52 protein-coding genes and 1 pseudogene (2 of these 53 cut by a window edge) are annotated in these 57,671 nt (G+C 41.9%); 29 read left to right on the top strand and 24 right to left on the bottom strand.

Features of this window, described 5'->3' with window-relative positions; translation table 11 throughout:
• Positions 1–1,617 carry the 3' portion of a M66 family metalloprotease gene (locus NFU46_RS16960; protein WP_251603496.1) on the top strand. 699 nt of this gene lie to the left of the window's left edge, so 1,617 of the gene's 2,316 nt are visible here — the last part of the coding sequence; its start codon lies off the left edge, out of view; it ends in the stop codon at positions 1,615–1,617.
• 38 nt (positions 1,618–1,655) lie between these two features.
• Here the strand turns inward: NFU46_RS16960 and parC are convergent, their stop codons facing one another.
• The 7 genes from parC to NFU46_RS16925 are packed head-to-tail and all read right to left on the bottom strand — an operon-like array spanning position 1,656 to position 9,454.
• Positions 1,656–3,953, bottom strand: coding sequence for a DNA topoisomerase IV subunit A (parC, locus tag NFU46_RS16955; protein ID WP_175078636.1), 2,298 nt, complete (start codon positions 3,951–3,953; stop codon positions 1,656–1,658).
• 10 nt (positions 3,954–3,963) lie between these two features.
• Positions 3,964–5,064 (bottom strand): sorbosone dehydrogenase family protein, encoded by a 1,101-nt coding sequence (locus tag NFU46_RS16950; RefSeq protein WP_175078637.1) that lies wholly within the window; start codon positions 5,062–5,064, stop codon positions 3,964–3,966.
• 52 nt (positions 5,065–5,116) lie between these two features.
• Complete coding sequence (gene parE, locus NFU46_RS16945) at positions 5,117–7,006, bottom strand: DNA topoisomerase IV subunit B (RefSeq protein ID WP_054552648.1); 1,890 nt, start codon at positions 7,004–7,006, stop codon at positions 5,117–5,119.
• A 33-nt stretch (positions 7,007–7,039) separates the two neighbouring features.
• Entirely contained in the window at positions 7,040–7,600 is a 561-nt protein-coding gene (locus NFU46_RS16940; protein ID WP_175078638.1) for a YqiA/YcfP family alpha/beta fold hydrolase, read from the bottom strand.
• On the bottom strand, positions 7,585–8,367 hold the full coding sequence (locus NFU46_RS16935; protein ID WP_251603494.1) for a metallophosphoesterase: 783 nt from the start codon (positions 8,365–8,367) through the stop codon (positions 7,585–7,587). The genes NFU46_RS16940 and NFU46_RS16935 overlap by 16 nt, the downstream gene beginning before the upstream one ends.
• Entirely contained in the window at positions 8,354–8,812 is a 459-nt protein-coding gene (locus NFU46_RS16930) for a DUF1249 domain-containing protein (RefSeq protein ID WP_251603491.1), read from the bottom strand. The genes NFU46_RS16935 and NFU46_RS16930 overlap by 14 nt, the downstream gene beginning before the upstream one ends.
• A 9-nt stretch (positions 8,813–8,821) precedes the next feature.
• On the bottom strand, positions 8,822–9,454 hold the full coding sequence (locus NFU46_RS16925; RefSeq protein WP_251603488.1) for an NUDIX domain-containing protein: 633 nt from the start codon (positions 9,452–9,454) through the stop codon (positions 8,822–8,824).
• Positions 9,455–9,604: 150 nt separating this feature from the next.
• Here NFU46_RS16925 and tolC point away from each other — a divergent pair, with 150 nt between their 5' ends.
• The 3 genes from tolC to NFU46_RS16910 all read left to right on the top strand — a co-directional run bounded on the left by tolC (position 9,605) and on the right by NFU46_RS16910 (position 12,614).
• On the top strand, positions 9,605–10,945 hold the full coding sequence (gene tolC / locus NFU46_RS16920) for an outer membrane channel protein TolC (protein WP_058586583.1): 1,341 nt from the start codon (positions 9,605–9,607) through the stop codon (positions 10,943–10,945).
• Between the two features lie 107 nt (positions 10,946–11,052).
• A complete protein-coding gene (gene lpxL, locus NFU46_RS16915; RefSeq protein ID WP_175078640.1) occupies positions 11,053–11,979 on the top strand; it encodes an LpxL/LpxP family Kdo(2)-lipid IV(A) lauroyl/palmitoleoyl acyltransferase in 927 nt (308 codons plus the stop codon).
• 59 nt (positions 11,980–12,038) lie between these two features.
• Positions 12,039–12,614, top strand: a complete 576-nt coding sequence (locus NFU46_RS16910) for a TcpQ domain-containing protein (protein WP_175078641.1) — start codon at positions 12,039–12,041, stop codon at positions 12,612–12,614.
• Here the strand turns inward: NFU46_RS16910 and glnE are convergent.
• Positions 12,611–15,397 carry a bifunctional [glutamate--ammonia ligase]-adenylyl-L-tyrosine phosphorylase/[glutamate--ammonia-ligase] adenylyltransferase gene (glnE, locus tag NFU46_RS16905; RefSeq protein ID WP_251603485.1) on the bottom strand — a complete coding sequence of 929 codons (2,787 nt, stop codon included), beginning with the start codon at positions 15,395–15,397 and terminating at the stop codon, positions 12,611–12,613. The two genes, NFU46_RS16910 and glnE, sit on opposite strands and share 4 nt — an antisense overlap.
• A gap of 72 nt (positions 15,398–15,469) precedes the next feature.
• Between glnE and NFU46_RS16900 the strand changes: the two genes are divergently transcribed.
• From NFU46_RS16900 to ruvX, 6 genes are all read left to right on the top strand, one after another.
• Positions 15,470–16,363: a hypothetical protein gene (locus NFU46_RS16900; protein WP_054562733.1), complete on the top strand. Its 894-nt coding sequence runs from the start codon at positions 15,470–15,472 to the stop codon at positions 16,361–16,363.
• A 28-nt stretch (positions 16,364–16,391) separates the two neighbouring features.
• Positions 16,392–16,853, top strand: a complete 462-nt coding sequence (locus NFU46_RS16895; protein WP_251603482.1) for a hypothetical protein — start codon at positions 16,392–16,394, stop codon at positions 16,851–16,853.
• Positions 16,854–16,922: 69 nt separating this feature from the next.
• Entirely contained in the window at positions 16,923–17,657 is a 735-nt protein-coding gene (rsmE, locus tag NFU46_RS16890) for a 16S rRNA (uracil(1498)-N(3))-methyltransferase (protein WP_251603479.1), read from the top strand.
• Positions 17,658–17,725: 68 nt separating this feature from the next.
• Positions 17,726–18,679 (top strand): glutathione synthase, encoded by a 954-nt coding sequence (gene gshB / locus NFU46_RS16885; RefSeq protein WP_054562736.1) that lies wholly within the window; start codon positions 17,726–17,728, stop codon positions 18,677–18,679.
• A gap of 24 nt (positions 18,680–18,703) precedes the next feature.
• The gene (locus tag NFU46_RS16880; protein ID WP_054562737.1) at positions 18,704–19,261 is read left to right on the top strand and encodes a YqgE/AlgH family protein; all 558 of its coding nucleotides are present in this window, start codon (positions 18,704–18,706) and stop codon (positions 19,259–19,261) included.
• Between the two features lie 20 nt (positions 19,262–19,281).
• Positions 19,282–19,731 carry a Holliday junction resolvase RuvX gene (ruvX, locus tag NFU46_RS16875; RefSeq protein ID WP_054562738.1) on the top strand — a complete coding sequence of 150 codons (450 nt, stop codon included), beginning with the start codon at positions 19,282–19,284 and terminating at the stop codon, positions 19,729–19,731.
• Here ruvX and NFU46_RS16870 read toward each other — a convergent pair.
• The 3 genes from NFU46_RS16870 to NFU46_RS16860 are packed head-to-tail and all read right to left on the bottom strand — an operon-like array spanning position 19,728 to position 22,789.
• Positions 19,728–20,600, bottom strand: coding sequence for a hypothetical protein (locus NFU46_RS16870; RefSeq protein ID WP_251603475.1), 873 nt, complete (start codon positions 20,598–20,600; stop codon positions 19,728–19,730). The two genes, ruvX and NFU46_RS16870, sit on opposite strands and share 4 nt — an antisense overlap.
• Positions 20,601–21,734: a PilT/PilU family type 4a pilus ATPase gene (locus NFU46_RS16865; protein ID WP_175078647.1), complete on the bottom strand. Its 1,134-nt coding sequence runs from the start codon at positions 21,732–21,734 to the stop codon at positions 20,601–20,603.
• Positions 21,735–21,748: 14 nt separating this feature from the next.
• Positions 21,749–22,789, bottom strand: coding sequence for a type IV pilus twitching motility protein PilT (locus NFU46_RS16860; RefSeq protein ID WP_217874943.1), 1,041 nt, complete (start codon positions 22,787–22,789; stop codon positions 21,749–21,751).
• A 1-nt stretch (position 22,790) separates the two neighbouring features.
• On the opposite strand from NFU46_RS16860, the gene NFU46_RS16855 reads away from it, so the two are divergent.
• The 3 genes from NFU46_RS16855 to NFU46_RS16845 are packed head-to-tail and all read left to right on the top strand — an operon-like array spanning position 22,791 to position 24,900.
• Positions 22,791–23,504 (top strand): YggS family pyridoxal phosphate-dependent enzyme, encoded by a 714-nt coding sequence (locus NFU46_RS16855; RefSeq protein ID WP_175078648.1) that lies wholly within the window; start codon positions 22,791–22,793, stop codon positions 23,502–23,504.
• A gap of 17 nt (positions 23,505–23,521) precedes the next feature.
• The gene (proC, locus tag NFU46_RS16850; RefSeq protein WP_175078649.1) at positions 23,522–24,343 is read left to right on the top strand and encodes a pyrroline-5-carboxylate reductase; all 822 of its coding nucleotides are present in this window, start codon (positions 23,522–23,524) and stop codon (positions 24,341–24,343) included.
• A gap of 23 nt (positions 24,344–24,366) precedes the next feature.
• On the top strand, positions 24,367–24,900 hold the full coding sequence (locus NFU46_RS16845; protein ID WP_251603472.1) for a YggT family protein: 534 nt from the start codon (positions 24,367–24,369) through the stop codon (positions 24,898–24,900).
• 97 nt (positions 24,901–24,997) lie between these two features.
• Here NFU46_RS16845 and NFU46_RS20550 read toward each other — a convergent pair whose 3' ends face one another.
• A complete protein-coding gene (locus tag NFU46_RS20550; protein WP_366518117.1) occupies positions 24,998–25,072 on the bottom strand; it encodes a hypothetical protein in 75 nt (24 codons plus the stop codon).
• On the opposite strand from NFU46_RS20550, the pseudogene NFU46_RS16840 reads away from it, so the two are divergent.
• From NFU46_RS16840 to NFU46_RS16815, 6 genes and pseudogenes are all read left to right on the top strand, one after another.
• Positions 25,058–25,399 (top strand): annotated as a pseudogene (locus NFU46_RS16840) (DUF4426 domain-containing protein); the annotation flags it as partial. The gene NFU46_RS20550 and the pseudogene NFU46_RS16840 sit on opposite strands and share 15 nt — an antisense overlap.
• 7 nt (positions 25,400–25,406) lie before the next feature.
• A complete protein-coding gene (locus NFU46_RS16835) occupies positions 25,407–26,006 on the top strand; it encodes an XTP/dITP diphosphatase (protein WP_175078650.1) in 600 nt (199 codons plus the stop codon).
• Positions 26,003–27,136, top strand: coding sequence for a radical SAM family heme chaperone HemW (gene hemW / locus NFU46_RS16830; RefSeq protein ID WP_063527263.1), 1,134 nt, complete (start codon positions 26,003–26,005; stop codon positions 27,134–27,136). Before NFU46_RS16835 ends, hemW begins: the two co-directional genes overlap by 4 nt.
• 40 nt (positions 27,137–27,176) lie before the next feature.
• The gene (locus NFU46_RS16825) at positions 27,177–29,012 is read left to right on the top strand and encodes a DUF885 family protein (RefSeq protein ID WP_062566135.1); all 1,836 of its coding nucleotides are present in this window, start codon (positions 27,177–27,179) and stop codon (positions 29,010–29,012) included.
• A gap of 99 nt (positions 29,013–29,111) precedes the next feature.
• A complete protein-coding gene (locus NFU46_RS16820; protein ID WP_251603469.1) occupies positions 29,112–29,795 on the top strand; it encodes a hypothetical protein in 684 nt (227 codons plus the stop codon).
• Between the two features lie 4 nt (positions 29,796–29,799).
• Entirely contained in the window at positions 29,800–31,056 is a 1,257-nt protein-coding gene (locus NFU46_RS16815; protein ID WP_251603466.1) for a lipopolysaccharide biosynthesis protein, read from the top strand.
• Here NFU46_RS16815 and NFU46_RS16810 read toward each other — a convergent pair.
• Positions 31,045–31,761 (bottom strand): SIMPL domain-containing protein, encoded by a 717-nt coding sequence (locus NFU46_RS16810; RefSeq protein ID WP_054562750.1) that lies wholly within the window; start codon positions 31,759–31,761, stop codon positions 31,045–31,047. The two genes, NFU46_RS16815 and NFU46_RS16810, sit on opposite strands and share 12 nt — an antisense overlap.
• A 169-nt stretch (positions 31,762–31,930) precedes the next feature.
• Here NFU46_RS16810 and NFU46_RS16805 point away from each other — a divergent pair, with 169 nt between their 5' ends.
• Together NFU46_RS16805 and NFU46_RS16800 are read left to right on the top strand one after the other, a co-directional pair.
• Entirely contained in the window at positions 31,931–34,600 is a 2,670-nt protein-coding gene (locus NFU46_RS16805; RefSeq protein ID WP_251603463.1) for a bifunctional acetate--CoA ligase family protein/GNAT family N-acetyltransferase, read from the top strand.
• Between the two features lie 15 nt (positions 34,601–34,615).
• Positions 34,616–35,563: an ion transporter gene (locus tag NFU46_RS16800; protein ID WP_063702064.1), complete on the top strand. Its 948-nt coding sequence runs from the start codon at positions 34,616–34,618 to the stop codon at positions 35,561–35,563.
• Positions 35,564–35,585: 22 nt separating this feature from the next.
• Here NFU46_RS16800 and NFU46_RS16795 read toward each other — a convergent pair whose 3' ends face one another.
• From NFU46_RS16795 to NFU46_RS16785, 3 genes are read right to left on the bottom strand one after another with little or no spacing between them, the layout of a single operon-like run.
• A complete protein-coding gene (locus tag NFU46_RS16795) occupies positions 35,586–40,091 on the bottom strand; it encodes an EAL domain-containing protein (RefSeq protein WP_251603460.1) in 4,506 nt (1,501 codons plus the stop codon).
• Positions 40,092–40,106: 15 nt separating this feature from the next.
• Positions 40,107–40,532 carry a GNAT family N-acetyltransferase gene (locus NFU46_RS16790; RefSeq protein WP_054562753.1) on the bottom strand — a complete coding sequence of 142 codons (426 nt, stop codon included), beginning with the start codon at positions 40,530–40,532 and terminating at the stop codon, positions 40,107–40,109.
• Positions 40,533–40,534: 2 nt separating this feature from the next.
• Complete coding sequence (locus NFU46_RS16785; RefSeq protein ID WP_036966037.1) at positions 40,535–40,735, bottom strand: DUF3283 family protein; 201 nt, start codon at positions 40,733–40,735, stop codon at positions 40,535–40,537.
• Positions 40,736–40,889: 154 nt separating this feature from the next.
• On the opposite strand from NFU46_RS16785, the gene NFU46_RS16780 reads away from it, so the two are divergent.
• The gene (locus NFU46_RS16780; protein ID WP_251603458.1) at positions 40,890–41,591 is read left to right on the top strand and encodes a transporter substrate-binding domain-containing protein; all 702 of its coding nucleotides are present in this window, start codon (positions 40,890–40,892) and stop codon (positions 41,589–41,591) included.
• Here the strand turns inward: NFU46_RS16780 and NFU46_RS16775 are convergent.
• From NFU46_RS16775 to zntR, 4 genes are all read right to left on the bottom strand, one after another.
• Positions 41,588–41,833 carry a DUF1289 domain-containing protein gene (locus NFU46_RS16775; RefSeq protein ID WP_251603456.1) on the bottom strand — a complete coding sequence of 82 codons (246 nt, stop codon included), beginning with the start codon at positions 41,831–41,833 and terminating at the stop codon, positions 41,588–41,590. The two genes, NFU46_RS16780 and NFU46_RS16775, sit on opposite strands and share 4 nt — an antisense overlap.
• Positions 41,834–41,932: 99 nt before the next feature.
• Positions 41,933–43,063, bottom strand: a complete 1,131-nt coding sequence (locus tag NFU46_RS16770) for a 1-acyl-sn-glycerol-3-phosphate acyltransferase (protein ID WP_054562756.1) — start codon at positions 43,061–43,063, stop codon at positions 41,933–41,935.
• A 155-nt stretch (positions 43,064–43,218) separates the two neighbouring features.
• Positions 43,219–44,499 (bottom strand): SO_0444 family Cu/Zn efflux transporter, encoded by a 1,281-nt coding sequence (locus NFU46_RS16765; RefSeq protein ID WP_251603453.1) that lies wholly within the window; start codon positions 44,497–44,499, stop codon positions 43,219–43,221.
• Positions 44,483–44,896 carry a Zn(2+)-responsive transcriptional regulator gene (gene zntR, locus NFU46_RS16760; RefSeq protein WP_082874003.1) on the bottom strand — a complete coding sequence of 138 codons (414 nt, stop codon included), beginning with the start codon at positions 44,894–44,896 and terminating at the stop codon, positions 44,483–44,485. The genes NFU46_RS16765 and zntR overlap by 17 nt, the downstream gene beginning before the upstream one ends.
• A gap of 94 nt (positions 44,897–44,990) precedes the next feature.
• Here zntR and NFU46_RS16755 point away from each other — a divergent pair, with 94 nt between their 5' ends.
• Positions 44,991–45,935: a D-2-hydroxyacid dehydrogenase gene (locus tag NFU46_RS16755; RefSeq protein WP_251603451.1), complete on the top strand. Its 945-nt coding sequence runs from the start codon at positions 44,991–44,993 to the stop codon at positions 45,933–45,935.
• 163 nt (positions 45,936–46,098) lie between these two features.
• Positions 46,099–46,479, top strand: coding sequence for a DUF3192 domain-containing protein (locus NFU46_RS16750; protein WP_175082567.1), 381 nt, complete (start codon positions 46,099–46,101; stop codon positions 46,477–46,479).
• Positions 46,480–46,511: 32 nt separating this feature from the next.
• Here the strand turns inward: NFU46_RS16750 and NFU46_RS16745 are convergent, their stop codons facing one another.
• From NFU46_RS16745 to NFU46_RS16735, 3 genes are all read right to left on the bottom strand, one after another.
• A complete protein-coding gene (locus NFU46_RS16745) occupies positions 46,512–47,435 on the bottom strand; it encodes a diguanylate cyclase (protein ID WP_251603448.1) in 924 nt (307 codons plus the stop codon).
• Positions 47,404–50,832, bottom strand: a complete 3,429-nt coding sequence (locus tag NFU46_RS16740; RefSeq protein ID WP_251603444.1) for a response regulator — start codon at positions 50,830–50,832, stop codon at positions 47,404–47,406. The genes NFU46_RS16745 and NFU46_RS16740 overlap by 32 nt, the downstream gene beginning before the upstream one ends.
• Positions 50,833–50,894: 62 nt before the next feature.
• Positions 50,895–52,292, bottom strand: coding sequence for a PhoH family protein (locus NFU46_RS16735; protein ID WP_175078662.1), 1,398 nt, complete (start codon positions 52,290–52,292; stop codon positions 50,895–50,897).
• Positions 52,293–52,591: 299 nt separating this feature from the next.
• Here NFU46_RS16735 and rapA point away from each other — a divergent pair, with 299 nt between their 5' ends.
• The 3 genes from rapA to nadS all read left to right on the top strand — a co-directional run bounded on the left by rapA (position 52,592) and on the right by nadS (position 56,231).
• A complete protein-coding gene (rapA, locus tag NFU46_RS16730) occupies positions 52,592–55,486 on the top strand; it encodes an RNA polymerase-associated protein RapA (protein ID WP_251603441.1) in 2,895 nt (964 codons plus the stop codon).
• Between the two features lie 128 nt (positions 55,487–55,614).
• On the top strand, positions 55,615–55,944 hold the full coding sequence (locus tag NFU46_RS16725) for a type II toxin-antitoxin system RelE/ParE family toxin (protein ID WP_063527258.1): 330 nt from the start codon (positions 55,615–55,617) through the stop codon (positions 55,942–55,944).
• Positions 55,945–55,946: 2 nt separating this feature from the next.
• Positions 55,947–56,231 carry a NadS family protein gene (gene nadS / locus NFU46_RS16720; RefSeq protein ID WP_063527257.1) on the top strand — a complete coding sequence of 95 codons (285 nt, stop codon included), beginning with the start codon at positions 55,947–55,949 and terminating at the stop codon, positions 56,229–56,231.
• 25 nt (positions 56,232–56,256) lie between these two features.
• On the opposite strand, the gene NFU46_RS16715 is transcribed toward nadS, so the two are convergent.
• On the bottom strand, positions 56,257–56,487 hold the full coding sequence (locus NFU46_RS16715) for a hypothetical protein (protein ID WP_058586608.1): 231 nt from the start codon (positions 56,485–56,487) through the stop codon (positions 56,257–56,259).
• Between the two features lie 133 nt (positions 56,488–56,620).
• Here NFU46_RS16715 and rluA point away from each other — a divergent pair, with 133 nt between their 5' ends.
• Together rluA and NFU46_RS16705 are read left to right on the top strand one after the other, a co-directional pair.
• Entirely contained in the window at positions 56,621–57,274 is a 654-nt protein-coding gene (gene rluA / locus NFU46_RS16710; RefSeq protein ID WP_251603438.1) for a bifunctional tRNA pseudouridine(32) synthase/23S rRNA pseudouridine(746) synthase RluA, read from the top strand.
• An 80-nt stretch (positions 57,275–57,354) separates the two neighbouring features.
• Positions 57,355–57,671 carry the 5' end (the start) of a DUF3530 family protein gene (locus tag NFU46_RS16705; protein WP_251603435.1) on the top strand. 616 nt of this gene lie beyond the right edge of the window, so the window shows 317 of its 933 coding nt (coding positions 1–317); its start codon is at positions 57,355–57,357; the stop codon falls past the right edge of the window.

Here is a 57,671-nt window from a genome sequence, read left to right as displayed (position 1 = left end):
GATCCGAGTAAGGGCGGTGTATATACAGGCGATATGCGTCATCTTATTGCTAAGAGCTTGATGTCACATGGTATCAACAACGCTAATTATGGCATTAATGCCTCAGGTGTCTCTGGTTCAACTGCGCACCCATTTAGTAGCGCACAATTAACAGCACATACTTCAATAGGTAAGTATGATAATGGTACTTTTGTCCATGGCTTATCTGGTGGCGCAGGCATGGTTACATTAATTCGGTCTGAGGGTAATGAATTCAGTCATGAATTAGGCCATAACTATGGTATGGGCCATTTTCCTGGCGGCGTAAATGGCGTATTACATCGTCCTGCTGATGAGCGTAATTCGACCTGGGGCTGGGATGCAGATTTAGATAAGTTTATACCTAACTTTTCAGCTAAACTAACTTATAAAGACCGTTGCTATAAAGAGATCTGTATAGCACCATTTAATGGCCATCAATATGGTACTGGCTCTATGTCAGGTGGTGGTCCGATGTATTACGAATTTAATAAATATACTTTACATACGCCTTACGAGTTAAACCATATACAACGTTTTTTTGAGAGCCGAGCTAACTTTGATACCGCCTCTAAAACAGGGTTTACTAAATGGAACTCTGCAACTAAGCAGATGGAATCTTGGGAAAATTTGGTTTTAGACTCGAATACTAATAGCGTTGTAAAAAGGGTTCCTTATAAACAAGACGTAGCAATCACAACGTTAGTTGGTTATTACGATCCAAATAAACAGTTAACAAGTTTTATTTACCCAGCCTTACATGGATCTTCAGGTGCGGTATACACTGACAACTTTTCGAATTCACGTTGCAAACTTGCCGTTGAAACAGAAAAAGCAGGCAGAAAAACATTTAACTTACCTGCTACACGATTAAATTCAGATAGAATGAACAAGTTTCATATCAATATTGAAGCAGCGCTAAACCCTGTTAGTGCAACGATCCGCTGTGACTCAAACTTACTCGCATCAAAAACCCTCGAGCCAGCTAAAGAGAAGTTAGCAACGTCAGTGGTTACGACACTTGAAAAGCCAAAAGCCTGTATTGTAAACATAGAGACAAACGAAGAGTTTTGCCTTGAAGATGGGCAAAAAGCAAGCTACCTCCCTGCTTTTATCAGTAGAAAACCTGTATATGTGAAAGCACCTCAAGGCTTGCAGGTCATGTTATCTGACTATGGGAACTTGTCTTATAACCGTATTGCGACTTTTAATGGCACCGTTGAAAATAACAAACTAAAAAGTGTTTTAGCAAGAAATGGCCAGTACCTAGATTTCTCTAAGCCGCGTTCTATGCGAGTATTTAGCTCAAAAGAGCCATTAGGTTGTATTGTAAGTTTACTAGATCAAAGTGAATACTGCTTAAAAGCAAATGAGCGCTCAAACTACAGACTACCAGCTTATATCAATAAACATCCTGTATACGTTAAAGCGGCTCCTGGAGTAGCAGTGACTCTTTCTGATTGGCCGAATCTATCTTATCGCCATACAGCTACATTCACTGAAAATACCAGCCATCAAGATTTACAAAATGTAAAAGCCGATAATGGTCAATACCTTAACTTTTCTAGGCCGGCTTCAATGAGAGTCGTTACAAACTAACACAATAAAAAGGCCTGCAATTGCAGGCCTTTTATTTTTTACTCTGTTACTTCGCTTGGCGACTCATCACTATCATCAGTTTGAGTCACTTCAACAACAGCTTCATCAACACGCTGTAAGCCGCGCGGTAATTTGTTACCCCTTCTACCACGTTCACCATGATAATGCTCAAGATCAGCAGGTTTCAGTGTTAGTTTTCGTTTCCCTGCATGCAGGGTTACGCTACTGCCCTCAGGCACCACAGCCAGTACTTTTACAAACTCTTCTCGGGCTTGTACTTTCGCACTTGGGATAGAAATAATCTTATTTCCTTTACCCTTACTAAGTTTAGGTAAATCACGCAGTGGGAATAACAACATGCGGCCTTCGTTAGAAATTGCCATACAGTAATCTGTTGCTACATCAGTTACTCTAATTGGCGCAAGTAATTCACCGCCTTTAGGAACACTGACCAGCGCTTTACCGTTTTTGTTCTTACTCACCAGATCTTTAAAGTCGCTTATAAAGCCATAACCTGCATCTGAGGCCATTAACAACACTTGGTTGTCTTCTGCCATCACCACATGCTCAAAGTTGGCTCCTGCGCTTAAGTTAAAGCGCCCTGTCATTGGCTCACCTTGGCTTCGAGCTGAAGGTAAACTGTGTGCATCAGTAGCAAAAGCACGACCACTTGAGTCTAAGAACACTGCGGGCTGGTTACTTTTACCTCGCGCTGAGGCTTTATAGCTGTCGCCTGACTTATAACTTAGCCCTTCAACATCTAAATCATGGCCTTTACCAACACGTGCCCAACCTTTTTCAGATAACACAACGGTCACTGACTCTGAAGGAATAAGGTCTTTTTCACTTAGCGCTTTAGCTTCAACACGTTCAACAACTGGTGAGCGACGATCATCGCCATACATTTCAGCCGCTTCTTGAATTTCTTTTTTCATCAAGGTCGACATACGACGCTCTGAACCAAGCGTTTGCTCTAGCTTGTCACGCTCAAGGGCAAGCTCATCCTGCTCACCTTTAATCTTGAACTCTTCAAGTTTTGCTAAATGACGTAGTTTTAACTCTAAAATCGCTTCCGCTTGAATATCAGTTAAACCAAAACGCTCCATTAATACAGGCTTTGGTTTATCTTCAGTACGGATAATTTCGATAACTTCATCAATATTTAAAAAGGCCGTTAATAAACCTTCTAAAATATGTAAGCGAGCTAATACTTTATCTAAACGGTGCTGTAAGCGGCGGCGAACTGTTTCACGGCGGAACGTTAACCACTCAGTTAAGATACTACGTAAATCTTTAACTTGCGGACGACCATCAAGTCCAAGCATGTTTAAGTTTACGCGGTAGTTCTTTTCTAAATCTGTGGTTGCAAATAGGTGTGCCATTAATGGCTCAGCTTTAATGCGGTTTGAACGCGGTACAATCACGATACGAGTTGGATTTTCGTGATCAGATTCGTCACGTAAATCAGCAACCATTGGCAACTTTTTAGCATTCATCTGCGCTGCAATTTGCTCAAGTACTTTTGCACCTGAACACTGATGAGGCAGTGCGGTGATCACTATATCACCTTGCTCTTCAGTGTAAATTGCACGCATCTTTATAGAACCACGTCCGGTTTGATAAATCTTACGAATATCGTCTTTCGGTGTAATGATCTCAGCTTCTGTTGGGTAGTCAGGCGCATGCACTAACTCAAGCAACTCTTCGATTTCTGTCTTTGGCTTATCAAGTAATAGACAACAGGCACTGGCAACTTCACGCACATTGTGTGGTGGAATATCGGTTGCCATACCTACCGCAATCCCCGTTACACCATTAAGTAAGATGTGCGGTAAGCGCGCAGGTAATACCATTGGCTCATCAAGTGTACCGTCAAAGTTTGCGGTCCAATCGACCGTGCCTTGACCCAGTTCTTTTAGTAAAACTTCTGAGAACTTAGATAAACGCGCTTCGGTGTAACGCATTGCAGCAAATGATTTAGGATCATCGGCAGCACCCCAGTTACCTTGACCGTCCACCAGCGGGTAGCGGTAAGAAAACGGCTGCGCCATTAACACCATCGCTTCGTAACAAGCACTATCGCCATGGGGGTGGTATTTACCTAGTACATCACCCACGGTACGGGCTGATTTTTTATATTTTGCTTGCGCCGATAGCCCCAGCTCGCTCATTGCATAGATGATACGACGCTGTACAGGCTTAAGACCATCACCTACATGAGGTAAAGCACGGTCCATGATGACGTACATTGAGTAGTTTAAGTAGGCGTCTTCAGTAAAGCGCCCCATTGTTTGTTGTTCTACGCCTTGCATCAGCAAGGTATCTGTATCACTCATTAACGCTTACCTATTTTTTCTTAGCACTAACGCGATAGATCACATTAGCAAAGTCGTCTGAGATCAATAAGCTGCCATCTGCAAGCTCTGCAAATGCAACCGGGCGACCAAATGTTTCTTCGTTTTGCATAAAGCCTGTGATGAACGGGGTGTACTTAGTAATACGACCTTGTTCAACGTTTGCTAGCATCACTTTATAGCCTGATTTTTTACTACGGTTCCACGAACCATGCTCAGCAACAAAAAGCTGCTCTTTGTATTTAGCAGGAAACTGCTTACCGTTATAAAAATGAATACCTAGAGGAGCAACATGAGCACCAAGTGCAAGGGCTGGCGATTTGTAGTCAGCAATACTTTTACCTTTGCCAAACTCAGGATCTAAAATCGCACCAGCGTGAACATAAGGGAAACCATAATGCGCGCCCTCTTCACCTTCACCAACACGGTTAATTTCACAAGGTGGCATGTCATCGCCCATCATGTCACGGCCGTTATCACTAAACCAAAATGCATTCGTTGTAGGGTGATAATCAAAACCAACTGAGTTACGAACACCTTTGGCGATGGTTTTAATTTCTTTTGTATCAACATCTAACGAGAAGATGCGGCCGTATTTGTCGTCTTCCGCACAAATGTTACATGGCACACCCACTGGCACAATTAGCTCACCGGTTGGCGCAAAACTAATAAACTTCCAACCATGGTGACGATCAGTCGGAAACTTGTCGTATACCACGTCGAATTTAGGATCTTTTAGGTTTTTGTCTACGTCTTTAAAACGAATGATACGTGACACTTCAGCCACATATAAATCACCATCTTTAATCGCTAAACCTGATGGCATTTCAAGGCCAGTAGCAATGACAATCTTTTTATCTGCAACACCGTCACTGTTATGATCAATCAGTGCATAAACATTACCTGCTTTACGCGAACCTGCGTAAACAATGCCTCTTTTTGATACCGCGATTTGACGCGCGTTTTCAACATCATCGGCAAACAGGCTTATAGCAAAGCCATCAGCAACTGTTAACTTATCAAGAATATCTTTTGCCATTACAGGCGCTGATAACAAGCTCAGCGATAATAATGAGGTCAGTAGTTTTTTCATTTTTGTCTTGCCCTTTAATTCTTTGCTAGCAACTAGGTTGCTACACCTATTATTAAACTTCTGCGCGGTTACCGTGATCTTCTAACCACTGACGACGGTCTGACGAACGCTTTTTCGCAAGTAGCATGTCCATCATCTCCATGGTTTGCTCTTCTTCATCCAAAGTAAGCTGTACTAAACGACGCGTATTAGGATCCATGGTGGTTTCGCGCAGTTGTAATGGGTTCATTTCACCTAACCCTTTGAAACGCTGCACATTGACTTTACCGCGTTTTTTCTCAGCTTCAATACGCGCTAAAATACCGTTCTTTTCGTCTTCATCAAGGGCGTAGTAAACCTCTTTACCAATGTCGATACGAAATAGCGGCGGCATAGCTACATACACATGGCCTTGTTTGATAAGCGATGGAAAGTGGCGAACAAACAGCGCACAAAGCAAGGTAGCAATGTGCAATCCATCCGAGTCAGCATCGGCCAAAATACAAATTTTGTTATAACGCAGACCAGATAAATCACTTGAATCAGGGTCAATCCCCAAAGCGACAGAAATATCATGCACCTCTTGCGATGCTAAAATCTGCCCAGACTCAACTTCCCAGGTATTTAAGATTTTACCGCGCAGCGGCATAATTGCTTGGAACTCACGGTCGCGCGCTTGTTTTGCTGAGCCACCCGCTGAGTCACCCTCTACTAAAAACAGTTCAGTACGGTCATTATCTTGGGCGCTACAGTCAGTTAATTTACCCGGTAATGCAGGGCCTGAGGTAACACGCTTACGCACAACTTTTTTAGCAGCACGTAAACGGCGCTGCGCATTTGAGATACATAACTCAGCTAATAATTCTGCCGTTTCTGTATGCTCGTTTAACCATAAACTAAATGAGTCTTTCACTACACCAGATACAAATGCAGCACATGAGCGAGATGAAAGCTTCTCTTTTGTTTGGCCAGCAAATTGTGGGTCTTGCATTTTAACCGATAATACGTAGCTACAGCGCTCCCAAATATCATCTGGTGTTAGCTTTACACCACGTGGTAATAAGTTTCTGAATTCGCAGAATTCACGCATTGCTTCAAGCAAGCCTTGGCGTAAACCATTAACATGCGTACCGCCTTGCGCGGTAGGAATTAAGTTTACATAACTTTCAGCGATTGATTCACCGCCTTCAGGTAGCCAAACAACAGCCCAGTCAGCGCCTTCTGTTGAACTTGAAAAGTCACCAATAAACGGCTCTTTTGGTAATACTTCAAAACCTTTAACAGCTTCAACTAGATAATCTTTTAAGCCAGTTTCGTAATACCATTCTTGGCTTTCTTTGGTTTGCTTGTTGGTAAACTTAATGCGCAGGCCTGGGCATAATACCGCTTTGGCTTTTAATAAGTGATTAAGCTTAGTGATAGAAAAGTTAGCTGAGTCAAAATAGCTAGCATCAGGCCAAAAACGCACGGTTGTACCTGTGTTACGTTTACCTACAGTGCCAATGACGTTTAAGTCTTCAACCTTGTCACCGTTTTCAAAGGCCATACGAAATTGCTGCGCATCACGGCGCACAGTGACTTCAACACGAGTCGATAGCGCATTTACAACCGAAATACCTACACCGTGTAAACCACCCGAAAACTGATAGTTTTTATTAGAGAACTTACCACCGGCGTGCAGCTTGGTAAAAATAAGTTCCACACCCGGAATACCTTCCTCAGGGTGAATATCAATTGGCATACCACGGCCATCATCGATAACCTCAAGGGAGTTATCTTCATGAAGGATGACATCTATTTTAGTGGCATGGCCTGCCATTGCTTCATCGACACTGTTATCGATAACTTCTTGACCTAAATGATTAGGTCGAACCGTGTCGGTATACATACCTGGGCGGCGTTTTACGGGCTCTAACCCATTTAAGACTTCAATTGCTTCGGCGTTATAATTTTGCTGACTCATAGTTTTTATATCTTTTATGCGCTTAGCTATGTTTTACGTGATTTTAAGAAAATCTACAATACTTGCAAAGGTTTGTTCGAAGCCGATAAAACTATGATCGCCTCCAAATTCAACGTGTTGCTTACACTGAGAATAATATTTAACCGCCTGCTGAAACGGCAGTACTTCATCGCCCGTTTGCTGTAGCAAATAAATCAATGAAGGGGTGTCTAATTGCGGCAAATATAAACTGCGCAATGCATCCATGTGACGAGTATCAAGTTCATAATGACTATCTTGATACGGGTTATAATTTTCCCCTAAATAGTTATCGAGTAACTCAAATGGGCGAACCGCTGGGTTAATAACCACCGCAGGTATCGAATAACGTTGCGACAAATAGGTCGCATAAAAACCGCCTAATGAACTACCTAGTAATACAGTATCATCATTTAGCAGTTGTTCTAATTGTAAAATTGCATGTAATGGCTCATGAGTTAATCGCGGCACCTGATAATCGACATCAAATTGCGCCATGTGCTCACCAAAACGAACGGCTTTGTAAGATTGCTCAGAGCTATTAAAGCCATGAATATAAATTACTCGTTTAGCCATACTACATCCGTGCTTAACAATAAGTATTGTTGCTCATCAATTATTAAGTCGATGATTCGAAATGCGGGGCCTAAATCCTCTTGCTGCCACGCCATAGTGTGTTTGGTAAATTGGATTGAGCTGGCTGGAGTCGCATACACACTAAGGTCACGGTAGGTTTGCCTGTACTCATGATGCACATGACCATGGAACACACCCACACACTGCTCAGTATTAACGCAGGTATTTAAAAACTGCGGGCCATTTTCTAGCATATGTTTATCTAGATAGGCTTGAATAGGCAGCGGGTTATGATGACAAAACACCACGCTAGGTACCTGCCCTATTGCTTGGCTTAATTCATCTAAATGCGCTTGTGTTACCCAACCTGCTGGCGTCAGGCCTTTTGAGTTTGCCAACAGCAGCTGCCCACCTAAAAAGGTAATGCGCTTATTGTTTAAAATTTGCGGGCTTGAAAGCTTTTCATATTCACCAAGTTCATCATGATTACCCGGCAACCAAAACACCGGACAACTCAGCGCTGAGTCTGCTATTAATTTAGCAAAAAGCTGGTAAGACTCCGTGCTGTGATCTTGTGTTAAATCACCACCAAATACCACACAATCCACATCGAGCTCAGCAATAGCCTGTAAACAGCGCCCAAAATACGCTGCCGTATTCACGTTAAAGTATTCACCCGTTGTGTCTTTTGATAAGTGGCAATCAGTGATATGGGCAACTTTCAATGCTGTTTTATCAAAATGGTAGGCGTTACTAAACCAAGCCATTATTTACATCCCAATTTAAGACTGCTCGGCCGTTTTCAACACAAGCCACCAGCCAGTCATACAAAAAGGCGTTAAGCTGATATTTTTCATCTTTTTGATGCATATTCGGATTCGGGTAAGCATAGGAAGGCTTGATGCGCTGATGAAAATCATGATGCACAATTTCAGCGACTTTCGCATCATGATACATACGTACCGTTAAATACAAAGGCTTAACCGAAGGCAAATTACCGGCTTCTTGTTTGATAGAAATATCTGTGGTGTATTTTGCTGTATCGTCAACTTTAACCGCAAAAGTGCTGTGCCCTAATTGTACCTTTCGCTCCTGACCTATACGGCGCTCATTGGGTAATAGCTTTAGCGCACGCACGTAATTATGCTCACACAAAGTTAAGTACTTAGGTAGGCTTTGAATATAACGCTGCTGGGCAGTGACGTACGACAAAATAATCCCCTATGAGTTTTTCCAATCAGACAGTATACGTTGCTTATTCAGTGCTAACCACTGTAATGAGATAACTGTCGCTGCATTATCAATTTCACCCTGTTCTAGCCGCAGCATAGCTTCATCGTATGACATTACATGGGTTTTGATATCTTCATCTTCATTATCAAGGCCAAAAATACCACCTTGGTACCCTGCTAAGTCAGTGCGCGCTAAATATAAATACAAACGCTCAGTGGTGCCGCCGGGGCTTGAAAGATACGACATCATAAATTCTAGCTCGTTAAGCTCAATTCCCGCTTCTTCGAACGCTTCGCGCTTAGCAACCTCTTCATAATCAGTACTGCCATCTGCCATGCCTGCAATACATTCAAGTAACCAAGGTGACTGCTTTGATGCGAGCGCACCAATTCTGACTTGTTCGATTAACAAAACTTGGTCAGTCGCAGGGTCATAAGGAAGTACAGCTACAGCATGGCCGCGCTCTAAAATTTCGCGTTTAACTTCTACTGATTTACCACCTGAAAACAATGCATGATGAAAGCGGTAAGTATTAATTTTAAAGAAACCATCATAAACACGCTCAATCGGCTTTAACTCTATGTCATCATGATTAAATTGTGAGATTGCTGATATTTTCATTCACTATTTCCTTTGCGTTTTAAGTAAATGTTACGGCCAATTATATTCTGTTACACTTGGACATGCAGATTTACGTAATTTTTTTTTGGTTATTCATTAAAAAAGAGTACCATGGTGATAGTACAAAATTGTCTAAGGACTGAACGAACAATGAAAAAAACACTACTCGCTGCGCTGATCGGTTTTTCAAGCGCACTGACTGCAACAGCTAGTTATGCTGAAGACTTACTACAAGTTTACGAGATTGCGACAGCAAACGATCCTACCGTACTTAAAGCAAAAGCCCAAGCAGATGCACAAGCCTATGAGAGCGATCGCGCGTTAAGTGCACTATTACCACAAATTGGTCTAAGTCTTGGTTACCAATCAACCAAATCAGATCTTTATGAAGGTAATGATGCAACAGGTTATACAGGATATGACTACGAGCCTGATGAATTTAGCCGTGGTATTAGCTTAAGCCAAACACTGTTTGATTTAGGTGCATGGAATTCACTGGGTATTGCAGATAAACAAGCATTACAAGCAAACGCTCAGTATGATTTTGCTCGCCAAGACTTAATCGTTCGTGTAGCTGAGGGTTACTTCAATGTACTAAGTGCAATCGATAACCTTGAGTTTGTTCAAGCCGAAAAACGTGCCATCGAGCGCCAATTACAACAAACTAAAGAGCGTTATGCGGTAGGTTTAACTGCAATCACTGACGTACACGAAGCGCAAGCTCAGTACGATAACTCTGTTGCACAAGAAATCGTTGCTAAGAACAGTGTTGAAACAGCGCGTGAGCAACTTCGCGAAATCACTGGTAAATACCACGCGAAATTAGACATGTTGAATACTGAAACGTTTTCAACAGTTGCACCTAAAAAGCAGTCAACTGACTACATTGAAATTGCAAAAGACCAAAACTTAAATCTGCAAGTTTCAAAAGTAACGGTTGATATTGCTAAAGATCAAATTGATTTAGCAAAAGCTGGTCACTATCCGAAGCTAACGTTAAGCGCTTCATACGGTGACAGCCTAACTGATCTAAACAGCAACTCACACCAGCCACGTGAAGATAGTACAAGTATTGGTGTTAACTTCAGCCTACCTATTTACTCAGGTGGTGCAACAACAGCAGCGACAGATCAAGCACGCGCTTTCTATGTTGCGGCAAGTGAAGATTTAGAAGCAAGCTTACGTGCAGTAACTCGCTCGGTTATCACATCGTACAACCAAGTAGTGTCTGACATTGCTACTTATAAAGCGCTACAACAAGCTGTTGTTTCTGCTGAAAGTGCACTTAAAGCAACTGAAGCAGGCTTTGAAGTGGGTACACGTACAATCGTAGACGTACTGATCAGCACACAAAATCTTTATAATGCAAAAAGTAATTTAGCAAACGTTCGTTACCGCTATGTTGTTTCAACACTTCGCTTGAAACAAGCAGCTGGTACACTAACTAGCGAAGACCTTGTTGCAATTAACCAAGGTTTAAAAGAAATCTAAGCATTTCTTCTATAAAGTCCTTACCGTAAAGCCAGCCTCGTGCTGGCTTTTTTGTATTTTTAAGGACATACAGTTAAACTAGCTTTTTTATTTTTAGAGATTTTTTTGTGGTTAGTTCTTCTCCTTTTAAAGCGTCTTTTTTAGGCCCTCGTTACTGGTTAACTTGGATTGGCGTGTTCTTTTTATATCTTATCTCTTGGTTACCACACAAATTACAACTTGCACTAGGTAAACTACTGGGCCGTTTAGTGCATCGCTTTATGAAACGCCGTCGCCATATCGCTGAGGTCAACATTCGTTTGTGCTTTCCTGATATGCCAGAACATGAACAGCGCGAATTAGTTCGTAAAAATATGGAAAACACCGGTATTGCCATGATGGAAACTGGCATGGCTTGGTGGTGGCCCGAGTGGCGTGTAAAAAAAGTATATGGCTCCATTAAGGGCCTAGAATACTTTGAGCAAATCCAGCAATCAGGAAAAGGGGTATTGTTACTTGTACCGCATATTCTTCATTTAGAAATGGCAAGCCGTGTCATGGGTTTAAAACACCAAGGCATTGGTTTCTATCGCCCTCATAATAATCCTTTGATGGAATACTTTACGACTAATGGCCGCTTACGCTCAAACGAATACTTAATTGGCAAGCGAGATGTAAAGGGTTTACTAAAAGCACTTAAAAATAAAAAAGTGTGCTATTACCTTCCTGATCAAGATTATGGCCGTAATCGCTGTGAGTTTGCGCCTTTTTATGCAGTAAAAGAGACAGCAACAACAACTGGGACTTTGCTTTTCGCTGATAGCAAAAACTGCGAAACTGTCAGCCTAACCAGCCGACGTGATGAACAAGGTCGATACCATTTAGAAGTACTGCCTATTTTGCACGATTTCCCAAGTGGCGATGATCTAAAAGATGTAACACGTGTCAATCAACGAATGGAACAAGCCATAGATAATGCCCCAGAGCAATACATGTGGTTACATCGACGTTTTAAAACGCGCCCAGATAAGAACGCACCTTCTTATTACAAGTAGAGTGACATTTTGCTGTTTATATGGTTTTATTAAGCTAATTAACAACAAGAGTATTAGAAATGTGGTTTTGGGTTAAGCATTTATCATTAGCACTTATTTTAATTGCTGCTGCTATTTACTTTCTATTTGGTAGTGGTCCAGTTCTTGATATTAAAAATACACAAAATGCTGCCGCACAAGGTTTGTCTAGGTTTTATTCAGCTCTTCGAAACCAAGTAAATGACAAAAACAATGAGCGAGATAAGTATGTTTTAAAACTCCCCACTCCTGAAACGAGCTTAGACATGGCTTTATTTGAGCGAGAAAAAGTTGTTGAGCCGACTTCCCCGAACTGGACTGGTGATATTGTGCCACGACGATTTGAAAACGGTACAACATTAAAAGATGTCTTATCTGATTATGCTCGCAATGAAGACATCGTACTATATTGGTATTTAAGTAAGGATTATGTAGTAAAAGACCACTTTCGCGTTGATAGTAACTTTGTGTCTGCACTTTACCAAGTTGGCCGCGCCATCAACGATGATTTCGAAAATGAGGTTTACACTTATTTTTGCTTTAAGCAAAGAGCCGCGGTTATCACTGAGCTGCCCTCTGCTTATGTGCGCGAAAACTGTCGTCGCTTAAAAAGCTAAAACACCTGTTGCCACGCCTGACTTACTATGTCAATGTGCTGAGTTAACTCAGCACATGGCGCACACCGCCCCTGCTGATTCAAACTCATCACATGATAACGTGAGCGATAAGCAATATATGCAGCCACTAATTCTTGCTGCATTTGCTCAGTAATACAGCCTAAACGTGCAGCATCAGCTAAAATGCGCACATTATCAGACCATGTTGTTAGCTCAGAGTGTTGCATAGCATTATTTAGCACCAGATACTGAGTGATAAACTCGATATCTGTAATACCGCCCCTATCTTGTTTTAAATCAAACAGATCATCATTACCTTTAGCAAGGTGAGCGCGCATTTTTTCACGCATCTCAACGACATCGGTCTTTAGCTTCTCATTATCGCGGGCTTGGCACAAAACGTCTTTGCGGATTTGTGTAAAGCGCTCTTTCAACGAATCTTGCCCATAAATCATGCGTGAACGAACTAAGGCTTGATGCTCCCAGGTCCATGCTTGAGTTTGCTGATAGTGGTAGTAACTTTCTAAATTAATAGCCAGTAAACCCGATGCCCCTTCGGGACGTAAACGAGTATCAAGCTCATACAAAATCCCCGAAGCCGTGCGGGTGTTGAATAGATGCATTAAACGCTGTGCAAGCTTTAAGTAAAACTGACGGGAATCAATCGACTTATCACCATCGGTATAACTGCTGCCATCGTGGTTATGCACAAATACCAGATCAAGATCTGAATCGTAGCCAACTTCAAAGCCTCCCGTTTTACCGTAAGCAATAACCGCAAAGCCCTTTTCTTGATCAGAGGTATTCGCTGGCCGACCAAAGCGCTCAACACATGCATGCCAGGCAATATTGACCGCTTGCTCTACAATAGCCTCAGCAAGCGCAGTAAGGTGATCGCTTACCTTCATCACACTTAGTACACCGGTTGCATCGGCTGCTGCAATGCGTAACTGATGCGTTTGTTTAAACTGACGAAGTGCTTCCATTTGCAGCTCTAAGTCGCCATGCTCTATACGCAAGAAATACTGCCTAATTTCATCTTTGTAAGCAGATAAAGGCGTCGGTTTATAGAGCATCTGCGGATCAATCAGCTCATCAAGTAAAATAGGGTATCGAGAGATATGCTCGCCAATCCATTTACTATGACAACAAAGTGCCACCAGTTGATTTAAGGCACCTGGATTTTCGTATAACAGCTCTAGGTAGGCGGTACGTGAGATGATTTTATTCAACACTTGGCAAATCATCGTAAAGGCATCACTGCTCGCTTTCGTCACGGTTAATTGTTTAAGTAAAAGTGGCATTAATTTATCGAGGATATCACGACCTCGACTGCCAATTTTCGCCTTCGTTAAGCGCGCTTTAAAATCTTCAAGCGCAGCTTGCCAGTCAAGGTTCGGTTCACACATCAGGCTAACATCGGTCATTTCCCAAGCGCTAATGTACTCACTTTCACACGGATCCGCCGTTTCACTTTCAAAACCAATCACTTGTTCGAATTCACCATGTACTTGAGACATAGTCTGCTCAATGCTAGTTAAACACTGATTAAAGTCATCTTTGTTGAGCAAATAGCATAAACGTTGCTGGTTTAACTCGTCATCAGGTAGGGTTTGCGTTTGCTTATCATCGAAAATCTGTAAGTACTGCTCAATTTGACGTAAGTCTAAATAGTTTTGTGTTAGTAACTCAGCTTCTTTATCCGACATCACTTGGTTGTTAACCAGCTCTTTTAAAGCAACCAGCAATGACTGAGTTTGTAGGTTCGCTTCACGGCCGCCTCGAACCATTTGCAGTGCTTGCACTACAAACTCTACTTCTCGAATACCCCCTGCACCTAATTTAATATTGTTTGTAAGGCGCTTTCGGCGTACCTCTTGGGCAATCATTTGCTTCATCTTGCGCAGCGATTCAATCACCGAAAAATCTATATAGCGGCGGTATACAAACGGGCGTAGCAATTCATAAAACTCATCCCAATACCGATTTTCAGTGCCAATTAGTCGCCCTTTTAGCATGGCGTAACGTTCCCACTCACGTCCTTGCTCTTGGTAATAATCTTCCATTGCATGAAAGCTCATCACCAAAGGCCCACTTTCACCAAACGGGCGCAGGCGCATATCAACGCGAAATACTTGGCCATTTACTGTGGTTTGGTTAAGCGCCATAATTAGCTTTTGCGCCACTTTGGTATAAAACACCTGGGCTTCAATGGAGCGGCGCCCCCCTTGCGTTGCAACGTCGCGAGGATAAGAAAAAATTAAATCTATGTCAGATGAGTAATTAAGCTCTCCCCCACCAAGTTTGCCCATACCTAAAACTAACATTGGCATTGCATTACCGTCATCATCAAGCGGCATGCCACTAACTTTTGCGACCTGCGCAAACGCCCACTGATTGGCACTATCGATAAGCTGGTTTGCAAGCGCAGAAATATAAGCGATGCTATCGGCAATTGGGTTTTCACAGCACAAATCAAGAAAAGCCACTTTCAACCAGTACTTTTCTCGATACAAACGCAGCTTTGCCAGCGCAGCATTGTCGTCAAGCTCATTGATTTCAGTACTACTTAACGGAGCTTCAACTGCGCGGTTAGCAAGCTCTTTGTCATCAAGTAACCACTCTTTTAAGTCTGGCTGAGATTGTAAGCAGTTCCACGCAAAGTCACTTAAAGACAGCAAGTTAATAATTTTTTGTTGTTCTTTTTGCCCTTCATACAAGCTCGCGAAGCGGGTTTGGCCTAACTGATGAAGTGACTCGGGAAGCGCGTGTAAATTACTCATTAAATACTCTCTTTTAACTTGCCAATAACCGTACTAGAATGATTATCAAAGAATTATTTAGCAGGGACCTGCATGTCATATTTATCACTATCTAACACTAGTTTAGTCGCGATTGCTATTAGTTTCGCTGTAATTTGCGTCACTATAGTACTGCTACGTATTCTAACACAAATCAAAGCAAAACAAGCGCTTAAAGAAGAGCTTGCACAACATGATAATTTTGCCATGGGGATCAGCTTTGCAAGCGAAATTATGGTCGTTATAGCCACTATCGCTTATATATTTGATGAAATTAGCTTAAGTGCAGCCCAATCTAACCCGCTAAAAGTACTTTTACTCATTGTGCTGTTGTTTGCCTTTATAAAAATAGGCCATTTAATTCATCGTAAATGGATTTTGCATCGCTTTAATGAAGAAGCTGCCATTCTAAAGCAAAATGTCTGCGCCGCTTTAGTTGATTCAGGCATGTTAATCGCCAACTGTATTATTGCTCTTGGGCTATATAACTGGTGCCATACTCAAGGCTATAGCAGCTTGCTGATCGCCACTGTAAGCTTTTTTGTGCTGCAAGGTATGTTTGCCCTTGATAGTAAAATCCGTGAGTATCGATTTGCTAAAGCCAACCAAGGCGCATCGCTACAAAGTAATTTTAACCTTGAAAATACCTCTATTGGCATTCGCTACGCAGGTAAGTCTATCGGCCTAGCACTTGCGGGTTACGCTGGTCTTGCCAGTGCATCCTTTATTAGTGGTAAGATGGTAGAAAATTTATTCACTCTAGTATCTCATTGCGGTGCAATGTGGGTATTGCTTTATATTTTGAGCTACATTATAAAATATATTTCTCTACCTAATATCGACACATCGTTAGAAGTAGATCACCAAGATAACATTGGCATTGCCTGTATTGAGTTTGCCGTTTTCGGTGCAATAGGCTATTTACTAATAAGTATGTTTTCAATTTGATACGGAAGTTCTTGAATCGTGAGGCGTTATGCCATTTAAAGTTAATAATTATTTATTAGTTGATATAGACAATGAGTTTAGTCGCGCGTTTGCTCAGCACTATTTTGCGAGCGCCGAAAATTCAACCTTAGTGGTGGCTGGCGCAAACAGCCGCCATATGGTTAAACTCATGTTTGATCAACTCGTTAAAGATTATTGCTACTGCGATTTTAGTAATGAAATTAGTGTCTCAGAACTCGCCAGCTATTTACATGAGCACCACGATATTCAAGGTGTACTGATCAATCAGACCGACTACCAATTGGCGAATGATGCCCAAAAGTTTATTTATAACTCACTTCACAAAATACGTTACTTAGTGCAACAAGATGGGCATAGCTTTAGTTTTGTTCCCTGCCCTGATGCTGCTCACATTAACCACCTTTCTTGCCAATCTGAGATTGCCGAAACCACTGCAGATGTTTTAAGTGCCAAAGACGAATTTAAATAACAAATAAATAATTGCACCTAAGCCGCTGTATACTTACCATATTGCTAAATTTATTGATAAGTGACAGCCATGCGAGTTCCACATATTTACCAACCTTCAGCGATTTCTTTAAACACCCCAGTAGCACTTGATGATGATGCAGCAGGTCATGTTGGCCGTGTATTGCGTATGCAAGTCGGTGATAAGGTTTCGATTTTTAATGGTGAAGGAGGTGAATACCTCAGTGAAATTATTGAAGTCAGCAAAAAAAATGTCGTCGTTGTGCCACAGGAATTTGTTGATCATGATGTTGAATCGCCTGTAAAAATTCACTTGGGCCAAGGCATTTCTCGTGGCGATAAAATGGATTTCACTATTCAAAAATCTGTTGAACTGGGTATCACAGAAATCACCCCAATTTTTAGCCAACGTTGTGGCGTAAAACTAAGTGGTGACAGACTACAGAAAAAACATCAACAATGGCAAAAAATTGCAATTGCAGCCGCAGAACAATCAGGCCGTAATTTTGTGCCTGTTGTACACCCTCCTATCGATATAAAAGAGTGGCTAGAACAAGCAAGTGATGCGATTAAACTTACTTTGCACCCACGTGCTGAGCACAGTATTAAAACTATTCAAGTACCAAACGAAGGAGTGCGCTTTTTAGTCGGCCCAGAAGGTGGATTTACCGATGCAGAAATTGACATTGCTAAACAGCAAAACTTTGTTGATATTCGCTTAGGCCCACGTGTTCTGCGAACAGAAACAGCCGCTCTGACGGTATTGAGCGCTTTACAATTACAGTTTGGCGATTTAGCGAATTGAAAACCGTAAAAATACCCATATATCAAAGTAACAAAACATAGTATGGCATACGATTCTAAGGCAAAAATATGGCAATTAAGCTAGGCATAATCTCTGATCCAATTAGTGGCTTTAATATTAAAAAAGACACTGGCTTTGCAATGATGATGGAAGCGCAACAGCGCGGTTACGAAATTTACTACATGGAAATGGATGACCTTTCTCTACGTCAAGGTCAAGGCTTTGCAACAGCCGCCAAAGCCCGTGTGTTTGATGATGTAAATCACTGGTATGAATTAGAAGAAAAAGCCACCATTGCTTTAGCAGATTTAGACGTTATTTTAATGCGTAAAGATCCGCCTTTTGATACTGAGTACATCTACGCTACCTATATTTTAGAGCGTGCTGAGCAAGCTGGCACGCTTATAATCAATAAGCCGCAAAGCTTACGCGATGCTAACGAAAAGCTGTTCACAGCTTGGTTTAGCGAACATACGCCAGATACTTTAGTAACACGTAGCCAAGCAGACATTCGTGCATTTTTAGCTGAGCATAAAGATATTATTTTAAAACCGCTAGATGGTATGGGTGGTGCATCTATCTTTAGAGTTAAAGAAGATGATGCCAATATTGGTGTGATCTGCGAAACGCTAACCGAACATGGTAGTCGTTTTGCAATGGCACAAAACTATATTCCTGAAATCAAGCAAGGCGATAAGCGCGTACTTGTGGTTGATGGTGAAGTAATGCCGTATTGCCTAGCTCGTATCCCACAAAATGGCGAAACGCGCGGTAACTTGGCAGCAGGTGGTAGAGGTGAAGCACGCCCAATTAGCGATTCAGACCGTAAAATTGCAGAGGCTGTAGCACCTACGCTGAAAGAAAAAGGCCTTATTTTTGTTGGTCTAGATATCATTGGCGATCGTTTAACTGAAATCAATGTCACTGCGCCAACGTGTGTAAAAGAGATTGAAGCCGCTTATGACATTTCAATCACTGGTCACTTATTTGATGCCATTGAAAGAAAACTGAGCCATACTTAAATTAAACAACAAAAGGGGCGACCTATGCAGTCATTAGAGAATCACTTCTTAATCGCAATGCCGAGCATGCAAGACCCTTTTTTTAAGCGTGCTGTCACTTACATTTGTGAGCACAATCAAGATGGTGCGATGGGCTTGGTAATTAACCAGCCTATCAATATCACCGTGGGCGAGCTACTCGATAAAATCGAAATTGATAACGACAAAAGCAAGCAAGCTGCAGGTTTAGCTGTGTACGCAGGCGGACCGGTAAAAACCGATCGCGGATTTGTTTTGCACTCACCAAAACCAGGTTATGCAGCGAGTCAAAAACTTAGTAGTGATATTATGATCACCACTTCAAAAGATGTGCTAGCAAGCCTAACCACGAGTGAAGCACCTGAACAATTTATTATCACACTGGGTTATGCTGGTTGGGATCAAGGACAGCTAGAGCAAGAACTGCTAGAGAATTCATGGTTAATTATCAAAGCAGATCCTGAGATCATCTTTAACACACCCGTTGAAAAACGCTGGGAAAAAGCCGTTTCTATGCTGGGTTTTGATATCGGGCAATTAAGCTCTGAAGCTGGCCACGCTTAACATTTATAAATTTTAAGACTATGACAAAACGAACGTTTAAGCCACTCGGTGAACGCACCGTAATGGGTTTTGACTTTGGCACCAAAAGTATTGGTATTGCCATTGGTCAAGAACTCACTGGAACAGCATCAAGCTTACAAGCTGTAAAAGCGAGAGATGGGATCCCTGATTGGCAACTTATTAAAAAACAGGTGGATGAGTGGCAACCAGATTTAATGGTGGTTGGTTTACCGCTTAATATGGACGGCACCAATCAAGAAGTTACCTTTAAAGCTAAGAAGTTCGCAAATCGCTTACACAACCACTTTGCTATACCGGTTGAAACGCAGGACGAACGACTAACAACGGCAGATGCCAAAGCGCGTTTGTTCGAACAAGGTGGCTACCGAAACCTTGGTAAAGGTAATGTTGATAATATGTCTGCGGTGATCATCTTAGAAAGCTTTTTTGAGCAGTTTTATGGCGACTAAAGCGCCTTGTTAATCACCGTATAATCGTTTAAATCTGGAATAAAGCCTGCCTCTCGGTAGGCTTTTTCAATTGCGCCTGTTTTACGAAGCTGCGCAAGCCCCTTTTGAATTGCAACAAAAGCCGCTTTGCCATCTGGGTGACTCTTCGAAATAATAAAATGACGGCTATCATTGAGCTGGAGCACAAGATTTGGCACAGCAACCAATTCAATATTTTCTAAGGTATAGCGATTATTGAGGCTAGGCATTAAGGGCATCATCATAAAATCAACCCACTGCATCGATACAGTACGAACTTGCCCAAGCCACTCATCTTCTCTGAGCAACTCTTTTAAGGGCAGAGCAGATAACGTTTGCCAATCGGTTTGCCAGCGTGGCGTTGACACTGCTGTTAATTGTTTAAAGTCAGCAAGCTGTTTTACTTGCTGCACTTTCTTATTGTTCGGTGAAGTGAATATACCTGCAAAATACTCACCATCTCTAATCACAGGATCAGAGATATATACCGACTCAACTAGCTGCTTTGCATCAACAGACCACACACTATCGAAGCTTAATAGTAGCTGGCCATCTTCTAACAGCTTGGTATTGCGATAATTAACATTGCCTTTGTGATAACGAAATGGCTTGGTAAAACCGCCTAAACTCAATGCTTGTTGAGCTATGATCATATCGACCACATCACGGCGTATGTAGGCACCGCTGAAGTCTTTAACTTCAAGAGGTTTGCGACCATTCAAAAAGCGACTGTAATCGTCATACACATCATCGCGAATAAAAATAACCACGCTTTTACTATCATTGCCATACACCTGAAAGGTACTCAATAATAAAAATAGCCAGCCGATTAAATTTACTCGCAATTTCATTTACGCGTCACTCTTGCCATCAAGGCCATCAATAGTCACGCCTTGTAAGAAGCCCGCACCACTTTGCTCATTGTTTTGCAGCTTAATCATTAAGCGCAAGTCATTTGGCGAGTCAGCATGATGTAGCGCATCAGCGTAGTTAATACGGCGCTGTTTATAAAGCTCAAATAACGCTTGGTCAAAGGTCTGCATGCCCATTTCTTTCGATTTAGCCATGGTTTCTTTGATAGAGCCAATATCGCCTTTTTTAATAAGCTCTGCCACCATCGGTGAATTAAGCAAAATTTCGATAGCAGCAACACGCCCTTCCCCATCGGCAGTTGGCACCAACTGCTGCGCAACAATGGCACGAAGGTTAAGTGCTAAGTCGTACTTTAACTTATCGTGCTTTTCTTTTGGTACTAAGTGCATGATACGGTCAATGGCTTGGTTGGCATTATTCGCATGCAGTGTTGCTACACACAAGTGACCTGTTTCAGCGAAGCTGAGTGCGTATTCCATGGTTTCTTGTGAACGGATCTCACCAATTAAGATCACATCAGGTGCTTGACGTAACGAGCTTTTTAGCGCCGATTCAAAGCTTTCAGTATCTAAACCAACTTCACGTTGGGTGATGATACTTTTACGATGTTCGTGAACAAATTCGATAGGGTCTTCAATAGTAAGAATATGACCACGTTGATTGCGGTTACGATAACCTAAAAGCGCTGCTAATGATGTTGATTTACCTGTACCTGTACCACCCACAAACAGTACTAAACCACGTTTTGCCATGATCACATCGGTTAATGTTGATGGTAAACCTAGTTCGTTCACATCTGGGATTTGCGTCACGATACGGCGAATAACCATACCTGCTCTATCACGCTGCCAAAAAGCAGAAACACGGAAACGACCTTCATCGGTTGCAATCGCAAAGTTACACTCTTTAGTGTCATGAAACTCTTTGCGTTGTTTATCATTCATAGCCGACTCAACTAACGCAAGAGAAGCATCATCCGAAAGCCTTTCGTCGGTAAGGTGTACTAGCTCACCGTTGATTTTTGCACTGACCGGCAGTTGGCTAGAAACAAACAAGTCAGACGCTTTTTTATCTATCATAACTTGTAAAAAATGATTTAAAGGTAAAGACATTTTAAATAGCTCCGTTAACCACCAAACTGGGTTTTATCTTGAGCTTTAGCACGCGCATCATTGGTTGTAATAATACCGTAGTTAACTAAGCTTGCTAAACATTGATCCATGGTCTGCATACCATGCGATGCACCGGTTTGAATTGATGAATACATTTGTGCAATTTTATCTTCACGGATCAGATTTCGGATTGCAGGAATACCTATCATGATCTCGTGAGCTGCAACTCGGCCACCGCCCACTTTTTTAAGTAAAGTTTGCGAGATTACGGCACGTAATGATTCTGACAACATTGAACGTACCATGTCTTTTTCTTCACCTGGGAATACGTCAATGATACGGTCAATGGTTTTTGGTGCTGATGTGGTATGCAAGGTACCAAACACCAAGTGACCTGTTTCTGCTGCGGTCATCGCTAAGCGAATCGTTTCAAGGTCACGCAGCTCACCCACTAAGATAACGTCAGGGTCTTCACGTAGTGCACTTCTAAGCGCATTAGAGAAGCTATGCGTATCACGGTGTACTTCACGCTGGTTAATAAGGCTCAGCTTATTCTCGTGTACGAATTCGATTGGATCTTCGATAGTTAAAATATGGTGATGCTTATTTTGGTTAATATAATCAACCATCGCCGCTAATGTGGTTGATTTACCAGAACCCGTTGGCCCGGTGACTAGCACCAAACCACGTGGATTATCGGAAATAGTTTTAAAAATATCAGGCGCACCTAAATCATCCAGCGTTAAAACATCACTTGGGATAGTACGAAACACCGCCGCAGGGCCACGGTTTGAATTAAATGCGTTAACACGAAAACGCGCAAGGTTTGGTACTTCGAAAGAAAAATCCACTTCGAGATTTTGTTCGTAGTCCTTACGCTGATTATCGTTCATAATATCGTATACCAGACTATTTACATCTTTTTGTTCTAATGCTGGAATATTAATACGACGCACATCACCATCAACACGTATCATAGGTGATACGCCTGATGACAAGTGTAAATCCGAGGCTTTGTGTTGCACACTAAAGGCCAATAATTCGGTAATATCCATTATGACTCCACAACCAACTGATAATTATATGGTTACAATAGCAGAACGACTTACATCCGCCTACGCAAGAATTGCTCAAGCTGCAAAAAATAATCACCGCGATGAGCAATCAATCAGCCTATTGGCTGTTTCAAAAACAAAACCTGCCGACGATATTATTGCTGCCTATGAGCATGGTCAACGCCAGTTTGGCGAATCATACGTTCAAGAAGCGGTAACAAAAGTTACAGCACTGGCAGATTATAAAGACATTGTTTGGCACTTTATCGGCCCTATTCAATCAAATAAAAGTGCCCAAGTAGCCACACATTTTGATTGGGTGCAAAGCGTTGACCGCACTAAAATTGCAAAACGTCTTAATGAGCAACGACCAGCCGACAAAGCCCCGCTCAATGTATTAATTCAAGTTAATATTAGTTTAGAAGAGGCTAAGTCAGGCTGCCACCCAGACGAGCTAATGGCATTGGCCGAATTCGTCAATCAATGTCCTAATTTATGCCTGCGCGGTGTGATGGCGATTCCTGCCAAAACCGACGATGCCCAGCTACAATTACAATATTTTGAGCAATTAAGCGCTTGCTTTGATAAACTAAAGGCCCAATATCCCCAAGTAGACACCTTGTCGATGGGTATGAGTAACGATGTTGAAGCGGCGATTGCAGCAGGTTCAACCATGGTACGCATTGGCACGGATATATTTGGCCAACGAAATTAAAAGGTGATAACAGACATATGTCAGACAAAAAAATCGCATTTATAGGCACGGGTAACATGAGCTACGCCATCATTGGCGGCATGGTAAAGAACGGTTTTGCAGCAAAAAACATCATTGCAACCAATCGCAACCAAGAAAAATTAGCTAAGGTTGCTGCTGATTTCGGGGTGCAAACTACCGCGGATAACAACGCGGCACTTCGCGATGCAGATGTGATTGTCTTATCTGTTAAACCGCAAATGATGGGCGATCTTTGCCAATCATTCCAAGATTCAGGCGTTGATTTTAGCGACAAGCTATTTATTTCAGTAGCGGCAGGCCTTACCGTAAACCGTTTACGTGAAATGTTAGGTCAAGATGTGAAAATGGTGCGTTGTATGCCAAATACACCATCATTACTAGGTCGTGGTGTTTCTGGTCTATATGGCGCTGGCGAAACTGCTGAAGAGCACGAGTTTGTACAACAAGTTTTTGAGTGTACAGGCATTGTTGTTTGGGTTGAGCAAGAGTCACAAATCAACGACATCATTGCTGTTACAGGCTCATCACCTGCTTACTTCTTCTTATTTATGGAAGCTATTGAAGAAAAAGCGAAAGCACTTGGCTTTAGTGATGAAGATGCGCGCCGTTTAGTACAACAAACCGCACTGGGTGCTGCCGAAATGGCTCTTTCGCAACCAGACATCAGCATTTCTCAGCTACGTGCAAACGTAACCTCTAAAGGGGGGACGACTCACGAAGCTGTTGAGCATCTTAAATCACAAGGTTTAGTCGGCACAGTTGCAGATGCAATGGATGCCTGTATTGCTCGCGCTGAAGCGATGGAAAAAGAACTTTAAGCTTACTTTTTGAAGGTAAAACTATGCAAGCCATGCACTTTTTAGTTGGGATTATTTTTGATCTCTTTTTAATGGTGGTCCTTTTACGCTTTTGGTTACAAGCGGCAAAAGCTGACTTTTACAACCCTATGAGCCAGTTTGTGGTGAAAGCCACTTCGTTCGCAGTGAACCCACTTCGTAAAATCATCCCAGGAGTGGGTGGCTTTGATATTGCCTCGTTAGTGCTTGCTTATTTAGTTGCTGTAGCAAAACTCAGTGTTATTTTTCTGATGTTTTATAACGCTTGGGCGCCAGGTCCGGTATTTATTCAAGCGTTAATTACGGTACTTAAAGAAGGCCTAAACTTACTATTTTGGGTATTAATTATTCGTGCTTTACTAAGTTGGGTAAGCCAAGGCTACAACCCAATTGAGGCTGTATTCCACCAGCTAACTGAGCCGATGTTACGTCCCATTCGTAAGGTTATCCCACCACTAGGTGGTCTAGACCTATCAATCTTAGTGTTGATTATTGGTCTACAGTTTTTACAGTTTTTAGTAATGGATTTAATTGGCTAAGCGTTTAACGTTAAGCAGTAAGGGGCCGAAAGGCCTCTTTTGTTAAGTGAGATATACCATGAAGCAATTTATTTATTTTTCTTTGATTGTATTGAGTTTATTTACAACCTTTGCCAAAGCTGATGAACAAGCAGGCGCCCAGTACAAGGTTCTTGGCCCTTGGGAAGTTCATTACATTGCATTTCCATCAACTTTTATTCAGCCAAACATTGCTAAAAACTATGATTTAGAGCGTAGCCCTAGCAAAGGGATTATTAATATTTCGGTATTAAAAAACAGCGATAAAACTGCGCAGACTGCAACTTTAACTGGCACTGCACGTAACCTACTTGGTAATAAAAAACAGCTTACATTTAAAGAAGTTGTGGAAGGCGATGCGATTTATTACCTCGCGCAAATCGATTACAGCAACGAAGAAATTTACCGTTTTGATATCGAAATTAATCAAAATGGCAAAGTACAAACGCTGAAGTTTCAGCAAAAATTTTACGTAGATTAATAGACCTATGAACAACACCTTGGTTTTAGCCACGGGTAACCCTGGCAAAGTAAAAGAGCTGGCAAGTATGCTCAGCTCACTTAATATTAACGTGGTTCCACAAAGCGATTTTCAAGTGCCAGACGTGCCAGAAACAGGCACCACATTTGTTGAAAACGCCATTATTAAAGCGCGCCATGCAGCAAAGATCACAGGCATGCCTGCGATTGCTGATGACTCTGGCCTTGAAGTAGACGGTCTAAATGGTGCACCAGGTGTGTACTCTGCACGTTTTGCCGGAGCGGGTGCCAGCGATCAAGATAATATCGACAAGCTACTGAAAGAGCTTGCTGATAACCCAGTTCGCAGTGCGCGTTTTTGGTGTGTGTTAGTATTAATGCGCCATGCTGACGACCCTACACCACTTATTTGTAGTGCTAGCTGGGAAGGCGAAATCACTCATAGCCAAGATGGTCAAGGTGGTTTTGGTTATGATCCTGTTTTTTACGTACCGTCTGAGCAATGCACTAGCGCTCAGTTAACTAAAGAGCAAAAAAATGCCCTTAGCCATCGCGGCCAAGCTTTAAAACAACTACTTGCGCAATTGCAGCAAAAAGGCGGCCTGTGAGTTTACCGCCTTTAAGTTTATATGTGCACGTGCCTTGGTGCGTGCAAAAGTGCCCATACTGTGACTTTAATAGCCATGGCCAAAAAGGCACAATCCCCGAAAAAGAATACGTTCAGCATCTTATAGATGATCTCAAGGCTGATTTGCATTTAGTGCAAGGGCGTAAAATCCACAGCATCTTTATTGGCGGCGGCACCCCAAGCTTATTAACCGGTGACGCTTATACTCGCCTACTTGGTGAAGTCGACAGATTAATTGGCCTAACTGATGACTGTGAAATTACCCTAGAGGCAAACCCTGGTACTGTCGAAACAGGTCGCTTTAAAGAATATGTTGCCGCTGGCATCAATCGTATTTCGATTGGTGTGCAAAGCATGCAAAACGACAAGCTAAAAGCCCTTGGCCGTATTCATGGTGCTGATGAAGCAAGTTATGCGGCTAAACAGGCGCATCAAGCGGGGCTAAACAGCTTTAACCTTGATTTAATGCATGGCTTACCAGGGCAATCTGTTGCAGACGCCTTGGGTGACCTTGAAAAAATTATCGCCCTAAATCCACCTCATATCTCGTGGTATCAACTAACCATTGAGCCGAATACTCAGTTTGCTTCTAAACCACCGACCTTACCTCATGACGACACCCTTTGGGATATTCAAGAACAAGGTCAAGCGTTACTCGCAGCAGCAGGTTATGAGCAATACGAGATCTCAGGCTACGCGAAGCCCGGTTACCAATGCCGTCATAACTTGAATTATTGGCGATTTGGCGATTATCTCGGTATCGGCTGCGGTGCCCATGGTAAAATTACTGATGAAAATAAAGTCATCACCCGTACGGTGAAAGTAAAACACCCTCGAGGTTATATGGATCTTGCCAAACCGTATTTATACGAACAATGGCAAGTAGCAGAAGACGACTTAGCTTTTGAATTCTTTATGAATCGTTTTCGTTTAGTCGAACCCTGCCCCAAAGCTGATTTACCTTTGCTTACAAGTTTGTCACTGCAAAGTCAGGAACAAGCCTTGACTGATGCAATTGCAAAAGGCTTACTAATTGATGATAAAGATAACTGGCAGGTAAGCCAAAAAGGCCACCGCTTTTTAAATGACCTGCTAGAATTATTCGTTTAAGAATTATAATTAAATTTCTAACAACTACAAAGGAACGATAATGCGTAAACTGACCTTCATCGCTGCGGCGGTAAGTGTTGCATTACTTGGCGGCTGCCAACAAATGCAAGAGCAACCGAAGCCTGCACCTAGTGTACAAAGCCAACCTGTACAAAGTGAAATCGATAAAGCTAATGCCTTCTTCGAAGATACTTTTAACCGTGATGTAATGAAAAGCCCTATCTATCAAACATACATGGGCATCAAAAAAGATTACGACAAATGGGACGATGGCAGCGAAGAGCGCGTTTTAGAAGACTTTGAACAAACTAAAGCTGACCTAGTTGCGCTTAACGCAATTAACCGCGACCTATTAGATGACGCAACAAAAGTAAGCTACGACCTTAAAAAGCAAGATTTAGAAAACGAAATTGCTGATTTCAAATGGCGTCATTACAACTACCCTGTGAACCAAATGTTTGGTGTTCACTCGATGATCCCTGCGTTTTTAATCAATCAACATCAAATTGCCGATGTATCTGATGCTAAAGCGTATATCTCACGTTTAAATGGTGTTACAACGGTTATTGATCAGCTAATCAAAGACCTTGAAGTACGTGCAGATAAAGGCATTATCGCGCCTAAGTTTGTTTTCCCACACGTGATTGATTCAAGCAATAATATCTTACGCGGCGCACCATTCCATGACGGTGAAGACTCAACGTTACTAGCTGACTTTAAACGCAAAGTTAATGCGTTAGAGATTGCCGATAGCGAAAAATCAGCACTTATCAGCGACGCTGAAAAAGCCCTAAAAGCAGCAGTAAAACCTTCTTACACTAAGCTAATTAACTTCTTAGCTCAGTTAGAAAAACGCGCTGATGACCGTGATGGTGCTTGGAAATTCCCTGACGGTGAAGCGTTCTACAATAATGCTTTAGCACGTACCACAACAACTGATTTAACAGCAAAAGAAATCCACACAATCGGTTTAGCTGAAGTCGCGCGTATTCACGACGAAATGCGTGAGATTAAGGACAAAGTAGGCTTTAAAGGTGACCTTAAAGCATTCATGCAATTCATGAAAACTGATAAGCAGTTCTACTACCCTAACACCGCTGAAGGTAAACAACGTTATCTTGATGAGGCAACAGCGCTTATCGATAACATGAAATCTCGTCTAGACGAGCTATTCATTGTTAAGCCAAAAGCTGATCTTAAAGTTAAAGCTGTTGAAGCATTCCGTGAAAAAGCAGCAGGTAAAGCGTTCTACCAACAACCTGCGCCAGATGGTTCACGCCCAGGCATTTATTACGCAAACCTTTACGATATGGAAGCAATGCCAACATACCAGATGGAAGCACTTGCATACCACGAAGGTATTCCTGGTCACCACATGCAAATTGCTATCGCGCAAGAGCTTGAAGGCGTACCTAAGTTCCGTAAGTTTGGCGGCTACACAGCGTATGTTGAAGGTTGGGGTTTATACTCTGAGCTAGTACCAAAAGAAATGGGCTTATACGAAGACCCATATTCAGATTTTGGTCGTCTTGCGATGGAATTATGGCGTGCATGTCGCCTAGTAGTAGATACAGGTATCCATGCTATGAAGTGGACACGTCAAGAAGGTATCGACTACTACGTAAATAACACACCAAATGCGACGTCTGATGGCGTTAAAATGGTTGAACGTCACATCGTAATGCCTTCACAAGCAACGGCATACAAAGTGGGCATGCTGAAAATTTTAGAGCTTCGTGAAGCAGCTAAAGAAAAACTAGGCGATAAATTCGATATTCGTGAATTCCACGATGTAGTACTTAAAAATGGTGCAGTACCGTTAAATGTACTAGAGAAGTTTGTTGACCAATGGGTTGCTAAGAAACAAGCAGCTTAACCAATAAAGACTTGAAAAAGGCCGCTCAGCGGCCTTTTTTATTTATTTAAACAACTAGTTGAGCTATAAATGTATAAATAATAAAAAACGAGTATTTCCATGCAAAGCGCGATTGAGCAATTGAACAGCCGACTTCAACATCATCAGTTAAAAGAACTCATTGCCGATTACCAAAGTGTTTCGGGAGTTTTGCAAGCGGCACAATTACAGCATATCTATCAATTAGCGTGCAGTAGTGAAGTTAAATACTTGTTTTTACAAAATGTAGCAGCGCATTTACTCGAAGCAAGCCCGCTACCAAGTGAAGCTGTAGCCTTAATTGATGATATCGATAAACTGAGCTTTTTCACGCCTGGTCTTAAGTTTCAAAATGCTTTTTGTGTAACAGACAATCAGGGTAATACCCTACTACATCACTTATTTACGCAGTGTCAGGCTGATAACCTACCCTTTAATTACTTGCGTTCGTTAATGTTATTTGAAAGCAATGAAAGCTTAGGCATAGCATTAAAAACATTAAATAAGCAGCAGCTCACTCCTATTGGTTGCTTTATAGCGCTAAACAGCACGACCCAAATGCTAGCCAAACATGAGTTCTCTGCATTATTAGCCATGATGGAAGTCGACCAAAGTCACAGCCCTAGCGCAGTCAGCGTCTTGGTAAATACCCTTAAGCAATTTTATGGTGCCAATCAACCAACGAATAGCGACAGTAAAGTGCTGCTTTGCGCGGCCTATTTGCAAGTTCCAACGGCGCAGTTATTAAACGCCCTTAATCAATAACTTCATGAATAAGGATGTTGTTAAAGCGTTTTTATCGCTCAGCAGTTTTACCGCCCTTAACCATGGTAGCCGTATTGTGCTTACCTTGTGCCTTGCAAGGCTATTAAGTAATGATGAGTTTGGCACTTTCGCCGCGTTACTCGCACTTTGTGAAATTCTTTTGTTACCAGCGAGCATGGGGTTTGCATCGTCTTTAATGCGTATTAGCTACCCGCTCTACAAAGCCCAGCAACATGATTTACTACGTGGCTTAAAACATGTTTATTTAGCGGCATCTTGTTTATTCGGAGTGATTTTTGTCGCCGCTGTGGTGATTAGCTTTCAGGCTATTTCACCGCACCAAAGCGCTCAAGAGCATGTGGTCTATTTACTGTTACTGGTGCCGATTGGCGCCATTATGCAAAGCCAATCGGCCTTTTTAGTGGCTTTGAATAAACCAAAAATTGGCCTGATAACGCAGCAGTGTATTTTTGAATTGCTAACAGCTGGGTTTTGCTTTTTCGTGTACTTGATACGTGGCGACTTATCTTTAGTCGAGATTTGTATCTTGTTGTTTTGTAGCATCTTGTGCGTAGTCATTTATCAATATTGGTTAATCAAAAAAATGATCGTCGCAAGCACTGCCCGCTACCAAACCAAGCAATGGTGTAAAGACTCCTTGATCATGCTCGCCAGTGGCGCAGGCACCGTGTTGGTAGCAAAACTCGATGTATTACTGGTGCATCACTGGTTTGGTGCACAAGGCGTGAGTATCTTCTTTCCTGCGGTAGTGATTGCTGGCTTACTGACTATTTTAGGCAATGCCGCCAACCAATATTTAAAACCCATTTTAATGGCCGATGAAACGACCGAGCAGCAACTTAGCGAATTAATGAAAGTGGTATGGCGTTTTAACTTTGCCGCTATTTTGCTACTTGCCCTGCTCGCAAAGCCACTACTCACTCTCTATGGCGAAAGCCAATTGCAGGAAGGGTTTTGGATTTTAATGCTGCTGTTACTCGGGCAACTGTTATTACCAGCAAGAATTTTAGCCAGTAGTATGATCAAATTAAAAGGCAACCCGCTTATTAACTTGTACGTACTACTTGGCGCAACCAGTGTCACGGTTTTAATGGCAATACTGTTAAAAGATCAGTTTGGCTTATTGGGGGTGGCTGTGGCATTTAGTGGTGGCTTTATGCTTGGAGCGCTTTGCCGCATGGTGATTGTATGTACACGCATGCGGCTGCCTTTATCTGTGGTATTGGGTTTAGTCAGATAGATAATATTCAACACTGGTAACAACACGCACTTTTTTCAGCTGAGGTGTGTTTGAATCTCTATCTGAAATTGAAAACTGCCCCTGACGCGCTGTTTTAATTTTACCTAATTTAGATTGTGAATCTTTGGCAAATTTCATTGCCACTTCTCGGGCTTTTTCGGTTGCTTCTTGAATCATATTTGGCTTAATCTCATTTAAGCCATTAAATAAATATTGAATACGCGTTTCGTAATTGTCTTGTACTATCGCAATGCCTTGCTTGGCTAATTGGCTTACAGCGCCTAAGGCATGTTGCACTTTTTCGATGTCATTTGAATAAACAATGACATTATTACGGGCAATATAACGAAACTGCTGATTCTCGCCGCCATATTCGCGGGCTTGTTTATCAATAATTGACTGACTACCAAGGCTGATTTCTTCATCACTAAAGCCATGTAGCTTTAAAAAGGCGACGACTGCATCGCTTTTTTCTTCAACCCGACCCACTAATTTTTCAAGGTTATTATCGGCATCAGAAAACTGTAACGGCCAAATTACGGTGTCGGCTGGCACTTCCATTTCAGCTAACCCTTTAACGTGAACAGTGCGCTCCATGCCTTTCACATCAAGGGCTGCACTTTTCAAAATAAAACCTAATCCGAGCAAACCAACCGCCAATGCACACGCTGCAATAACGATATTAAATGGTTGCGCTTTATTCATGCTTTTCTCCTTGATGTAGGTCACTGTTTTTGACTCGAAAAGTAGTTATAAACAGGTTATCTTATGAGTATAACTTTTAATACTTTAGAAGCGTGTCAGTTCTAGTTTGGGTGTATTAAACTTAACAGACCCTGAAGTTTTAACAAACAGCGCAAGCGAAGGAAACAGCATGAGCGTTAAACGTATTAGCCAATTTTTTAACCCTAAATCAGTCGCGGTCATTGGCGCCTCAAATTCCCCTAACCGAGCGGGGTTTGTGGTTATGCGCAACCTTTTACAAGGGGGCTTTAAAGGCCCAATCATGCCTGTTAGTTTAAATCACAGCGCTGTACACGGCGTACTAGCCTATCCGAGCATTGCTGCACTTCCAAAAGTACCTGACCTTGCGGTTATTTGTACTAATAAAAACACCTTAATCAACATCATTAACGAGCTTGGGGAGCTTGGCTGTAAACATGCAGTGGTGATTGCAGCCGGCTTAAACGCCGACCAAAAGTACGCATTAAAAGAAGCTGCTGCAGAGGCAAATGTCTCTTTACTTGGGCCTAATTGTTTGGGCTTACTTATTCCTCATATTGGCTTAAATGCTAGTTTTTCGCATACAGTTGCAAGCCCCGGAAAGCTCGCCTTTGTATCGCAATCAGCGGCGGTTTGCTCAACGATTCTTGATTGGGCGAAGAACAAAGAGATTGGTTTTTCATATTTTGTGTCTGTGGGTGATTGCCTTGATATCGACTTTGATGAATTACTCGACTTTTTAGGTCGAGATGCAAAAACCAAGGCTATTTTGTTGTATATCGATAATATAGAAGATATTCGCAGCTTTATTTCTGCAGCGCGAGCCGCTGCATTTAGCAAACCCGTCATTGCCATTAAAACCGGTAAAACCAGTGCCGGAGCCCTTGCTGCAGAAATACACACTGGTGGCAAACAAAGCTCTGATGCGGTCTATGATGCGCTATTCCAGCGAGCGGGTATGCTAAGGGTAAATGACTTACGAGAGCTTTTTGCTGCGACACAAACACTGGCAATGCACCCCAAACTACTTAAAGTCGAACAGCTGACTATTTTAACCAATGGCGGCGGCCCAGGTGTAATGGCGGTTGATACGCTTTTGCAAAGCTCAGGGAAACTGGCAGAGCTTAGCGACGAGACCAGAGCAGCGCTGAATAAAGTGATCCCACAATCAGAAATGACCTCGAATCCGGTGGATATTTTTGGTGACTCAGCACCGAGGCGATATCAACAAGCCTTAGAAATCTTGCTGCAAGCCAAAGAAGTTAAAAACCTGCTGATCATTCATACCCCTTCTGCGCTTGCACCGAGTGAAGACTATGCTGAGATTATTGTCGAAACCTTAGAAAAAATCCCGAAGATGGCTCGCCCTTATGTTATGACAAACTTTATGGGTGAAGATGCCGCGTATGCCGCGCGTAAGGTCTGCGCTAATAATGCCATTCCGACCTACCGTACACCTGAAGGTGCGGTTAGTGCGTTTATGCACTTGGTAAGTTATCGCCGTAACCAAAAGCATTTAACGCAAACGCCAGAATCAAACACCGATGATGCAAAAATAAATAAAGACGCAGCGCGCACAGTCGTAAATGAGTTTTTAGCCGAAGAGCAAAGCTATTTATCAACCCATGAAGCAAGCCAAATACTCACTCATTATGGTATTGATTGTATTCAAACTGAGGTTGCTTACACACCAACAGAAGCTAAAGAACAAGCCATTGAGCTAGGCTTTCCGGTAGCGTTAAAACTAATTAGCCCAAGTATTCCTTCTAAATCAGAAGTCGGTGGTGTGGTCCTTAATTTAAATGATGCGCAAGAAGTTGAACAAACAGCCTTTGCCATGCTGCTACGAATCAAAAACACCTACCCTGATGCCCATATAGAAGGTTTTTCACTGCAAAAGATGGCGCCGCGAGCAGGTGCTAATGAGCTACGTATCGCTATAAAAACAGAGCCTAACTTTGGCCCTGTGATCTTACTTGGTGAAGCAGGTACTGGACTTGAATTCGCTCAAGCAGCAGTGGCATTACCACCACTAAATATGAACTTGGCAAAATACCTGATTGCTGCGGCGCACGATAAAGGCGTACTTAAAGACCGCGTACTACCAGAAAAAGTCGATAAATACCGTTTATGTGCCCTACTCACCCGCATCTCGCAGCTGGTTATCGACCAACCTGATATCACTAGTGTTGAGTTAAATCCTATTTTAGCCAGTAACGGGCAGTTTTTGGTACTTGATGCAACCATTGGCCTTAGCCGTTATAAAGCAAAAGCGAACCGTAAACGCTTGTGTATTCGTCCCTACCCGATTGAATTGGTGAAAGAAGTAACCCTTAAAAACAATACCCAAGCACAGCTAAGACCTATCAAACCGGAAGATGAGCAAGCACACTTAGAGTTTGATCAATCATTGAGTAAAGAAGACAGATATAAGCGCTTCTTCGGTGAATTACCGCAATTCAACCATGATCAGCTCGCGAAAATGACGCAAATTGATTATGACCGAGAAATGGCGTTTATTGTCAGCCAAGAGCAAAATGGTTCAGCCTGTACATTAGGGGTATCTCGTGTATTGATGGATCCAGACAAGCTCGATGCGGAATTTGCAATTGTGGTGCGCTCTGATTGCCAAGGCTTAGGGCTTGGCACAATATTAATGAACGCGGCAATTGAGCATTGTAAAAACCAAGGCGTTAAACAAATTGCAGGCATCACCTTGCCAGAAAACACCGGCATGATTGAACTGGCACGAAAACTCGGGTTTAAGATCACCCGCGACTTTGAAGAAGGCAGCATAAATATGGTGCTAAAACTTAACTAAAACTGGATCACTATTTTGCATCGTTTAAGAAATTACACTGCACGAGTTTTTGAAGGTAACGGTAAATATCGACGTATAGGACGCGCACTCGACGTATTTTTGATGTCGCTGATCATGGTCAATGTGGTGGCAATTGTGCTGGAGTCGGTTGGCCCTTTAGCAAAGCAATATCATCACGAATTTTTAATGATTGAGCTGATTTCTGTCGGTATCTTCACCTTAGAATATGTGCTCAGGCTTTGGTCTTGTGTAGATAAAAGCGTGCATAAAGAAAGCCCGTTAACAAACTCAAAAATTCGCATTAGATATTTCTTTTCGCCGTTGGCGCTGATTGATCTGATCGCGATTTTACCCACCATTCTGATGGTCTTTGTGAGTGTTGATTTACGCTTCTTACGAGTGCTTAGGTTAATGCGTATCTTTAAGCTGACCCGCTATTCAAGGGCGATGCAGCTATTATTAAATTCATTTAAAGAAGAAAGCAGCTCACTGCTTGCTGCATTTTTTATTATGGCTGTGGTCTTGATCATTGCCTCATGCGGTATTTATTTAATTGAACACGATGTGCAGCCCGATAAATTTGGCTCTATTCCTGCTGCGATGTGGTGGGCCATGGTGACATTAACAACTGTTGGTTATGGCGATGTCGTACCTGTGACTCCCCTTGGTCGCTTATTTGGTGGTGCCATCACACTAGTGAGTATGGGCATGGTGGCTATTCCAACCGGTTTGTTGGCCTCAAGCTTTTCTGAGCAGTTACGTAAACGCAGACAAGTATTTACCGATGCAGTCCACGAAGCCGTTGAAGATGGGCATTTATCGCCGGTTGAAGAAGAACACTTAGAAAACTTACGTTACAAACTGGGTTTAAGTCAGCAAGAGGCAAATAAAGCAATTCATAACGAACTTAAAAACCGCAATCGGAACTTATATTGCCGCCACTGCGGAAAACGCCAAGATTAACGAAAAGGGTAAAGCTTTGGCTTTACCCTAAAAATTCCTCATCCCATTGAGTATCTAAAAGCGCTTTCACTTCATCACCCGCTACAGGTTTGCTAAACAGATAACCTTGGAAATATTCACAGCCTAAAGTGCGTAAGAATTGCAATTGCGTGCGGTTTTCAACCCCTTCTGCTACACACTCTTTACCCAAGCTTTTTGCTAGGGTGAGTGTTGAGTTGATAATTGCTTCATCACCTTTATCGACCCCGATGTCGTTGACAAAACTCTTGTCTATTTTCAGCACATCAACCGGAAAACGTTTCAAGTAGGTCAGTGACGCATAGCCTGTACCAAAGTCATCCATGTAAATACGACAGCCTAGGGCTTTGAGTTTTTCCATACTCTGCTGCGCTTTATCTGAATCATGCATCATTACTGATTCGGTGATCTCAAACACTAATGCGCTTGCAGGCACTTTAATTGCACTTATTGATTGATGTATTTTCTCAACCAGATTTTCGCTTTCAAAATCAAGAGCTGAGAGATTAATAGAAATATATAAATCAGGATGCGTGGTACGCCATTGGCGCAGCTCAATCAATGCTCTTGATAGAGTCTGCAGCATAATTTTGGTGATTAGCCCGGAGCTTTCTGCTGCATTTGCAAAGTCTTCTGGTTTATATTCATCATTACTCGGCCAACGTAACAACACTTCAAGCCCCGCCACTTGGCGAGTCTCAGCGCTCACGATTGGCTGATAAAAATTACAAAACTCATGTTCTTGGTAAGCTTTACTTAGCTGTGATTCAAGGTGCAAAGTACGCTGCACTTGTAAATTCATTTCTTGCTTATAGAACTGATAACAGCCTTCGACATGACTTTTCGCGTGGTACAGTGCCACATTGGAGGCTTTTAATAAGGCTTTGGTGTCCTTTGCATCATCAGGATAAACAGCAACACCAACACTCAGGTTCACCTTTACAGCTTGCTGGCTCAATTCAATATGAGTATCGACACAATCCATCACTTTTGCACATAACAGCAGTAACTCATCAAGCTGTTTAAAATCTTCGGCAAGGATCACAAACTCGTCACCATCGAAACGTGCCACGCTATCTTGTGGACGCAACACCTGTTTTAAACGCTTAGCAACACGCTTAATTAATTCATCAGACTCTTCACGCCCAAGCGAATCATTAAAGTGCTTAAAGCGCTTAATATTAACGTTTAATAACGCCACTTTTGTTTGATGGTAATCCGCTTGCTCAATAGCGTGAACGACTCGGTCGTTGAACAAGGTTTTATTTGGCAGCCCCGTCAAAACATCGTAGTTGGCCAGTAGATGCAGCTCGTTTTCAGCCAGCTTTTGCGCGCTAATATCAGTAACTATAATCACATAGCTATCAAGTTGGCGATTATTGCCTGCAACCGCACTTATTTTTATTAATACTTGGCGCTTTTCACCGCCAGCAACTTCAACAACATCTTCGGCTGAAAAGTGCTCACCCGATTCAAGCTTTTGCATAATGCGTAAGTAATGGATACGGGTAGATATAGGCATTCCAAGTGTGAGCGAACGGCTAGAGCGAGGCTCTGCAGGAAAACCAAAGGCATCTTGGAATGACTTATTGGTAGCGCGAATACGCAGATTTTTATCTAAGATAAACACCCAGTCGCGAGTTTGTTCAAATGCCGCACCAAACAAACGGGCATTTTCTTCAAATACCAGCTCTCGGGTCATATTTGTGTAGGTACCAGCTACTTTTTCAGGGGCGCTGTCTTGCCACTCAACCACTTTGCCAAAGTCTTTATACCAACGCCAATTGCCATCAGCATGACGCAGCCTGTAGGTGCAATTGAAATAGCCTTTTTGTGTAGATAAAAACTCTAACCACTCTAACCGGAAAGTTTGTTTATCATGGGGGTGAATCTTTGCTAAATAATCATCTAAATTAACGCTGTCAGTTTCATAGCCTAACTCATTTTTAAGGCGCGGCTGATAAATAATCGGGCTTTGCGAAGACCAATCCCACACTCCAGAATGGCTGCCTTCGAGAGCAAGTTTTAAGCGTGCTTCACTCTCTTTACTTTCTTTATGGGCGGCTAGCAATATTTGTTGCATACGGTTACGTCTAAACACCCATGCAGCAACAAACAGAGCAACCAAAATTACATACAAAACAATAAAGTGAGGTGCACGCCAAGGTGGGTATTTCACTTCGATATTTAAAATTGCCGGCGGCGTTAACTCTCCGGTTAATGGATCTTTTGCCCATACCTTAAGGTGGTATTTTCCTGCACTAAGTTTTGGGAAGAGCACTCGGTTGTTATTGCGGGTATAAGTTTTTTGACCATCACCTAGCTGGTATTCATAAATGATACGTTCTTGATAGTTAAATGCCATCGCCGAAAAGGCAACTTCAAGGCCTATATCATCATGCTCAAGGACGACACTGTCGATTGGCTGCTTTAGCTCAGCGGGTAAATCGCGCGACATCAAATCAAGGTTGGTAATATTTACGTGATCAATTAAAGCTTGCTGATAGTGGTTATCCATAGGGTAAAAATAGGTAAAGCCTTTTAGCGTACCATAGACAATTTGCCCTGACTTAAGCTTAGTAAAAGCTCCGCTATTAAACTCGGTTGAGAATAACCCTTCTGAGCCAGTAAATTGCTGAAAATGTAAATTATCAGGGTTCAGTCGCCAAAGTCCTTTGTGGCTACTCATCCAGATCATACCTGCTTCATCAAGCACCATGTCGTATAACAAAGTACCTAACTTATTCTTCTCAAGGTCGATGGTATAAATATGTTCGTAAGTGCTGGCGTCTAAGCCGATTAGGCCAAAGTTTGAAAGCGATAACCACAACACATTGTTGTTATCTATGATGTAAGACATCACATTCACAGCAACATTTTCATGCTGTTCAGGCACTTTGTAAATCGTCGAGAGCTCGTATGTATCAGGGTCAACTTGATACAGAATACCTGCATTATAAAATAACGGCGCTTTTGGGTTTGACGACAACGCAGGTAAAAATCCGTAGGCTAAAAACGGCTCAAACTCATCAAACTTGCCGCCTAGTCGGGTCACTTTTTGGCTATCGATATTATAAACAAACATGCCGTAATCAGGGTGAACATAGTAAAGGTCCCCCGATGGCATCAACAATATGCCATGCACCCAATCGTTAATTAAAACTTGGTTCTCGGGGTTTGCGGCTTTGACTGGGGTGGCCTGCCCGGTTTTCGGATCAAAGCTTAATATACCGCGATTAGTATGCAGCCATAACTTATCTTTGTAGGGCATGATTTGGTAAATACTGAATTCAGTAGTTATAAGGTCAACCTGATAATCTTTTAAAAACACTTCACTTTCGTAGGTTTCTAAATCAACCGCTGTTAAACCATTATGGGTGGCAAGCCAAAGACGATTTTGAAACTCAGTGATACTCCAAATTGAGTGGTGAGATAGCCCATCGCCTGTTAATGAGTTGGCTGTTACATTGATAAAATTGTAATTGTCGTATGACTGATAAAATGCACCATCATTTTTGGTTGCCAGCCACATTCCACCAGAGCGGTCTTTCACAATATCAATAATGCTGGTGTCAGCTAGTGTGTAACCACTTTCCTTTAGGCGCATATTCTTAGCTAACTCACCCGTTTCAGGGTTATATTCAAATAACCCTTTATCAGTGCCAAGCGTAATAGAGTTAGCCTCAGGAATAATCTTCCAAATATTTAATTCACTGATGAGTGTTTTATTTTTAAAGGCGATGTCTGGGGTATCAAACATTGCTTTTAAATTGCTAATATCAACCTGATAAAGTCCTCTAACAGCCCCCACTAACAATGTTTGTTCATTGATAATAGCGAACGATTTCACATAATTTTGATAAATATGAGTTGGCTCATTTTGCAAATGCTCAAGTTTACGGACTTTTCCTGATGCCAGCTCATAGACATAAGCACCATTACTGGTGCCCATAAAAATATAACCTTGGTACGCGAAAAGCTCTCGAATAACACTGCTTTTAACTCGCTCAGGAATTTCAAAAATAGAGGTGATTTTTTTCGTTTCTAAGTCTAGTTTGGCAAAATCCCAGCCTCGCCCTAGCCAAAGTGTTTTGTCATCAACAGCTACCATGCTAAACACCGACTCAATAAAAATTTGCTCTTCAGTGGTTGGTTTAGCAATAAACTGCTGATAAGTATCGGAAGTGGGATCATAGCGGAATAAACCCGCTTGTAGTGAAGCTATCCAGATATAGCCTTGAGGGTCTTGGTAAATACGGTCAATAATGGCATCTTCAAGCTCACCATTAGGGCCTTTGATATGAACCACCTGATAACCATCGTAGCGATTGAGGCCGCCTTCAGTCGATAACCACAAGTAGCCACTGTTATCGATAAGCATAGTGTTTACATAACTTTGCGATAAGCCTTCACTGGTTGATAAACGTTTTACCTGAGAGATAGCGGGATGGCTAAACAAGCCACAGGTCAAAATAAAAAATAACGCTATACTGGAGAAGAACTTAGTCATTGACGTTCCAAATTGCTAACTTGGCACTGTGTCACGCGTAAAGTGCATCGCAACTACGTTTCGATGCGCATATACCTCAAACAACGATTGCAAAGAATTGGGTAATGTTAATGCATAGTTAAACCCATTTTGTAGATAAAAATCAATCAGATTTTGGTACACGAAGGTAAAAACTGTCCCTTTTTGTGCGGCGGTGACAGCCGCAAGTAATTGTGAGGCAATTTTTTGACCCCGCCATACTTCATCAACATAAAGGGTAGACAAAAATAACAGCCCAGCTTGGTTTTGAACTCGGCAAGCGGCAATTATTTCTGTTTCTTTGTAAGCAACCCATACTTGGTCAGCTTTGCTCGCTCTGCCGCGAGCCTTGTGTTTATCATAAAATTTGTTTACTAACGGCGTTTTAATTGGCTCAAGTAAACAAAATCTAAACGCAGCCATGGTTAGCTCATTAGCGAAAGGTAATGCTCAAATTGCTGCTTAAGAAAAGCTTGCTCAGACATAGGGCGATTATTTATTGCAGTGTAAACACCTTCGCGGGTGTTCTTACCACGCTTTATTTGATAAGCCCAAAAAGACGCTTCGTAATCCAATTGAATTTGATATTTTTGCTCTCGTGGCAATTTACATAGATTGAAACTCATACTTTCTCAGCAATAAATTTTTTGATTTCACAAGTATAACAAAATTAACAGGCTTTAATCCCTTTTATTAGCTTAAAAAGCCCACGGATAAGCTTGATTTTGGAAACACATATCAGTAAATTAACGAGCAATTTATGTACGCAAGGAACGCACGTTGTCGAAGTATCTGAGTCACAGATTTGCCTTATTTTTGCTGTTTTTTTGCTTCTCAAGTAGTGCCAGCACTAATTTATTGATCTTTAATCGCCCCGCCGATACACCACAAGCTCGCTATGTTATTGATTTAATGAAAATGGCATACAAAGAAATTGGCTATGAGATCCATATTATCGACTTTAATCATCAAAATGCCTTGGTTGCCGCGAATCAAGGTGTGCTCGATGGGCAACTAGGCCGCATTGCCAATGTTAAAGATGATTACCCTAATTTATTGAAAGTAGACTATCCGCTTTTTGATTTTAATCTAGTGCTACTGAAAAACTGCCGACAATGCCAATATGAAGATCTTAAATCGTTAGCAATTCAGTCAAGCTACCCGGCGGCCCAGAGTTATATCGATAACCATCCATTTGATGGTGATGTAATCAAGGTCAGAAATGTCACCGCGCAGCTTAATTTACTCACGCAAAACCGTGTTGAAGGGACAATATTACTAGACTTTTTATTGTCGACTAAGCATCCGGGGTTTGACCAAACGGCCTTCCATAAACAGATTTTAATGCCGATGCAGAGCTTTCACTTTGTGCATAAACGGCATAAAGCGATAATTCCACAACTGACTAAAGTACTTAAAAAGCTTGATGAAAACGGCACGGTGCAATTTTTAAAATCGAAATACAACCTCAGTAAATTTTAAAAATCAAAACCGCCTTGCTCAGGATTTTTTTGTTGCAGCTCTGCCTGCTGTTTTTTCTGAAGGAAACGTTTATAGCGCTGTTGGCATAAGCTAATGACTTTACGTTTTTCTGCATTGGTAAACTTATTCCAATTAAAACGCTCATCACGACTACGGTAGCAACCTTTACAATAGCCTCGGTTATTAACTTGGCATATTCCTTTGCAAGGGCTTGGAATTTCAAATATTTCAATCTGTTGCATCACAAATGCCGGTTAATAAGTAATATTAAAAGTATAGCCTGAAAATTAACCATAAAAAAAGCCACTTTATAAAGTGGCTTCTTAAACTATCTGTTTCGCTTACTCAGATTCGCTTGTGGCAAGTTCTGCTTTACGATGAAAAGGTTTAGCATACATAGCTAATACCAAAGGTTTTAGCTCCTCTGGCACTTTTGCTAGTCGCTCGTTAAATGCAGCAGCATCTTTTTCGTCAATCACAGCTTGCGTACAACCACCCGCTATGTAGTTACCAGGGTGTAAGAAAAACGAATCAACAATTTGCTGATCAATGGTTTTTGCCAGCTCTTCAGGTGATTCGCAGCCCGATTCAATTGGTTCGCCAAACGCTAAATGTACATGCCCTTTAGCTGTACTAAAGCCTTCAACAATACTAGCAATATCTTCACCTTGCTGTTTCACATACTGACCATGTTGCTGTTTATGATAAAGCTCTTTCGCTTTAGCAATCGCGCATGGCTCGTATTGATAAGAGATAGACACTGGCACAATTTTTAATTCGCGTACGTACTCAGCAAATTCTTTTTTCTGCTTACGACCTTGTAACTGCAACATTTTAAGTAAGGCAGGATCTGTTTGATCAAAACCGTCTTTTGCTCGGCCTTCTTTTTGCGCTATCCAAATTGAGTGGCCTTCAGCAAGTGAGTCATAGATATAAGCAGACAGCTGCGACAACGCTTTTAACATCTCTTTCGGAGCTTTCGCTGAGCGCTTTACAATAAAGCTTTTGTTTAAACGCATTAACTCAGTGATATAAGGAATTTGCAGTAAGTTATCACCAATTGCGATGCGAACTGTCGGCATGTTGTGCTTGAACAAGCCCCAATTCACCAACGCAGGATCAAGCACGATATCGCGGTGATTAGAGATAAATAAGTAAGCTTGTTTTGGGTCTAGTTTATCGATGCCCGAAAACGTCACTTCTGAAGTCGTACGGGTGATTAGTTTATTTAAATAATCAGCCACTTCATGCTGAACTTGCTCAACCGATGCGGTGTTGCCCCACTTTTTACGCAGCTGACTGCGCACTAATGGGCGAGTAATAAATGGGAAGTTCGATAAAAAGCGCGGTAGGTTATACTTAGCGATTACATCTACAAAGGCATTATCAGCAATCAAACGCGCTACTGAATCAGCTACTTCATCATCATTGTAAGGTCTTATGTCGGCGTATTTATCCACACTCTCACTCATTAAAAACTACTTAAGTTAAAAAACGGCACGCAGAGCGTGCCGTTAAAAATAATTAGCGGATTATAACTCAGGCAATTTTAAATGCGAACCGAGACGCGATAGTTAACCAAATTAAATGCCAATTAATGTAGAAAATATATATCTATAACAAATAATTAAGCAATGCTCTTACCAGTTTGCGACGCCTTTTTTAATACCATTTTTAGCAGTAATCTAAGCATTAAAATTGCCAACACAATACCTGCCCCAAGGCTTAACCAATGTGGTAGAACTTCATGCTCTTCGCCCATCATCGGCGCCACCACAAAACCATATTGCGCCACTAAATAATCGGTTAAAAAGCCAAATGCCAGCGCCGTGCCAATCACCCCTATTAAGTAGGCAAATACCGCACGTTTGCCTAGCTCTTTTCCAACCACACCAAGCGTTGCAATGTTGGTTGCCGGCCCTGCCAACATAAACACCAACACCGCCCCCGGAGACACACCACTGAGTAATAAGCCTGCTGCGATAGGTGTCGATGCAGTAGCACAAATATACATAGGAATACTGATTAAAATAACCACCAGCATTGCAAGGATGCCATCACCCCATTGGCTTAAATAAGATTCTGGTACATAAGTTTGAACTAGAGCAGCAAAAAATAAACCGATCATTAGCCAAATCATGGTGTCTTCAAGCAGCTTGTTACAACTAAAGCTCACTGCACGTTTCAGTTTGCTAAAACGGCTTTCAACGGCTTTAGTTGACTGCTCAGTGCTGCAACAGCTTTTCTGCGAAGGTGCTGCTTTTTCAGTTGCGCAACTGTGTTGCGGCTCCTGTGTTGGTTCCGATTCCTTGCTACTACAACAACTTGTTGTTTTAGCAGGCTCAAGTTCTTGAGGTGATTGCTTACTACAACAACTTTGTGCGGGCTTAGTAGATGCCTCTTTACTACAACAACTCGCTGTAGTCACAGGCTCAGGCTGTTTACTGCTACAACAAGATGTTGATTCTGAGTCTTTTTCATCTGATGCTGTATTTTGATGCTGATGAAGTTCACTGTCTTTCCCCACTAAGACACCGGCCACAATGGCACTACACACGGCGGCAATTGGACGTATTACCGCCATAAATGGACCTAGTAACACATAAGAAACCGAAACCGAATCAACCCCAGTTTCAGGGGTTGAAACTAAAAATGCTGTGGTAGCACTTTTTGACGCTCCAGCCCTTCTTAAACCAATGGCCGCAGGGATCACACCACATGAGCACAAGGGCATTGGGGCACCAATAAAGGCTGCTTTAACTGTGGTCCATAATCCTTCTTTGCCTAAATGCCGGTTAAGAAAGTTAGCAGGCAAATACACATTGAGAAGACCTGCTATGAATAAGCCCAGCATTAACCAAGGCGCTGAGAGTAAAAACAGATGCCAAAAATTATTGAGTAAGTCCATCGATATCCTCCAGCGTCGTTAGTATTGAGCAGTTTTCAGCAGGTTCTTCTCCGCCACAGCATTTATCTGCTAATAATGATAGTGAGTCATAAAAGCGAGTAAGCTCTGCAATTCGTTGTGCAACGAGATCACGTTTTTGTAACGTCATCTCTTTAACTTCATGACAAGAATGCTGATCTTTATGAAACTTAATTTGCAGTAGCTCTTTGATCTCAGCCAGACTAAAGCCAACATTCTTTGCTCTGAGAATAAACGCCATTTGCTTATAGTCATTCTCAGAATAAAAACGATATCCCACGTCTGAACGCGAACTAGGCGTTAACAAACCATGCTTTTCGTAGTACCGTAGCGTATCTGTTGAGACACCCAACTGACGGGCAAACTCACCTATTTTCATCACCGTCTCCATTGTGAAGCGTTTATTTATTATGCTCACTATAAACCTTGGAGTACACCCCAAGGTCAAGCAATAAATTAAAAAAGGAAAGCACATGAATATTACTGTCCTTGATGCAGCGACATTAGCCAACACTTCGTTAGATGCCTTAGCGCAATTAGGTAAGTTAACCTGTTACGATTTAACCGCTCAAGAACAGGTTGTTGAGCGCTGCCAAGATGCCGATATCGTTATCAGTAATAAAGTGGTGATTGATCATAACGCCATGAGCAAATTACCTAATTTAAAATTAATATGCGTTGCAGCGACAGGGACTAACAATATTGATTTGGTAGCAGCCAAAGAGCATGGCATCGCAGTGACCAATGTCGCAGGTTATTCAACACTGAGTGTGGTGCAGCATACCTTTACTCTCATCACTAATTTACTGGGCAATACTCACAGATACATTAATGATTGCCAGCAAGGCTTATGGCAGCAAAGCCCTATGTTTTGTCGTTTAGATTACAGCTTTAATGAAATTGCCGGTAAAACACTGGCTATTGTTGGCTATGGTTCACTGGGTAAAGCCGTTGCCGATGTAGCACGCGCCTTTGGTGCCAATGTCATCATTAGTGAACGAAAAGGCCAAACGCCTCGTGAAGGTCGTGTTAGTTTCAATGATGCCCTAACCACAGCCGATATCATTAGTGTTCACTGCCCGCTTACTGATGAAACGCGCAACCAAATCGCTGCGGCAGAATTAAGCATGATGAAACCGTCAGCTATCATCATTAATACTGCTCGTGGTGGGATCATCAATGAAGCCGATTTAGCTGACGCATTAGCTAATAATGTTATTGCTGGAGCCGGTGTTGATGTACTTAGTAAAGAACCCGCAGAGCAAGAAAACCCGCTGGCACTATACAAAGGTAAAAATTTATTACTTACTCCACATATCGCATGGGCCAGCCAAGAATCTATCGTGCGCCTAGTTAACGAAATTGCATTAAATATCCAGGCATTTAATCAAGGCGAAGCACGTAATAGGTTGGTCTAAACCGCAACTTATTAGTCAATAGAGCTAAGTAGTTAGCAATTTATTACTTAGCTCATTGACTAAAAACAACATAAACAATTGATTTAGTTGCAATTTATAAGTTTGGCAAGCAGTTTGCTATTAAGTGAATAACTATAAAACAATTTCTTCGGGATAAAATAACATGAAAAAAGCACTTCTAATTGCCGCGCTAACTGCACCATTTTTAACTGGTTGTGTCATTGCTGTTTCTGACGGCGAAGCCGACACACATTGGGCTGGTAACTCTTCTAGCTGGCAGCAACAGCATAAAAATAACCGTGAAGTGATTTCTAATCTTGCATTAGATACGAGCTACCAAACTGTATTAAACAAACTAAATACACCTAACTTTACCGAGTTATTAAAGCAAGGTGATGATGTTTACCAAGTATTATTCTATGCAACGCATAGTATTCACTCTGATGGCAAGATGACTAAAGACGAGTGTACGCCACTCGTATTTAAAAATGATAAGTTAATTGGCGTAGGTGATACGATTTATAAATCACTTAGCAATGGTTAATAAATAATTTGAAACGAGTGAGTAGGCTTTGCCTACTCATGTTCATTTACTGCGATCATTCTCGATACTATCTGATCTCGTCCGGCGTCTTTAGCCTGATAAAGACCTAAATCAGCTTCTTCAAGTAAGGCTTGTTCTGCATAAACCTGACCATTTTCTGTGGTCGCAATACCAATACTAATTGTGACATGGTCGGCATTTAGCGACGCTTTGTGTGGGATGTTTAAATCATTCACCGCATTGCGCAGCTTATTTGCAAACGACATAGCCTCTTTAGCTGAAGTATTGGGTAACACCGCAGCAAACTCTTCACCACCATAACGAGCAACAAAGTCACTGCCTCGTTCACACGCCCCAACTAAGGCATGAGCAATTTGTTTTAAGCAATCATCACCTGCTCGGTGACCATAGCAATCGTTGTAACGTTTGAAGTGATCAACATCCATCAATAACACAGATAACGGGGTTTGATCTCGACGGCAACGACGCCACTCTCGCGCTAAATTTTCATCCAAATAACGTCGGTTTGGGATCTCGGTTAGGCCATCAATTGAGGCGAGCATTTCGAGTAAGTCATTTTTTTGTTTGATCAGCAGCTGATTACGCACTCGAGCACGCACAATAGCAGCACTAAATGGTTTAGTGATGTAGTCCATCGCGCCTAATTCAAGGCCCTTCGCTTCGTCATCATGGCTGGTATTGGCAGAAATGAATATTACAGGCAACATACTGGTGGTTGCGCTTTCTTTTAGCTTAGAAAGCACTTCGTAGCCGTCAATGCCGGGCATTACAATATCCAAGATCAACAAATCAACAGTTTGCGTTTTTAAAAACGTTAGTGCTTTTTCGCCACTCTCAACACAAAAAACATCATAGTCTTGCTGCAATGTTTTCTCTAATACCAAGCGGTTTAACGGATCGTCATCAACAATCAGTACCTTGGCTCTTTTCAACATCAGTAGATCCTTGTTCGATGATAAATGCGATGACCTGTTTTATTTGCCACTGCAATTCATCATTTAATTGTTCGGGCAGTTCGCCATCTGCTTTAAGCTTAGCTTCACATTGCTGAGCGCACGCTGACAATCGCTTAAAACCGAGATTTCCGGCTGACCCTTTTACATTATGAACCACACGGACCAACTCATCGGTAGTTTTTAATGTAGAGATTTGTAATAACTGCTCTGCTGCCATAGTCGCAAACTTCGACAACATAGTTAATACTAACTTAGTATTGTTTGCAAACTGAGACAGTATAAAAGCTTGATCAAAAAAGACTTCTTTTGTGTTATCAAGTTCACTCATTGCTAAAAACAACTTACTAGCAACAATCGGTTTAGTTAAATGCTTATTCATGCCCGCCGCGATTGAATGCTCAATATCTTCGCTTTCACTGTGTGCAGTGAGTGCGTAAATCGGCATTTGCTCTTTGGTGAATGACTGACGAATAATACGCGTTGCCTGACAACCATCCATTTCTGGCATCTGAATATCCATAAAAATGAGATCGGGCCTTAAGCTATTTGCCAGCTCAATGCCTTTTTCACCACTATGTGCACACACAACGGTGACATCAATTTGCTCTAAAATGCTCTTAATAATGCTTAAATTAAGCGGGTTATCATCAACAGCCAGCACTAACATGCCAGATAAATCAGTACTAGAAGGCAATGAAACCAGCTCTTTTTTCACAGGCTCCGCGGCTTTATCTAGCTGTAAGCAAAAGCAAAACTCACTGCCTTTACCTTTTTCGCTTTCCAGCTTAATTTCGCCTCCCATTAGCGCAACTTCGTACTTAACAATCGCTAAGCCTAAGCCAACTCCCTGATGAGAGCGCGTTAATGATTCATCACCTTGAGTAAATGCATCAAATAAGCGGCTTTGATCTGCCTTGCTAATACCAATACCGGTGTCTTTAACAGTAAAACAAATGAGTTGCTGATCAGCTGACTCTTCTACCAACATTAAGTTTAATGTCACTGTGCCTAGCTCGGTGAATTTGGCTGCGTTTGTCAGTAAATTAGCTAATACCTGCTGCAAGCAAATCTGATCACCCATCAAGTTATCGCTAATGCTTTTATCGCATTCGACTTTAAACTCGATATCTTTATTTGCGCATAAAGGGGCTGTTATTCCCTGACAGTAGTCGATTAAGTCAGGCACACTAAAAGGGGCTTTATTAAGTTGTACTTGCGAGCTTTCAGCGCGGGCAAAATCGAGCATACGATTCAATAAAGTAAGCAAGCTATTGGCTGCTGATTTTGCTTGTTCGGCATGATTACGCTGCGGCTGTGTTAAACCTTGCAATGCAATCACGTCAATTAAGCCTAGTACAGCATTGAGTGGTGTGCGTATTTCATGACTAAGGTTTGCAATGAAGCGGCTCTTAGCTAATGTGGCCCGCTCTGCGTCATCTTTTGCTTTTACTAAATCCGTCACATCCTGTACATGAACAACATAGTAATCAGGTGTTTGCTCAGCATTCCAAACTAATGACACACTAATTTGTAGCCAGCGCTGTAGTTCTTGCTGCTCAAGACTAAAGTGATAAACTTTTTTCTTCTCATGCAACAGCTCTGTCAGAGTATTTTTTAACGTCTGATAAGACGCCTCAGCAAATAAGTCTATTAATTTGAGCTCATTGGCGTTTTCAATTGCAAAGATTTTACGTGCCGCTTTATTTGCTTGCAGCACCTGATCGTCAAGCGATACCAAAAGCACCCCATTTGCAGCATACTCCATGGCGCTACGTAATTTTGCTTCGGAGCTTTGTAATGCATTGAGCGCATTATGCTGCTCGGTAATATCACGACCAATCGCCATGGTGCCGAGAAATTGCTGATGCTCGTTATAAAATGGCACGATGCTAAACAGATAACTGTTATCTTCTGTGGTCAATCTTTTTTGATAAGCTTGGCGGTCTTTGAGTACTTGCTTTTCAAGCTCGTTTAACTCGCCATTATCATCGCTAATATCACATAATTGCTGCCCAACTAACTTCTCTTGTGGCAAGCCGATATAGCGCTCATACGCCTTATTACAGCCTAAAAATGAACCATCAATATTCTTAAAATAAATTAGATCCGGTACGTTATTGAGCATGGTATTTAATAGCGCTAAGTGACGCTCTTTCGCATCAATACTACGGCGTAATTGTTTTGATTTTACCTGTACTTGCGAATCAAGCGCTTTATTTGCCTCTTGTAACGACTGAACGAGCTCTTCATTACGGCTAAACACCTTTTTCACACGGCTGAACCAAGGCTGCCAATCAACAGGAATACGATAATGAACTAACGCTTGTTTGCCTTCATCATGCTGCTCAAGATAATTCATTAAGTGTGTCATAGGTTTTACAAAAATACGCTGACTCAACCAAAAAACAGCGCTGAACATCATCACTAAAAACACACTCAAAAATGCGAATTCTAAAAAAATGTCGTAGCCTACCGGTTCACTCAGGGCTTGCTTTGATTCATAGAAACGAGTGTAAATAGGTAAGTTTGTTGCTTCTTGTACTAAATAACTGTGGTTATTTTTGCGCATATCTACAGCGACATTCGGCCAATGTTCGCTAGCACTGACGGCAGTGTTAAGTGCTGTTTTTGAGCTGGCAATAACTTGGTTATCTTGGTTGATAAAAATATACTCACCATAGTTAGGCGATATTTTTTTTAACCAGTTAGAAATTGCTTTAAGGTCATAAATCAACACGATGTAATCACGACTATTGGCAGCACGTTGCTTGCCAATAGCAAAGTAGGCATGACCATTAATCGTCAATACAGAGCTCGAAGCAAGTTTGTTGCTATTTATTGATAAAGGTCGAAATTTGTTATCTAACACGCTGGTCAGAAATTCACTTTTTGCTGTGCTACGGCGCTTAATATATACAAAGCCTTGCTCATTAACATAAGCAACCGCCTCTAAAGATTGAATAAGCGACAGCGTGGTATTAAAAGACGGGCCGAGGGCAATAACTCGTCGCCATTGATTAATTGCATAAGCGGTTGAGGCAAACTTTCCTTGCCCGACAACCTCCCCCACTCCATCACCAACACTTTGGTAATAATAGTGATCAAACTGGTTCACATTGCGTGCCCAACTAGGATCAAAATCATAAGAAAGTGGCTGCTCGTAAAGCTTGAACATGGTGTCTATAAGGCCATCTGCGGCACTCATAGCATGGCTAAGCTGAGCTGATATATTATCAAAACCGTTTTGCCTGCTTTCTATCGCCCGCTCAAGTTTTAAATTATATAGGTGTAAACACAAAAAAAACGCCACCAGCAGTGGCACAATAAGTGCCACTGCCAAAGAGCGATAGTAATGCTTTAACGGTAAAAAATTCACTGGCTTATAAGTACCTTACCTCGATAACAGCTAGGTTAACGAGGCATAGGAATACTGGCAAGTTATAAATTTTCTTCAGCAAAGCTGGCTAAGCGGCTACGTACCACACCGTTTAAGTTAACAGTGGCACTGCCCTGAAAATCTTTAAAACGTTCAACAATATAAGTTAAGCCTGAGGTAACTGGCGTGAGGTAATTACTATCAATTTGCGCTAGGTTACCTGAGCAAATGAGTTTAGTGCCTTCGCCGCAGCGAGTAATAATGGTCTTCAGTTGTGAAGCAGTTAAGTTTTGACTTTCATCCAAAATAACAACCGCGTTTTGAATACTACGACCACGCATAAAGTTTACCGATTTAAACTGTACGTTGGCTTTTTCCATAATGTAATTACGGCTTGAAATTGGATTCTCATCTCCTTTATGCAGCACTTCTAACGTATCGGTAATAGCAGCTAACCAAGGCGCCATTTTCTCTTCTTCAGTACCCGGTAAAAAGCCTATCGATTCAGCAATTTCTGGGGTATTACGAGTGACAATCACTTTATCGTAAATGCCTTTTTCAATAATCATTTCGAGGGCACTGGCAAGAGCGAGTAAGGTTTTACCACAGCCTGCCGGGCCAGTTAAAATCACCAATTCAATACTTGGGTCAAGTAGCGCATCAAGTGCCATCCCTTGATAAACATTTTTTGGCTTAACGCCCCAAGCAGTATGGCTCATCAAGCGCTCAACACTGATATCCTTTAAAGTAATTTGTTTATCATCGTAGCTTGTTACTCGGGCTGCAAAGTGGTCGCTTTCATCTAAAATATATTCATTACAGAATACATCGCTAATCGTGCTCTTTGCCACATGATGATAGGTATCTCGGCCTTGCTGCTCTGTTTCGCATTCTCCAACCTGTTGCCAAAAATCACCTTCAATTTTTTTATAGCCGCTAGTAAGCAAAGCAATGTCGTCAATTAATTGGTCTGTTCTGTAATCTTCAACAAATTTAAGGCCTGCCCCTTTCGCTTTGAGGCGCATATTTATGTCTTTAGTGACAAGCACCACCTTGCTATCGCTGTGTTGCTTCTGTAAATGAACAGCACAATTGATGATGCGGTGGTCGTTTTCGTTGCCAGGTAAACCCGAAATACTGTCTGCAAATAAATGGTCATTAACGATAATTAAGCGGCCACGAGATTCTGTTTTAGCCTTTTTGTTACTAGGGAGCGCGACACCCTGCAACATTTGCTCTGGCGAAGCGTCCTTTAGCACTTCATCTAAACCACGAATAGCAACACGGGCGTCACGGCTAACGTCATGTTTCCTGTCTTTAATGTGGTCGAGCTCTTCTAATACTGTCATCGGGATAACAACATCATGTTCTTGGAAAGATAAATAAGCGAGGGGTTCGTGGAGTAATACATTGGTATCGAGCACATACATTTTACTATCAAGGTTCGAAGCTTTTTCCATAGCACTTTCCTTACGTTTTATGATTTTTATGCTATACCCAATAAACTAAACAAGCGGCGGATGAAGCTATGGTTTATTCGTCAGGTATATACTCAGTTTAGTCTATTTACGACAAAAGTCCTTTTTATGACAAACAAATATACAATTATTTAACTGGTTAAAATACATACAATTTTTACCGTTAATAATGGCTTAAAAAGGTTGACTAAATTTAATTGTGCGCGGCGAGTTTACTGCCTTGAAGTAGCATGGCGTTACAGGTAACATAGCCGCCTTTTTTCTTCATAGACGAGACATACATGAATTTTTCCTTAGGTCAGCGTTGGATCAGTGATACTGAGTCAGATTTAGGATTAGGCACCGTTGTTGCCCTTGAAGGCCGTCAGGTCAGCATTTTATTTCCAGCCAGTGGAGAAAACAGAGTTTATTCTTTAACAGAAGCACCTGTTACTCGTGTCGCATTTAATCCAGGTGATATTATTCGCAGCGTTGAAGAGTGGGAATTAGAAGTCGAGTCTGTCGAAGAGCAAGGCGAGTTACTATGCTATCACGGCATTCGCGTCGATAATGGTGAAAAAGCGCAGTTAAAAGAAACCTTTTTAGATCACTTTATCAAATTCAATAAACCACAAGACCGCTTATTTGCAGGCCAAGTGGACCGTTTTGACCGCTATACGCTGCGCTACCAAACTTGGCAGCACCAGTTTGAGCGCCAGCAATCTCCTTTAAAAGGTTTAATTGGTCAGCGTGCAAACCTTATTCCGCATCAGCTTTATATCGCACAAGAAGTGGGTAAACGTTTTGCACCACGCGTATTACTTTCTGATGAAGTAGGTTTAGGTAAAACCATTGAAGCAGGTATGATTTTACATCAACAAATCATCAATGGCCGTGCTAGCCGCGTACTGATTGTTGTGCCTGAAAACTTACAGCATCAGTGGTTAGTAGAAATGCTACGTCGCTTTAACTTACGTTTTTCAATCTTTGATGAAGAACGTTGTGATGAAGCATTCGCAGACTCTCCAAACGTATTCGAAACAGAACAGTTAGTACTTACTAGCCTTGAGTTCTTAAGCAAGAAAAAACGCTGGTTTGAGCAAGCAACCCTAGCTGATTGGGATTTATTGGTTGTTGATGAAGCGCACCATTTAAGTATCAATAATGGTAAGCCAAGCACTGAATACCAACGCATGGCAGAGTTAAGCCAAGATATTCCGGGCCTTATCTTATTAACTGCAACGCCAGATCAACTTGGTCACCGCAGTCACTTTGCCCGCTTACAATTACTCGACCCAGATCGTTTCTACGACTACGATGCGTTTGTTGAAGAAGAAAGTAACTACAAAGAGGTTGCTGAAGCTGCTAATCAATTACTGGGTGAAAAAGGCCTTGATGATGCATCTCGTGCAACATTAAAAGAGCTATTAAAAGAAACCGATATCACTGAGCTTTTAGCCAAAGCTGAGCAAGGTGATGAAACGGCGCGCAACGAAATTTTATCAATGCTGCTGGACCGCCATGGTACGGGTCGTATTTTATTTAGAAATAGCCGCAGCGGTATTGATGGCTACCCAAGCCGTAAGCTTCATGCATACCCTATGGCAATGCCAAAACAATATAAAACGGCGATGTCGGTACTGGGTAACATGGGCGGCATTCAAAATGCTGAACTAACGGCACTTCGCGCTCTATTCCCTGAAAAGATCTTCCAAGAGTTTGAAGGTGAAGATGCTAGCTGGGGGGCATTTGACCCACGTGTTGATTGGTTAATCGAAACCTTAAAAACCCTTAAACACGAAAAAGTACTGCTTATCTGTGCTAAAGCCGAAACCGCACTTAGCCTAGAACAGATTTTACGTGAACGTGAAGCAATTAAAGCCTCTGTTTTCCACGAAGGCATGACGATTGTTGAACGTGACCGTGCAGCGGCTTACTTTGCCGATGAATACGACAGCGCGCAGATTCTACTTTGTTCTGAAATTGGTTCTGAAGGTCGTAACTTCCAATTCTCGCATCACTTAGTATTGTTTGATTTACCACTAAACCCAGACTTACTTGAGCAACGTATTGGTCGTCTTGACCGTATTGGTCAAACTCAAGACGTAAACATTCATGTGCCGTATTTTGAAAACACCGCACAAGAAGTGTTACTTCGTTGGTACAACGAAGGCTTAGATGCGTTTGAAACAACCTCGACAACAGGGCAAATGCTGTATAAAGAGTATGGCGAAGAACTACTTGAGTTTATTGGTGCACACAATTGCGACGAAGAAGAGCTAGACCCACTACTAGAACAAGTGGCAGGTCAAAATGCCAAGCTTCGTAAGCAAATGGAAAGTGGTCGTGACCGCTTACTAGAACTGCATTCAAGTGGCCAAGGCCGAGCAGAAAGTCTTGTTGCTGATATCGAAGAGTTAGACGATCAATTCACGCTACCAAGTTATATGATCAATGTGTTCGACACCTTTGGGGTAAGCCAAGAAGATAAAGGTGAAAATACCATTATCTTAAAACCAACTGAGCACATGCTAAATCCATCTTTCCCATGCTTAAAAGATGATGGCATCACAGTAACGTTTGATCGCAGCACCTCGCTTTCGCAAGAAGACGCGCATTTCATCAGTTGGGATCACCCAATGGTGCAAGGCAGCTTAGACATGATTTGTGATGATGACTTTGGTACTGCCTCTGTGGCGTTACTGAAAAACAAAAAGCTTCCTGCTGGTACCTTCTTTGTTGAGCTTATTTTCATTGCGGAGGCGATGGCGCCTAAAGCACTTCAGGTTGGCCGCTTCTTGCCACCAACGCCTATTCGTATCTTATTAGATAAGGGCAGTAACAATCTGGCTGATAATGTTGCTTTTGATGCTTTCAATCAACAGTTATCAGCGGTTGGTCGCCAAACGGCAAGTAAATTAGCCAGCGCGCTACAAAGTGCCATTCACCCAATGATCACTAGTGCGCAAGGCATGGCACAAACCAAGCTTGAAACACTACGCGCTGAATCACTAGAGAAAATGCAAACTGCACTCGGTGAAGAGCAAGCTCGTTTAACAGCTCTTAAGCAGATCAACCCGAATATTCGTGATGAAGAACTGAGCTTCTTTGATAAGCAACGTAGTGAACTCACTACTTACATCGAAAAAGCCCAAGTTAAACTGGATGCAATTCGTTTAATTGTCGTTTCACACTAACGTTAAATAGCTAAACTCAAACTACAAACGCGATGTGCTTTCACATCGCGTTTTTTATTACCCTCACATTGACCTTACCGAAACAAGGTGTACACTGTACACAACATAGATTAAATGGAATTAATGCTATGACACATGCAATTGAATTTATAGAAACCTCCATCTTCACTAGGCAAATAAAGCAAATTGCCACTGACGATGAGTTACGAAGTTTGCAAGTTGAACTAATAGCCAACCCTCTGAAAGGAGAGCTAATAAAAGAGACTGGCGGGCTTAGAAAAGTACGAATGGCAACGGGTCACAAAGGTAAAAGCGGTAGTACCCGAGTTATTTACTTTGTTGCTCATTTAGAACGTATTTACTTTGTTTTGGCATACCATAAAGCAACTAAAACTACTCTTAGTAAGTCTGAAAAGGCACAGCTTAAAGAGTTAGTTATTAAACTAAAAGGTGAATAATCATGAGCTTATTTGATGAGTTGAAAGCTTCTTTACAAGAAGCTGTTGATATTGAAAAACAAAAAGTCGCTCCTGCACGTAGTACTCAATTCGATATCGCCGATGTAAAAGCTATACGTATGAAACTGAACGTTTCTCAAGCTGAATTCGCTAAGGCACTTGGGACCAGTGCAGACACCATAAAAAGTTGGGAGACTAAACGAAGAAACCCAACTGGGTTAGCGGCAAAAGTGCTGGCTACAATTCAAGATAACCCTAACATCTATTTTGAAATTGCGGCTCATTAGCTAACAGCAAAGCCATGACTAATGTTTATGCAAAAAACACCACTAGGGTAATAATTACGGCCACTGCCGCTAGCTTGCAAAATAACTTAGCTAAGCTTTTGTTTCTTTGTATTAAATCGTCTTTGTAAGCCTGCTTCAAATATACTGCTTGTAGGTCTGAAAAACCTTTACAGTGCGGGCATTCAGGCTCAAGGTCATTAACTTCTAAGCCACAACGTGTACAAGGTTTACTGCGAATTAAACCAAGGCGAAACATTCACTTGTCCTTTTATTTAAACTCCATAGCTGAATTTACTGTATCTTAGCTGCTACTCGAAAACCAGCTCTGGCATTGTGTATGCGCTCATACTCCTTTAAAATAGCGCCCTTGCATATCATCGAGGCTGGCTGTGTTACTCAATTATAATCCCCCAATGACACCTTATTTAAGTATTGTTTATCAAGACGATGACTTGCTTATTGTGAATAAACCAAGTGGTTTACTTACTGTGCCGGGAAAAGACCCAAAACACGCCGATAGCCTTATTGCTCGCATTAACCGCGTTTTTCCAACGGCAAAAATTGTTCATCGCCTTGATATGGCTACCTCTGGCATTATTTGTTTAGCTATGCACAAAGAAGCGCATCGTAATTTAAGCATTCAGTTTCAAGATAGAAAAACCGCGAAACGCTACATTGCTCGTGTATTTGGTAAGCTTGAGCAAGAAACTGGATCGGTAGATTTACCACTTATTTGTGATTGGCCGAACCGACCAAAGCAAATGGTTGATCATGATAATGGCAAACCGTCATTAACCCACTTTAAAGTGCTTGAGTATGAACAGAATGCGACTCGTGTTGAGCTGACCCCAATTACTGGGCGTTCTCACCAACTACGTGTGCACATGCTGTCATTGGGTCACCCTATTTTAGGTGATAAGCTGTATGCTCACCCCGAGGCATTCGCCATGGCTCCTCGCTTACAACTGCATGCCGAAATGCTAACCTTAGCTCACCCAGCCAGCGGTGAAACATTGATTTTTGAAGCAGCACCTGAGTTTTAAGACAATTCGCTAAATATTTAATAAATACTGCCGATAGCTAATCAATAACTGATTTAATTAAAGACTCAGGTAATATCGGCATGAATTTAAAACCCGCACATCGCTTACTTTACGCAGCCTGTTTTGCGTTCATGGGCAATGTGAATGCTGCCGATTTTATTAAACCCACCCCTTGGTCAAGTTTGGTCACTAACGATATTCAACGCTTTTTACCAAGCGATGAAGTACGCACTCTGCTTGCCGGTGAAGATGAGTTCATTAGCTTATATCGTCAATCGATGGCAGCCAGTCAACGCGGAATTGTGCTAATCATTCCTGATTGGCAGCACTTACCCACTAATAATGCTGGTATTAACTTTTTGCGCAAGCAGTTAAACGAAATTGGCTATGCAACCCT

This window comes from Pseudoalteromonas sp. NCCP-2140 (assembly GCF_023708065.1).
Taxonomy (GTDB): Bacteria; Pseudomonadota; Gammaproteobacteria; order Enterobacterales; family Alteromonadaceae; genus Pseudoalteromonas.
The sequence above is the reverse complement of the archived record's forward strand: the minus strand, read 5'-3'. Positions and strand labels throughout refer to the sequence as shown.

Coding starts and splice junctions, on each gene's coding strand:
- parC (WP_175078636.1), bottom strand. CDS start 3,953: ATGAGTGATACAGATACCTTGCTGATGCAAGGCGTAGAACAACAAACA.
- NFU46_RS16950 (WP_175078637.1), bottom strand. CDS start 5,064: ATGAAAAAACTACTGACCTCATTATTATCGCTGAGCTTGTTATCAGCG.
- parE (WP_054552648.1), bottom strand. CDS start 7,006: ATGAGTCAGCAAAATTATAACGCCGAAGCAATTGAAGTCTTAAATGGG.
- NFU46_RS16940 (WP_175078638.1), bottom strand. CDS start 7,600: ATGGCTAAACGAGTAATTTATATTCATGGCTTTAATAGCTCTGAGCAA.
- NFU46_RS16935 (WP_251603494.1), bottom strand. CDS start 8,367: ATGGCTTGGTTTAGTAACGCCTACCATTTTGATAAAACAGCATTGAAA.
- NFU46_RS16925 (WP_251603488.1), bottom strand. CDS start 9,454: ATGAAAATATCAGCAATCTCACAATTTAATCATGATGACATAGAGTTA.
- tolC (WP_058586583.1), top strand. CDS start 9,605: ATGAAAAAAACACTACTCGCTGCGCTGATCGGTTTTTCAAGCGCACTG.
- NFU46_RS16910 (WP_175078641.1), top strand. CDS start 12,039: ATGTGGTTTTGGGTTAAGCATTTATCATTAGCACTTATTTTAATTGCT.
- glnE (WP_251603485.1), bottom strand. CDS start 15,397: ATGAGTAATTTACACGCGCTTCCCGAGTCACTTCATCAGTTAGGCCAA.
- NFU46_RS16900 (WP_054562733.1), top strand. CDS start 15,470: ATGTCATATTTATCACTATCTAACACTAGTTTAGTCGCGATTGCTATT.
- NFU46_RS16895 (WP_251603482.1), top strand. CDS start 16,392: ATGCCATTTAAAGTTAATAATTATTTATTAGTTGATATAGACAATGAG.
- rsmE (WP_251603479.1), top strand. CDS start 16,923: ATGCGAGTTCCACATATTTACCAACCTTCAGCGATTTCTTTAAACACC.
- gshB (WP_054562736.1), top strand. CDS start 17,726: ATGGCAATTAAGCTAGGCATAATCTCTGATCCAATTAGTGGCTTTAAT.
- NFU46_RS16880 (WP_054562737.1), top strand. CDS start 18,704: ATGCAGTCATTAGAGAATCACTTCTTAATCGCAATGCCGAGCATGCAA.
- ruvX (WP_054562738.1), top strand. CDS start 19,282: ATGACAAAACGAACGTTTAAGCCACTCGGTGAACGCACCGTAATGGGT.
- NFU46_RS16870 (WP_251603475.1), bottom strand. CDS start 20,600: ATGAAATTGCGAGTAAATTTAATCGGCTGGCTATTTTTATTATTGAGT.
- NFU46_RS16865 (WP_175078647.1), bottom strand. CDS start 21,734: ATGTCTTTACCTTTAAATCATTTTTTACAAGTTATGATAGATAAAAAA.
- NFU46_RS16860 (WP_217874943.1), bottom strand. CDS start 22,789: ATGGATATTACCGAATTATTGGCCTTTAGTGTGCAACACAAAGCCTCG.
- NFU46_RS16855 (WP_175078648.1), top strand. CDS start 22,791: ATGACTCCACAACCAACTGATAATTATATGGTTACAATAGCAGAACGA.
- proC (WP_175078649.1), top strand. CDS start 23,522: ATGTCAGACAAAAAAATCGCATTTATAGGCACGGGTAACATGAGCTAC.
- NFU46_RS16845 (WP_251603472.1), top strand. CDS start 24,367: ATGCAAGCCATGCACTTTTTAGTTGGGATTATTTTTGATCTCTTTTTA.
- NFU46_RS16835 (WP_175078650.1), top strand. CDS start 25,407: ATGAACAACACCTTGGTTTTAGCCACGGGTAACCCTGGCAAAGTAAAA.
- NFU46_RS16825 (WP_062566135.1), top strand. CDS start 27,177: ATGCGTAAACTGACCTTCATCGCTGCGGCGGTAAGTGTTGCATTACTT.
- NFU46_RS16820 (WP_251603469.1), top strand. CDS start 29,112: ATGCAAAGCGCGATTGAGCAATTGAACAGCCGACTTCAACATCATCAG.
- NFU46_RS16815 (WP_251603466.1), top strand. CDS start 29,800: ATGAATAAGGATGTTGTTAAAGCGTTTTTATCGCTCAGCAGTTTTACC.
- NFU46_RS16810 (WP_054562750.1), bottom strand. CDS start 31,761: ATGAATAAAGCGCAACCATTTAATATCGTTATTGCAGCGTGTGCATTG.
- NFU46_RS16805 (WP_251603463.1), top strand. CDS start 31,931: ATGAGCGTTAAACGTATTAGCCAATTTTTTAACCCTAAATCAGTCGCG.
- NFU46_RS16795 (WP_251603460.1), bottom strand. CDS start 40,091: ATGACTAAGTTCTTCTCCAGTATAGCGTTATTTTTTATTTTGACCTGT.
- NFU46_RS16790 (WP_054562753.1), bottom strand. CDS start 40,532: ATGGCTGCGTTTAGATTTTGTTTACTTGAGCCAATTAAAACGCCGTTA.
- NFU46_RS16785 (WP_036966037.1), bottom strand. CDS start 40,735: ATGAGTTTCAATCTATGTAAATTGCCACGAGAGCAAAAATATCAAATT.
- NFU46_RS16775 (WP_251603456.1), bottom strand. CDS start 41,833: ATGCAACAGATTGAAATATTTGAAATTCCAAGCCCTTGCAAAGGAATA.
- NFU46_RS16770 (WP_054562756.1), bottom strand. CDS start 43,063: ATGAGTGAGAGTGTGGATAAATACGCCGACATAAGACCTTACAATGAT.
- NFU46_RS16765 (WP_251603453.1), bottom strand. CDS start 44,499: ATGGACTTACTCAATAATTTTTGGCATCTGTTTTTACTCTCAGCGCCT.
- zntR (WP_082874003.1), bottom strand. CDS start 44,896: ATGAAAATAGGTGAGTTTGCCCGTCAGTTGGGTGTCTCAACAGATACG.
- NFU46_RS16755 (WP_251603451.1), top strand. CDS start 44,991: ATGAATATTACTGTCCTTGATGCAGCGACATTAGCCAACACTTCGTTA.
- NFU46_RS16750 (WP_175082567.1), top strand. CDS start 46,099: ATGAAAAAAGCACTTCTAATTGCCGCGCTAACTGCACCATTTTTAACT.
- NFU46_RS16745 (WP_251603448.1), bottom strand. CDS start 47,435: ATGTTGAAAAGAGCCAAGGTACTGATTGTTGATGACGATCCGTTAAAC.
- NFU46_RS16735 (WP_175078662.1), bottom strand. CDS start 52,292: ATGGAAAAAGCTTCGAACCTTGATAGTAAAATGTATGTGCTCGATACC.
- rapA (WP_251603441.1), top strand. CDS start 52,592: ATGAATTTTTCCTTAGGTCAGCGTTGGATCAGTGATACTGAGTCAGAT.
- NFU46_RS16725 (WP_063527258.1), top strand. CDS start 55,615: ATGACACATGCAATTGAATTTATAGAAACCTCCATCTTCACTAGGCAA.
- nadS (WP_063527257.1), top strand. CDS start 55,947: ATGAGCTTATTTGATGAGTTGAAAGCTTCTTTACAAGAAGCTGTTGAT.
- NFU46_RS16715 (WP_058586608.1), bottom strand. CDS start 56,487: ATGTTTCGCCTTGGTTTAATTCGCAGTAAACCTTGTACACGTTGTGGC.